The sequence below is a fragment of the Prosthecobacter fluviatilis genome (genome assembly GCF_042655725.1).
Classification (GTDB): Bacteria; Verrucomicrobiota; Verrucomicrobiia; order Verrucomicrobiales; family Verrucomicrobiaceae; genus Prosthecobacter; species Prosthecobacter fluviatilis.
The window spans coordinates 1091287-1147930 of sequence record NZ_JBHSMQ010000001.1; the positions used below are offsets into that span (position 1 = coordinate 1091287).

Annotated in this window: 49 protein-coding genes (2 of these 49 running past the window's edge); 22 read left to right on the forward strand and 27 right to left on the reverse strand. The window is 62.1% G+C overall.

Translation table 11 applies throughout. The annotated features are described in order from the left end of the window. The 3 genes from ACFQDI_RS04265 to ACFQDI_RS04275 form a co-directional block, all read right to left on the reverse strand. Window positions 1-2696, reverse strand: partial view of a DUF1553 domain-containing protein gene (locus ACFQDI_RS04265; protein ID WP_377163753.1) — the 5' portion only. 391 nt of this gene lie to the left of the window's left edge; 2696 of the gene's 3087 nt are visible here — the first part of the coding sequence; it begins with the start codon at window positions 2694-2696; the stop codon falls past the left edge of the window. Between the two features lie 79 nt (window positions 2697-2775). Next, window positions 2776-4188, reverse strand: coding sequence for a DUF1501 domain-containing protein (locus tag ACFQDI_RS04270; RefSeq protein WP_377163755.1), 1413 nt, complete (start codon window positions 4186-4188; stop codon window positions 2776-2778). Window positions 4189-4283: 95 nt separating this feature from the next. Further along, the gene (locus ACFQDI_RS04275; protein ID WP_377163757.1) at window positions 4284-5267 is read right to left on the reverse strand and encodes a malate dehydrogenase; all 984 of its coding nucleotides are present in this window, start codon (window positions 5265-5267) and stop codon (window positions 4284-4286) included. 211 nt (window positions 5268-5478) lie between these two features. Between ACFQDI_RS04275 and ACFQDI_RS04280 the strand changes: the two genes are divergently transcribed. Next, complete coding sequence (locus tag ACFQDI_RS04280) at window positions 5479-7989, forward strand: Amuc_1098 family type IV pilus outer membrane protein (RefSeq protein ID WP_377163759.1); 2511 nt, start codon at window positions 5479-5481, stop codon at window positions 7987-7989. A gap of 18 nt (window positions 7990-8007) precedes the next feature. Here the strand turns inward: ACFQDI_RS04280 and ACFQDI_RS04285 are convergent, their stop codons facing one another. After that, a complete protein-coding gene (locus ACFQDI_RS04285) occupies window positions 8008-8304 on the reverse strand; it encodes a 4a-hydroxytetrahydrobiopterin dehydratase (protein ID WP_377163761.1) in 297 nt (98 codons plus the stop codon). Between the two features lie 103 nt (window positions 8305-8407). Between ACFQDI_RS04285 and lepA the strand changes: the two genes are divergently transcribed. The 4 genes from lepA (at window position 8408) to lepB (ending at window position 13242) form a co-directional block, all read left to right on the forward strand. Beyond that, the gene (gene lepA, locus ACFQDI_RS04290; protein ID WP_377163763.1) at window positions 8408-10204 is read left to right on the forward strand and encodes a translation elongation factor 4; all 1797 of its coding nucleotides are present in this window, start codon (window positions 8408-8410) and stop codon (window positions 10202-10204) included. Window positions 10205-10387: 183 nt separating this feature from the next. Further along, the gene (locus ACFQDI_RS04295; protein ID WP_377163765.1) at window positions 10388-11536 is read left to right on the forward strand and encodes a histidine decarboxylase; all 1149 of its coding nucleotides are present in this window, start codon (window positions 10388-10390) and stop codon (window positions 11534-11536) included. Next, window positions 11533-11937, forward strand: coding sequence for an ACT domain-containing protein (locus ACFQDI_RS04300; protein WP_377163767.1), 405 nt, complete (start codon window positions 11533-11535; stop codon window positions 11935-11937). The genes ACFQDI_RS04295 and ACFQDI_RS04300 overlap by 4 nt, the downstream gene beginning before the upstream one ends. 84 nt (window positions 11938-12021) lie before the next feature. After that, window positions 12022-13242: a signal peptidase I gene (gene lepB / locus ACFQDI_RS04305; protein ID WP_377163769.1), complete on the forward strand. Its 1221-nt coding sequence runs from the start codon at window positions 12022-12024 to the stop codon at window positions 13240-13242. An 83-nt stretch (window positions 13243-13325) separates the two neighbouring features. Here lepB and accC read toward each other — a convergent pair whose 3' ends face one another. The 4 genes from accC to ACFQDI_RS04325 all read right to left on the reverse strand — a co-directional run bounded on the left by accC (window position 13326) and on the right by ACFQDI_RS04325 (window position 17326). Further along, window positions 13326-14681, reverse strand: coding sequence for an acetyl-CoA carboxylase biotin carboxylase subunit (accC, locus tag ACFQDI_RS04310; RefSeq protein WP_377163771.1), 1356 nt, complete (start codon window positions 14679-14681; stop codon window positions 13326-13328). A gap of 105 nt (window positions 14682-14786) precedes the next feature. Next, on the reverse strand, window positions 14787-15368 hold the full coding sequence (gene accB, locus ACFQDI_RS04315) for an acetyl-CoA carboxylase biotin carboxyl carrier protein (RefSeq protein ID WP_377163773.1): 582 nt from the start codon (window positions 15366-15368) through the stop codon (window positions 14787-14789). Window positions 15369-15473: 105 nt separating this feature from the next. Then, the gene (gene menB / locus ACFQDI_RS04320) at window positions 15474-16286 is read right to left on the reverse strand and encodes a 1,4-dihydroxy-2-naphthoyl-CoA synthase (protein ID WP_377163775.1); all 813 of its coding nucleotides are present in this window, start codon (window positions 16284-16286) and stop codon (window positions 15474-15476) included. A 128-nt stretch (window positions 16287-16414) separates the two neighbouring features. After that, a complete protein-coding gene (locus ACFQDI_RS04325; RefSeq protein WP_377163777.1) occupies window positions 16415-17326 on the reverse strand; it encodes a PfkB family carbohydrate kinase in 912 nt (303 codons plus the stop codon). A gap of 164 nt (window positions 17327-17490) precedes the next feature. Here ACFQDI_RS04325 and ACFQDI_RS04330 point away from each other — a divergent pair, with 164 nt between their 5' ends. From ACFQDI_RS04330 to ACFQDI_RS04350, 5 genes are all read left to right on the forward strand, one after another. Beyond that, window positions 17491-18741: an OmpA family protein gene (locus ACFQDI_RS04330; RefSeq protein WP_377163779.1), complete on the forward strand. Its 1251-nt coding sequence runs from the start codon at window positions 17491-17493 to the stop codon at window positions 18739-18741. Between the two features lie 6 nt (window positions 18742-18747). Further along, window positions 18748-19662: a hypothetical protein gene (locus tag ACFQDI_RS04335; RefSeq protein ID WP_377163781.1), complete on the forward strand. Its 915-nt coding sequence runs from the start codon at window positions 18748-18750 to the stop codon at window positions 19660-19662. 74 nt (window positions 19663-19736) lie between these two features. After that, entirely contained in the window at window positions 19737-21056 is a 1320-nt protein-coding gene (locus ACFQDI_RS04340; protein WP_377163783.1) for an outer membrane protein assembly factor BamB family protein, read from the forward strand. A 39-nt stretch (window positions 21057-21095) separates the two neighbouring features. Beyond that, complete coding sequence (locus ACFQDI_RS04345) at window positions 21096-22172, forward strand: L,D-transpeptidase family protein (protein ID WP_377163785.1); 1077 nt, start codon at window positions 21096-21098, stop codon at window positions 22170-22172. Between the two features lie 54 nt (window positions 22173-22226). Beyond that, entirely contained in the window at window positions 22227-23336 is a 1110-nt protein-coding gene (locus tag ACFQDI_RS04350) for a hypothetical protein (RefSeq protein WP_377163787.1), read from the forward strand. A gap of 7 nt (window positions 23337-23343) precedes the next feature. Here ACFQDI_RS04350 and hrpB read toward each other — a convergent pair whose 3' ends face one another. Both hrpB and ACFQDI_RS04360 read right to left on the reverse strand, forming a co-directional pair. Continuing rightward, on the reverse strand, window positions 23344-25887 hold the full coding sequence (gene hrpB / locus ACFQDI_RS04355) for an ATP-dependent helicase HrpB (RefSeq protein ID WP_377163789.1): 2544 nt from the start codon (window positions 25885-25887) through the stop codon (window positions 23344-23346). Window positions 25888-25949: 62 nt separating this feature from the next. Next, window positions 25950-27245, reverse strand: a complete 1296-nt coding sequence (locus ACFQDI_RS04360) for an alginate export family protein (protein WP_377163791.1) — start codon at window positions 27243-27245, stop codon at window positions 25950-25952. 181 nt (window positions 27246-27426) lie between these two features. Between ACFQDI_RS04360 and ACFQDI_RS04365 the strand changes: the two genes are divergently transcribed. The 3 genes from ACFQDI_RS04365 to ACFQDI_RS04375 are packed head-to-tail and all read left to right on the forward strand — an operon-like array spanning window position 27427 to window position 31755. Continuing rightward, window positions 27427-28677 carry an NAD(P)/FAD-dependent oxidoreductase gene (locus ACFQDI_RS04365; protein WP_377163793.1) on the forward strand — a complete coding sequence of 417 codons (1251 nt, stop codon included), beginning with the start codon at window positions 27427-27429 and terminating at the stop codon, window positions 28675-28677. 38 nt (window positions 28678-28715) lie between these two features. Next, on the forward strand, window positions 28716-30167 hold the full coding sequence (locus ACFQDI_RS04370; RefSeq protein WP_377163795.1) for a cation:proton antiporter domain-containing protein: 1452 nt from the start codon (window positions 28716-28718) through the stop codon (window positions 30165-30167). Window positions 30168-30195: 28 nt separating this feature from the next. Next, a complete protein-coding gene (locus ACFQDI_RS04375; protein ID WP_377163797.1) occupies window positions 30196-31755 on the forward strand; it encodes an NAD(P)/FAD-dependent oxidoreductase in 1560 nt (519 codons plus the stop codon). Between the two features lie 110 nt (window positions 31756-31865). On the opposite strand, the gene ACFQDI_RS04380 is transcribed toward ACFQDI_RS04375, so the two are convergent. Continuing rightward, window positions 31866-33161 (reverse strand): cation:proton antiporter, encoded by a 1296-nt coding sequence (locus ACFQDI_RS04380; protein ID WP_377163799.1) that lies wholly within the window; start codon window positions 33159-33161, stop codon window positions 31866-31868. A gap of 93 nt (window positions 33162-33254) precedes the next feature. On the opposite strand from ACFQDI_RS04380, the gene ACFQDI_RS04385 reads away from it, so the two are divergent. Further along, on the forward strand, window positions 33255-34148 hold the full coding sequence (locus tag ACFQDI_RS04385; RefSeq protein ID WP_377163801.1) for a LysR family transcriptional regulator: 894 nt from the start codon (window positions 33255-33257) through the stop codon (window positions 34146-34148). A 377-nt stretch (window positions 34149-34525) separates the two neighbouring features. Continuing rightward, the gene (locus ACFQDI_RS04390; protein WP_377163803.1) at window positions 34526-36307 is read left to right on the forward strand and encodes a glycine--tRNA ligase; all 1782 of its coding nucleotides are present in this window, start codon (window positions 34526-34528) and stop codon (window positions 36305-36307) included. Window positions 36308-36449: 142 nt separating this feature from the next. On the opposite strand, the gene ACFQDI_RS04395 is transcribed toward ACFQDI_RS04390, so the two are convergent. The 6 genes from ACFQDI_RS04395 to ACFQDI_RS04420 all read right to left on the reverse strand — a co-directional run bounded on the left by ACFQDI_RS04395 (window position 36450) and on the right by ACFQDI_RS04420 (window position 40086). Continuing rightward, the gene (locus ACFQDI_RS04395; protein WP_377163805.1) at window positions 36450-36848 is read right to left on the reverse strand and encodes a hypothetical protein; all 399 of its coding nucleotides are present in this window, start codon (window positions 36846-36848) and stop codon (window positions 36450-36452) included. Between the two features lie 62 nt (window positions 36849-36910). Then, a complete protein-coding gene (locus ACFQDI_RS04400; protein WP_377163807.1) occupies window positions 36911-37153 on the reverse strand; it encodes a DUF6868 family protein in 243 nt (80 codons plus the stop codon). Window positions 37154-37241: 88 nt separating this feature from the next. Next, window positions 37242-38099, reverse strand: coding sequence for a hypothetical protein (locus tag ACFQDI_RS04405; RefSeq protein WP_377163809.1), 858 nt, complete (start codon window positions 38097-38099; stop codon window positions 37242-37244). 20 nt (window positions 38100-38119) lie between these two features. Continuing rightward, a complete protein-coding gene (locus tag ACFQDI_RS04410) occupies window positions 38120-38689 on the reverse strand; it encodes an anthranilate synthase component II (RefSeq protein WP_377163811.1) in 570 nt (189 codons plus the stop codon). Window positions 38690-38707: 18 nt separating this feature from the next. Next, window positions 38708-39199 (reverse strand): hypothetical protein, encoded by a 492-nt coding sequence (locus ACFQDI_RS04415; protein WP_377163813.1) that lies wholly within the window; start codon window positions 39197-39199, stop codon window positions 38708-38710. 29 nt (window positions 39200-39228) lie between these two features. Continuing rightward, the gene (locus ACFQDI_RS04420; RefSeq protein ID WP_377163815.1) at window positions 39229-40086 is read right to left on the reverse strand and encodes a hypothetical protein; all 858 of its coding nucleotides are present in this window, start codon (window positions 40084-40086) and stop codon (window positions 39229-39231) included. A gap of 110 nt (window positions 40087-40196) precedes the next feature. On the opposite strand from ACFQDI_RS04420, the gene ACFQDI_RS04425 reads away from it, so the two are divergent. Further along, a complete protein-coding gene (locus tag ACFQDI_RS04425; protein ID WP_377163817.1) occupies window positions 40197-40907 on the forward strand; it encodes a class I SAM-dependent methyltransferase in 711 nt (236 codons plus the stop codon). Window positions 40908-41166: 259 nt separating this feature from the next. Here ACFQDI_RS04425 and ACFQDI_RS04430 read toward each other — a convergent pair whose 3' ends face one another. The 3 genes from ACFQDI_RS04430 to ACFQDI_RS04440 form a co-directional block, all read right to left on the reverse strand. Further along, on the reverse strand, window positions 41167-41937 hold the full coding sequence (locus tag ACFQDI_RS04430; protein ID WP_377163819.1) for an SDR family NAD(P)-dependent oxidoreductase: 771 nt from the start codon (window positions 41935-41937) through the stop codon (window positions 41167-41169). A 138-nt stretch (window positions 41938-42075) separates the two neighbouring features. Continuing rightward, window positions 42076-42417: a tetratricopeptide repeat protein gene (locus ACFQDI_RS04435; RefSeq protein ID WP_377163821.1), complete on the reverse strand. Its 342-nt coding sequence runs from the start codon at window positions 42415-42417 to the stop codon at window positions 42076-42078. A 30-nt stretch (window positions 42418-42447) separates the two neighbouring features. Next, on the reverse strand, window positions 42448-43959 hold the full coding sequence (locus ACFQDI_RS04440) for a peptidylprolyl isomerase (RefSeq protein ID WP_377163823.1): 1512 nt from the start codon (window positions 43957-43959) through the stop codon (window positions 42448-42450). A 182-nt stretch (window positions 43960-44141) separates the two neighbouring features. Between ACFQDI_RS04440 and ACFQDI_RS04445 the strand changes: the two genes are divergently transcribed. Then, the gene (locus tag ACFQDI_RS04445; RefSeq protein WP_377163825.1) at window positions 44142-44792 is read left to right on the forward strand and encodes an SET domain-containing protein; all 651 of its coding nucleotides are present in this window, start codon (window positions 44142-44144) and stop codon (window positions 44790-44792) included. Between the two features lie 48 nt (window positions 44793-44840). Here ACFQDI_RS04445 and ruvC read toward each other — a convergent pair whose 3' ends face one another. The 4 genes from ruvC to ACFQDI_RS04465 all read right to left on the reverse strand — a co-directional run bounded on the left by ruvC (window position 44841) and on the right by ACFQDI_RS04465 (window position 47536). Continuing rightward, window positions 44841-45395, reverse strand: a complete 555-nt coding sequence (gene ruvC / locus ACFQDI_RS04450) for a crossover junction endodeoxyribonuclease RuvC (protein ID WP_377163827.1) — start codon at window positions 45393-45395, stop codon at window positions 44841-44843. Continuing rightward, on the reverse strand, window positions 45395-45874 hold the full coding sequence (locus tag ACFQDI_RS04455; RefSeq protein ID WP_377163829.1) for a DoxX family protein: 480 nt from the start codon (window positions 45872-45874) through the stop codon (window positions 45395-45397). The genes ruvC and ACFQDI_RS04455 overlap by 1 nt, the downstream gene beginning before the upstream one ends. Window positions 45875-45887: 13 nt before the next feature. After that, window positions 45888-46586, reverse strand: a complete 699-nt coding sequence (locus ACFQDI_RS04460) for a polysaccharide biosynthesis/export family protein (RefSeq protein WP_377163831.1) — start codon at window positions 46584-46586, stop codon at window positions 45888-45890. Between the two features lie 116 nt (window positions 46587-46702). Further along, window positions 46703-47536: a serine/threonine-protein kinase gene (locus tag ACFQDI_RS04465; RefSeq protein ID WP_377163833.1), complete on the reverse strand. Its 834-nt coding sequence runs from the start codon at window positions 47534-47536 to the stop codon at window positions 46703-46705. Between the two features lie 88 nt (window positions 47537-47624). Here ACFQDI_RS04465 and ACFQDI_RS04470 point away from each other — a divergent pair, with 88 nt between their 5' ends. Together ACFQDI_RS04470 and ACFQDI_RS04475 are read left to right on the forward strand one after the other, a co-directional pair. Then, the gene (locus ACFQDI_RS04470) at window positions 47625-48413 is read left to right on the forward strand and encodes an ABC transporter ATP-binding protein (RefSeq protein ID WP_377163836.1); all 789 of its coding nucleotides are present in this window, start codon (window positions 47625-47627) and stop codon (window positions 48411-48413) included. Window positions 48414-48587: 174 nt separating this feature from the next. Continuing rightward, window positions 48588-49793, forward strand: a complete 1206-nt coding sequence (locus ACFQDI_RS04475; RefSeq protein ID WP_377163838.1) for an FtsW/RodA/SpoVE family cell cycle protein — start codon at window positions 48588-48590, stop codon at window positions 49791-49793. A gap of 116 nt (window positions 49794-49909) precedes the next feature. On the opposite strand, the gene ACFQDI_RS04480 is transcribed toward ACFQDI_RS04475, so the two are convergent. Both ACFQDI_RS04480 and ACFQDI_RS04485 read right to left on the reverse strand, forming a co-directional pair. Further along, entirely contained in the window at window positions 49910-50308 is a 399-nt protein-coding gene (locus tag ACFQDI_RS04480; protein ID WP_377163840.1) for an RNA-binding S4 domain-containing protein, read from the reverse strand. 1 nt (window position 50309) lies between these two features. Further along, a complete protein-coding gene (locus tag ACFQDI_RS04485) occupies window positions 50310-51005 on the reverse strand; it encodes a YggS family pyridoxal phosphate-dependent enzyme (RefSeq protein WP_377163842.1) in 696 nt (231 codons plus the stop codon). A 71-nt stretch (window positions 51006-51076) separates the two neighbouring features. On the opposite strand from ACFQDI_RS04485, the gene ACFQDI_RS04490 reads away from it, so the two are divergent. Further along, window positions 51077-52396: a Gfo/Idh/MocA family protein gene (locus tag ACFQDI_RS04490; protein ID WP_377163844.1), complete on the forward strand. Its 1320-nt coding sequence runs from the start codon at window positions 51077-51079 to the stop codon at window positions 52394-52396. A 1441-nt stretch (window positions 52397-53837) separates the two neighbouring features. Here ACFQDI_RS04490 and ACFQDI_RS04495 read toward each other — a convergent pair. Further along, a complete protein-coding gene (locus ACFQDI_RS04495) occupies window positions 53838-55478 on the reverse strand; it encodes a sulfatase family protein (protein WP_377163846.1) in 1641 nt (546 codons plus the stop codon). Window positions 55479-55575: 97 nt separating this feature from the next. Here ACFQDI_RS04495 and ACFQDI_RS04500 point away from each other — a divergent pair, with 97 nt between their 5' ends. Together ACFQDI_RS04500 and ACFQDI_RS04505 are read left to right on the forward strand one after the other, a co-directional pair. Further along, on the forward strand, window positions 55576-55878 hold the full coding sequence (locus ACFQDI_RS04500; protein ID WP_377163848.1) for a hypothetical protein: 303 nt from the start codon (window positions 55576-55578) through the stop codon (window positions 55876-55878). Window positions 55879-55967: 89 nt separating this feature from the next. After that, window positions 55968-56644, forward strand: the 5' end (the start) of a protein-coding gene (locus ACFQDI_RS04505; RefSeq protein ID WP_377163850.1) for an efflux transporter outer membrane subunit. It continues 730 nt past the right edge of the window; 677 of the gene's 1407 nt are visible here — the first part of the coding sequence; its start codon is at window positions 55968-55970; its stop codon lies off the right edge, out of view.

Genomic DNA, 56644 nt, shown 5'->3' on the forward strand with positions numbered 1-56644 from the left:
TCAAAGGTGAGCAGGGCAGGGGGAGGCGACTGGCGCTTCCAGAAGGTGTAGAGGCTGCGGCGCCAGAGGCCGTCGCTGCTGTCCGGCACATAGCTCTCTTCGCCATTGTAGGACACGGCTTCCCAGAGGCCAGGCGGCTGGTAAGGCTTCACACTCGGGCCGCCGATCTTCGACACCAGCAGGCCGGAAACGGCGAGCGCCTGATCTCGCACCATCTCGGCGCTGAGGCGGAAGGAGGGGCCGCGTGCCAGCAGGCGGTTAGTGGGATCTTTGGCCGAAAATTGAGAACTCTGGCGGTAGGTGGCGCTCATGACCATGAGCTTGAGCAGGGCTTTCACATCCCAGCCGCTCTGCATGAAGCGCACCGCCAGCCAGTCGAGCAGCTCCGGATGGCTGGGAGCCTCTCCCTGAGAGCCAAAGTCATTCACACTGCGCACCAGCCCTTCGCCAAAGCACTGCATCCACAGCCGGTTCACCGCCACACGCGCGGTGAGAGGATTGTCCTTTGAGACAAGCCAGCGTGCGAATCCGAGGCGGTTGCGCGGTGCGTCCTGCGGCCATTTGGAAAGCGATGCCGGCACTCCGGGCTGCACCTCCTCGGCGGGGTGGTCATACTGTCCGCGTGTGAGCAGATGCGCTGCACGCGGTTTTGGCATCTCCTGCATCACCAGCGTGGTCGGAATGCTTTCGCGCAGCGTGGCCTCGGCGGCCCTGGTGTCATTCAGGCGCTGGTGCGCGGTGCGTGTGCGGGCATCGGCGCGATGCTCCACATGCCAGTCCTGCAGCAGGGTTTTGTCAGCGGCAGGGCGTTTGGCCAAAGGCGTGGCCACGATGCCGCGCAGGCGCTCGCTCCAGAACCACGACTGCACCGCCTCCGGAGTGACTGGCTGCTGCAGCAGACGCAGCTCATCGAGCTGGCCGTAGAAGCCCAGCCCCGCATCGCGCCTGCCGATGCGCAGCGGCTCGGCGCACTGCGTGCTGCCCTTCAGACTGTCGTTCATGACTTTCACCGCCACAGGCTGACCGTCGATGAAGACCCGCATGCCGGCGGCGCGCTTTGAACCATCATGACTCACTACCAGATGATGCCATTTTTTGCCAGTGGCCGGTTCCTGCGTCACGAGCTCGATGGCGTCGGTGCCCCACTGGCTGACGAGATTGATCTGAAAGCGGCCCTTCTGCCAGATGACCTCCAGCCCGCGACGGCGGCCCTCGGGCTCGATCTTGGAGAGCACGCCCGCGAGCGATGTGTCGGCCGAGAGCCACAGGCCGAGCGTCCACGCGGCATCTGTGTCAAAAGCACCGGCCCACTCCACATGCTGCGTTGCGTCAAACTTGGACGACTGGCCGAGGATGCCGCTCTGAAACACGAGGCTGGTGCCGAGGTGACGACCCTCGATCTGCCCCTCAAACGGGAAATGCGCGATCAGCCTGCCTGCCGGTGAGGGCTTCAGCTCTGCCTGCGCCGTTTTTTCCCAGTCTGCAATCTGCTGCTGCAGCGCCTTTGCTAATGGGGTGAAGGCTTCTTCCGCCTGCTGGGTGGCCGTGGTCAGGCGCTGCAGTTCGCGTTCTTGATCCGGGGTGGGAACGCTGAGCAGCGGTGCTGGATTGTCGGTCTTGATGAGGCCGGACTCGGGCAGGTTGTTGAAGAAGGCAAAGAGCTGGTAGAACTCACGCTGCGTGATGGGATCATACTTATGGTCATGGCAGCGTGCGCAGCCGATGGTGAGGCCCATCCACGTAGCAGCGGTGGTTTCCAGGCGGTCGGCCACATACTCCACGCGGTACTCCTCATCGATGATGCCGCTCTCGTTGTTGGCCATGTGATTGCGGTTGAAACCGGTGGCGATGCGCTGCGCCGTGGTCGCATTCGGCAGCAGATCGCCTGCGAGCTGCTCGATGGTGAACTGGTCAAAGGGCAGGTTGCGGTTGTAGGCGTCGATCACCCAGTCCCGCCACGGCCACGTGCTGCGGGTCTTGTCGCCAAAGTAGCCGTTGGTGTCCGCGTAGCGCGCGGCATCCAGCCACTCCACGGCCATGCGCTCGCCGTAATGTTTGGAGGTCAGCAGGCTGTCCACGGCATGCTCGTAGGCTTTGCCGCTGGTGTCGGAGAGAAAGTGTGCCAGCTCCTGCAGCGTGGGCGGCTGGCCGGTGAGGTCCAGGCTCACGCGCCGCAGCAATGTCTCGCGCGTGGCCTCCGGGCTGGGATGCAGCGACTCCTTTTCAAGCCGTGCGAGGATGAAGCGGTCGATCTCATTGCGCGGCCATGCCTTGTCCTGCACCTCCGGCAGCGCGGCACTTCTGGGAGGAATCAGCGACCAGTGCGCTTCGTATTCCGCTCCCTCGGCGATCCAGCGCTGCAGTGTCTGCTTCTCCGCGTCGGTCAGCGAGAGCTTGGAATCCGGCGGCGGCATGAGGTCGTCTGCATCCGTGGTGAGGATGCGCTGCATCACGGCGCTCTGCTCCGGCTTGCCTGGAACGATGGCCTGCGTGCCATCACGGGTGGCGATGGCCACCTCCCGCTGGTCCAGGCGGAGATCGCCCTTGCGCCCCTTTTCATCAAAGCCGTGGCAGCGGAAGCATTTGTTCGAAAGGATGGGGCGGATGTCCTGATTGAAGCGGAGCCTGGGCTCTGTCGCTGCGGAGGCGCACGCTCCACCCACGAGCATCAAGATCGTGAAGTGGATGAAACGCATGCGGCCGATGCCCATGCGAGGAAGACGCTCTGCGGGCGGGGTTTTGTACCGCCGGGGCAAACGAATTTGGAAATTCGTTTTACGCCAGCACTTCCTTCACCACATGGCCGTGCACATCCGTCAGGCGGAAGTCGCGGCCGGCGTGGCGGAAGGTGAGCTTTTCGTGGTCGAGGCCGAGCTGGTGCAGGATGGTGGCGTGCAGGTCGTGCATGTGCACTTTGTCATCCACCGCCATGTGGCCGATGTCGTCAGTCATGCCGTGGGCATAGCCAGGCTTGAAGCCGCCGCCTGCCACCCAGACGGTGAAGCCGAGCGGGTTGTGGTCGCGGCCGGTGCCGTTTTTCTCGGCATACGGAGTGCGGCCAAATTCGCCGCCCCACCACACGATGGTATCCTCCAGAAGCCCGCGTTGTTTGAGATCGTAAAGCAGCCCTGCGATAGGTTTGTCCACGGCGGCGGCGTGGTCGCCATGCTTGGGCAGGTTGGAGTGCTGATCCCAGGCGGGGTTGTTGGAGTTGTCGCCGTAGTTCACCTGGATGTAGCGCACGCCCTGCTCGGCCATGCGGCGGGCCATGAGGCACTGGCGGCCGAAGTTGTCGGTGGGCTTTTCGTTGATGCCGTAGAGCTTGAGCGTGGCCTCCGACTCACCACCGATGTCCATGGCGCCGGGGGCGTTGTTCTGCATGCGCCACGCCAGTTCGTAGCTGCGGATCACGGCGTCGATGTCCGTGTCTCCGGGCATGGCGCGGGCGGCCTGCTCGCCATTCAGCGCGCTGAGGAGGCCGAACTGCTTGCGCTGCTGCTCAGGCGTCCAGATGGCGTTGGTGATGTTCTTGATGGTCGATTCCTTCGCGGGCTGGCCGGAGCGGCCCACGGGAGTGCCCTGGAAGACGGCGGGCAGGAAGGCATTGCCGTAATTGCGCGGACCACCGTTGCCGAGGCTCGGGCTGATCGTCATGAAGCCCGGGAGGTTTTCGTTTTCAGCGCCCAGGCCGTACATCACCCAGGAGCCCATGCTCGGGCGGATGTTGCTGGTGGTGCCGGTGTGCATGAAGAGGGTGGCGGGGCCGTGAGCCACGCCCTCCGTGTGCATGCCGTGGAGAAAGCAGAGGTCGTCCACATGCTGGTTGATGTGGGGAAAGAGATTGGAGGCCCAGCGGCCGGTTTCACCGTGCTGCTTGAAGTCCCAGAGCGGCTTCATCACCCGCTGCAGCGCGCCTTTGCCGGTCTTGGCGACGGAGCGGGAATCCGCCACCTCGATGATCTTGCCGTCGTCTTTGAAGAGGCGCGGCTTGTAGTCATAGGAGTCCACGTGGCTCACCCCGCCCTGCATGAAGAGAAAGATGACGCGCTTGGCCTTGGGCTGATGGTGCGGCTTTTTGATCGCGAGCGGGTTTGCCAGCGCCGCCTGACTCTGCGCCATGGCCTGCCAGGCCAGGTAGCCAAAGCCACAGCCAGTGGTCTGAAGAAAATCGCGCCGTGAAGAGAACATGCTGCCTTAACGTCGGCGGGGAGGGGGATTCTTCACGAGGGCACAAAAAAGCGGCACCCGCAAAGGTGCCGCCTCGTGATTGCTCTGGGGCTGTATTACAGCATGGAGGCCACGAAGGAGCGCTCATCGACGAGCTCCTTGTTGGTGGCGGCGATCTTGGACTTGGCGAAGTCGTCCATTTCGTAGCTGGTGATGACCTCGTAGGCACCCGGGGTGGTGGTGCGCACAGGCATGCCGGCCCAAACTTCAGGATCGAAGCCATAGAGGCCGTTGCTCTTCACCGCGATGGAATGGATCGCACCTGGGGTGACGAGGGAGCGGACGTGATCGACGAGGGCGTTCGCAGCGGAGGCGGCGGAGGAGGCGCCACGGGCGGCGATGATGGCCGCACCACGCTTGCCAACGGTTTCAAGGAAAGGACCTTCCAGCCAGGCCTTGTCATTGATGACGTCGGCGGCTGCCTTGCCACCGATCGTGGCGTGGGCAAAGGAGGGGAACATCGTCGGGCTGTGGTTGCCGTAGATGAAGATGTCCTTCACCTCCGTGAGGTCCACACCGGCCTTCTGGGCCAGCTGGGTCTGGGCGCGGTTCTGGTCCAGGCGCACCATGGCGGTGAAGCGGTCCGGCGTCAGGCGCTTGGCCTGGGAGGCGGCGATCATGCAGTTCGTGTTGGCGGGGTTGCCCACCACAGCCACACGGGCGTCGTCGGCAGCCACGGCGTCGATGATCTTGCCCTGCTCGATGAAGATTTTGCCGTTGTCCTTGAGGAGGTCGGCGCGCTCCATGCCGGGACCGCGGGGCTTGGCACCCACGAGGAGGCACCAGTTGGCGTCCTTGAAGCCCACGCTGGCGTCGGAGGTCTGCACGATGCCCTTCAGGAGGGGGAAGGCGCAGTCATCCAGCTCCATGGCCACGCCGGCGAGGGCGGCCAGCGGCTTCTCAAAGGGAGCCTCAATGAGCTGGAGGATCACCGGCTGGTCCGGGCCAAACATGGCTCCGGAGGCGATGCGGAAAAGGAGGGCGTAACCGATTTGACCGGCGGCGCCGGTGACTGCGACTTTGATGGGTGCTTTGGCCATGGATGATTGGGGATGGGAGAGTCACAAGAGCAAGATGCGGCGGGAGGGCAACTGCGGGCTGAGAATCATGGCAGAAAATGCTTGGGCGGAAGACGGAGTCCTGTTATAAATTCGATTTTTCCTAACTTTGATGCTCCTGCAGCCTTTCCCGAAACATCCTGAATCCGTGTTGCCATGCCGCCTGCTCACTCGCGGTGCTGCTGCGTGTTTGATGATTATTTTAGGTGGAAACGCGGTCATGCCTGCCAGCGCGCAATCAGTCTCGGCCATGGCCCAGGCAGAGGCGCGCCGCCGGGCGATTCAGGTGAACACCCTGAACACCGAAATCGAGCGCGGTTATCAGCTGATCGATCAGGAAAAGGCGGCCGAAGCTCTGACCGTTTTTGAAGAGTCCTACAAGGCGCTGCCCAATATCCCGCTCGCCCAGGAATCACGCATGGCCGCACGCAACGGCTGTGTGGTGGCTGGCTGCCTGGTGGCCCAGGAACTGGCCGCCAAGGGAGACCTGGCCGCCGCCGGCAAGGTGCTCGACAAGCTGCTGGCACCCGAGGTCGCGCCCAAAGATGAACGTGTGCTCTCTCTCAAGACACGCCTCGCAGACCCGGATCGCTTCCCGCCTGCCCTGACGGCAAAGCATGTGGACAACGTGGGTGCGGTGCAGGCGATGCTGCTCAAGGCCGGCTCGTTCCTTCAGCTGGGAGACCTGGACAAGGCCATTGCCACTTACCAGGATGTTCTGCGAATCGACTCCACCAACAGCGCCGCCCGGCGCGGCATGGAAACTGCCGAGCAGGAAAAGCAAAAATACTACAGGAGCGCCTACAATCATCAGCGTTCCAAGATGCTCAACCAGGTGACCCAGACATGGGAAGACCCTGTGCCTCTCACACACCTGGACCGCAGCTCTCTGTTTGGGGCCGGCTCGGCCTCCCTCGCCAATCAGCAGACTGGCAGCGACAGGATCAGGCAGAAGCTGCGCTCCATCACCTTTCCCAAGGTCGAATTTGACGGTGCCACCCTTGAAGAAGTTGTCGAGCTGCTGCGTGTCCGCAGCCGTGACCTGGACCCCGAGGGCAGGGGGATCAGCTTTGTCGTCAGTGTGCCGTCTGAGGCCCGCAGCAAAACCGTCAGCCTGAATCTCCTCAAGGTCCCCATGGAGGAGCTGCTGCGCTACGTCAGCGAGATGTGCGATGTCTCCTACAAGGTGGACGAACACGCCGTTACGTTTGTCTCCCTCAGCGAGCGCAACAGCGCGATCGTCACCCGCTCCTTCCGGGTGCCGCCTGACTTTATTCAGAACGCTCCCGGCGGCGACCCCGGAGCTGCACCGCCGACAGATCCTTTTGCCAGCCAAGCTCCGGCCGGTGGCGGTGGTGGCGGTCTCATCATCCGCCGCCTTGGGGCGAAAGAGTTCCTCGAAACACGCGGGGTGACCTTCCCTGAGGGCACCAGCGCCAGCTACAATGCGTCCAACAACACGCTGACGGTTCGCAACACCATCGCCAACATGGAGACGGTGGAAATGATCGTCGAAGAAGCGACCAAGGCTTCGCCAAAAATGGCCGTCATCCATGTGCGCATGCTGGAGGTCAATCAGAAGAACCTTGAGGAGCTGGGGTTTGACTGGCTCATGGGTGCAGCAGGGACCAATGGCAACGTCTTCATCGGCGGGGGCAGTGCCGGAAATGGCACCCCCACCGTGCCGGGCAACTATCCTTTCAACACCCCCTATGTCGTTCCCGCACTCACGGTGGGTGGTGAGCAGGTGTTTCCCTCCCTTCCAGCCTCCGGAGCATTTGCCGGACCCGTACCGGAAGGCACCACGGCGCCATTCCCCTACGGTGGCGGGCCCATCACCGCAGGCCTTCGCTCCGGTGACTTCGCGACTACGGCAAACTCTCTTGACAATCTGCTCCAGACGGGGTCGGTCACTGCAACCAAAAATGTGGCTCCGGGGGCTCTCTCGATTGCCGGGGTGTTCACCAATCCCCAATTTCAGACCGTCCTGCGTGCGCTTGCTCAGAAAAAGGGGGTGGACATCAACGCCTCCCCAAGTGTGACTACCAAAAGCGGCCTGAAGGCTGTCGCTGAGGTGACCCAGGAGTTCATTTATCCCACTGAGTTTGACCCGCCCAGACTGCCGCAGGGTGGTGGCCGTATCCGAATCGGCGGTGCTCAGCCGCAGATGATTGCCACGCCGACCACGCCCACGGCTTTTGAAATGAGAAAAACCGGGGTCCAGGTGGAAGTGGAGCCTGTGATTTCAGAAGATGGCCGCACGGTGGAGCTTACCATTGCACCGGAGCTCACTGAGTTTCAGGGGTTTGTGAATTATGGCTCGCCCATCTATGTGCCTGCCAGCCTGAGTGTGCTGCCTTTCCAGCTCGCCAGCGGCACCACCGGGTATCTTCCTCTGAGCTCGCCAGACGAACTGATCACCCCCAACAAAATTTTGCAGCCGATCTTCAAGGTCCAGAAGGTGAGCACCGCAGTCAAAGTCTATGACGGCGCCACAGTGGTGCTGGGCGGGGTCAAGATTCAGAATCGTACCATGGTCGAGGACAAAGTTCCCATTCTGGGAGATCTGCCCGTCGTGGGTCGGCTGTTCAAGAGCAACACCAAGCAGACGGACACGAAGAATGTCATCATCTTCGTCACCGTGGACGTGGTGGACCCCTCCGGCCGCAAGGTAAGCCGTGACACGGCGGCTGTGGCCCCCTAAAACCTTTCTTCAGGCGCTTCAGGCAGGCGCAGCCTCGGCGGCTGTGATCTGGCCTGCCAGCTCAAAGTCCAGCCGCGTCAGGCCGCCAGCGCTGTGTGTGGTCAGCCGCACCGCGACCTTTTGCCAGCCGACGAGCATGTCCGGGTGGTGGTTCAGGGCCTCGGCCAGCGCTGCGACACGCCTGACGAATTCAATGCCTGCCAGATAGCTTGGAAAGCGAAACTCCCTGACCAGCTCCCTGCCTTCCACCTGCCAGTGGGGCAGAGCGCTCATCTGCTGCAGGACGGCGGATTCGCTTAAAAGCTCTGGCTTCATGGCTGGGACCATCGGACGGCTCAAAACAAGCAGCAAGCATCGGAATTGCTTTCTTTCCTCCTCTGGACTACATACACGGCCCTCTCCCGCCAAAGCCACCTGAATGTCCATCTCCCGCACCCGCAATTTCTCCATCATCGCCCACATTGACCACGGGAAGACCACGCTCTCCGACCGTCTTTTGGAATTCACCCAGACCATCACGGTGCGCCAGCAGCAAGATCAGCTTCTTGACGCGATGGACCTGGAGCGCGAGCGCGGCATCACCATCAAGGCCCACCCGGTGTGCATGAACTACAAGGCGAAGGACGGGCAGATGTACAAGCTCAACCTGCTGGACACCCCCGGGCACGTGGACTTCAGCTATGAGGTCAGCCGCTCGCTCGCCGCCTGTGAGGGGGCTCTCCTCCTCATCGACGCCAGCCAGGGCGTGGAGGCCCAGACCGTGGCGAATCTCAATCTCGCCCTGCAGCAAAACCTGCACGTCATCCCCGTCATTAACAAAGTCGATTTGCCCAGCGCTGACATCGACAAATGCAAACGCCAGCTTGAGGACATTCTCCAGCTCCCCTCGGACGAGGCCGTGCCTGCCAGCGCCAAGATGGGCATCGGCATTCAGGACATTTTGGAAGCCATCGTGGCCTATGTGCCGGCACCTACGGACCCGGGCGACGGCTACCTCCGCGCCTCGGTGTTTGACTCCGTGTTTGACGCTTACCGTGGTGTCGTCAGCTACGTGCGTGTGATGAGCGGCACCATCGTGCGTGGGCAGAAGATCCGCATGATGTCCACCGGTCTGGACTACGAAATCAAGGACGTCGGCATCTTCCGTCCGAAGATGACCACCTGCGAAAAATTGGAGGCCGGTGATGTCGGCTATCTCATTGCGAACGTGAAATCCACGGCGGATGTGAAGATCGGCGACACCATCACCGAGTCCAAAAAGCCCTCTCCGGAGCCGCTGCCCGGCTTCAAGGAAATCCATCCACTGGTCTTCAGTGGCATCTATCCCGTGAGCACGGACGACTTCGAGGCTCTCAAGCTCGCCGTGGGCAAGCTCCAGATCAATGACGCCGCCTTCACCTTCATGGCGGAAAGCTCTGCCGCGCTCGGTTTCGGTTTCCGCTGCGGCTTTCTGGGCCTGCTGCACATGGAGATCGTGCAGGAGCGTTTGCGCCGTGAGTTCGACATGGACGTCATCTCCACCTACCCGTCTGTCATTTATGAGGTCCGCAAGACCGACGGCACCGAGATGGAGGTGGACAATCCCTGCTTCCTCCCCTCCGCGCAGGAGATCGACGAAATCCGCGAGCCGATGGTGAAGGTGAACATCATGATCCCGAATGAGCACATCGGCGACATGATGCAGCTCGTCATGGACAAGCGCGGCGTGGTGAACAACACCGAAACGCTGGACGACCGCCGTGTGCTGCTGCACACCGTGCTGCCGCTGAATGAGATCCTGGTGGACTTCAATGACAAGCTCAAGTCCATCACCCGCGGCTACGGCAGCATGGACTACGAGCACGCCGGCTACGAGCCCGCTGAGCTGGTGAAGATGGACATTCTCATCGCTGGCGACCCCGTGGACGCCTTCTCCTGCATCGTGCACCGCAGCAAGGCCGAAAGCCGCGGCCGCCAGCTCTGCGCCAAGCTCAAGGAGGTCATTCCCCAGCAGCTCTTCGTTGTCGCCATTCAGGCCGCCATCGGTGGCAAGATCATCGCTCGCGAAAGCATCAGCGCCCTGCGCAAGGACGTGACCGCCAAGTGCTACGGCGGTGACATCTCCCGCAAGCGCAAGCTTCTGGACAAGCAGAAGGAAGGTAAGAAAAAGATGAAGGCCATCGGCAAGGTGAACATCCCGCAGGAAGCCTTCATCGAGGTGCTGAAGACGAACTGAGGCGCTTGCGGAGAGGCTGCGAAATCAGCTTCTGCGCCCAGTCCCTCCCCCCTTGAAAAGCCGCTGGCAAGCGCCTGACCCAGCCAATGGGGGCGGGCAAGCCACCCTGTGTTTGGGCGGAATTTTGAGCACTGCTCTGAAAACCATGGAAACGCCGGCTCCGCCTGCGGCGTTTTCTCTCATGTGGCGCAACCAAACAGCCTTTCACCGGCAGACCAGCAGCGGCTCGATGCCTTGCACGAGCGGCTGTGCGAGGCCAGCCTGCGCAATGTGGGGTATCCGACGAATCAGGCGTTTGACTACTCGGAGCTCTTCCGGTTTCTGGAGTTCAGCATCAACAATGTGGGCGACCCTTTTCATCGCACGAACTACCGCCTGAACACCATGGAGTTTGAGCGCGAGGTGCTGGCGGACTTTGCGCGCTTCACCCATGCGCCTGAGGGGGAATGGTGGGGCTATGTGACCAGCGGCGGCACCGAGGGCAACATGTACGGCCTCTATGTGGCAAGGGAGCTGTACCCGGACGGCATCTGCTACTTCAGCGAGGACACACACTACAGCGTGGCCAAGGTGCTGAGGCTGCAGCACACGCGCAACATCATGATCAAAAGCCAGCCGGACGGTCAGATGGACTACACCGACCTGCGTGAGACGCTGCGCATCCACCGCGATGTGCCGCCGATCCTCTTTGCCAACATCGGCACCACCATGAAGGGCGCGGTGGATGATCTGGCAAAGATCCGGGAGATCCTGGAGGATCTCGCCATCGGGAACGCCTACATCCATGCCGATGCCGCGCTCAGCGGTATGATCCTGCCTTTTGTGGATGCGCCGCAGCCGTGGAATTTTGCGCATGGTGCAGACAGCATTTCCATCAGCGGGCACAAGATGCTCGGTGCGCCCGTGCCGTGCGGCGTGGTTCTGGCGCGCAAGGCGTACGTGGACCGCATTGCTCGCTCCATCGAGTACATCGGTGCTTTGGACACCACCATCGCAGGTTCACGCAGCGCCTTTTCACCGCTGCTGCTGTGGCACCGGCTGCGAACGCTCGGAGAGGAGGGGCTGCGGGACATGGTGCAGACCTGCCTCGGCCATGCTGAATACGCCGTGCAGCGTTTTTTCGCGCATGGCATCGAGGCCTGGCGGCATCCGAACTCCGTCACCGTGGTGTTTCCCAAGCCTCCGCCCTCCATGATGGAGAAGTGGATCATCGCCCCGCGCAAAAACATCGGCCACCTGATCGTGATGCCACACGTCACACGGGCCACCATCGACGCCTTTGTGGCAGATTTTGCCGCTGCATTGAAACTCTGCCCCCTGCGCCACCCATGAAACAGCTCACCGTCCTTGTGCCGAACGAGCTCGGCATCGCCGCCAAGCTCACCACCGCTCTGGCCCGCAGCGGCATCAACATCGAGGAGATCGATGTCGAAAGTGTGGAGGACCACGGCATCGTGGTGATGAGCGTGGACCGGTACGACGAGGCGCTGCGTGTGCTAAGCGACGCCGGCTTCCGCGTCATCACCCAGGACACGCTGCTGGTGCGGCTGGAGGACAGGCCGGGGGCGCTTGCCACCGTGGCCCTGAGACTCCGGGATGCCGGGCTGGACCTGCGCTCCATGCACATCCTGCGGCGGGACGCTGCCAGTACCACCGCGAGCCTCGTATGCTCTGACAATGCGCGAGCCGCCGAAGTGCTGCGAGATGTGCTCGTGGTGGAGCCACGAGGCTGAGGCCGTGGCAAATCAGCGCAGAAACGACGACGGCACTTGAGCATTGCGCGCCGCCTTCTAGTATCAGGCACCGGTTCCCACCCCATGTTTTTCCTCACCCCACGCTACCTCAAGCACGCCAAGCTCCTGCACAAGGGCGTGACACGCTTCATCAACTACAAGCGTGATATTCTGCCCCAGGCAAAGCTGGACGAGATCACCGCCCTGCGCAGCCGCCTGGAGGATGCCATGCGCGCCCGGGACAAGGCGCTCATCAGCACCTTGAATGATGAGATCAACAAGGCCTGTGAGAAAGCGCTGCCGCATGAGGAGCACTCGGACATCGGCGAAAATGTGGAGGTGTTCTTTGTCGCCATCGTCATCGCGCTTGGCATTCGCAGCTACATTGCGCAGCCGTTCAAGATTCCCACCGGCTCCATGCAGCCGACTCTGTATGGGCTGGTCGCGAATCACACCGACCAGGATGTGACACCCAATCTGTTTGTCCGCTGCAAGGACTGGGTGGCCGGTCGCAGCTACTACAATGTGGTGGCCAGTCGTTCGGGTTTCCTGCGGAAAGACGGGCCTCCTCTGACGGAGCACAGCTACCTCGGCTTTTTCGCGCACTGCCGCCTGCATTTTGAAGACGGCGGCACGCAGTGGATCTGGGCACCCATGCGCCAGCTGGCCACCGACCCGGACGGTTTTAATCTGGGCATGCAGCGCTACCTGAATCTCCCCGTCAGCGCGGACGGTCAGAACATCACCCCAGATGCACAAGTGGAGCAAAAGATCGGGCAGTCAGGCGGCACCTACGTCACCGAAGGGCAGCTGCTGGCACGCGGCACCCTGGACACCGGGGACCATGTGCTGGTGAACAAATTTGCCTACAACTTCCGCCGCCCCACACGGGGCGAGGTGTTCGTTTTCACCACCAAGAACATCCGCAGCCCCTACATGCGGGTGAGCGTTGAGGAAGGCTCTCAGCATTACATCAAGCGGCTCGTGGGCGTGCCCGGAGACCGGCTCGAAGTCAAATCTCCCGAGCTGTGGGTGAACGGCAAGCCCGCCGAGGAGTCTGGCATGAAGCGTGTGGCTGCCAAGGAGGGCAGCTACAGGGGTTACGGCAACTTTGGGTTCCTTTCTGAAGGCACGGTGCGTGAGCTGAGCAACCGCGATGCCCTGCGCGAATACTGGGCCATGGGGGACAACAGCTACAACAGCTCGGACAGCCGCTACTGGGGAGCCGTGCCGGAGCGCAATCTCGTGGGGCCCGGACTGTTCTGCTACTTCCCGTTGGGAAGAAACTGGGGCCTGATCCGCTAGAGGCCCCGCCCCAGGCTGGGACGTTTGCACAAAAAAACGGGGAAGGCTGATGGGCCTTCCCCGCTTCGCGAAATTCAGCCGTTTTACAGGCCCTGCTGGCGCAGGAAGTTTTCCACCCAGGTGATGTCGTACTGTCCGTTCTGGAAGTCCGAGGTGGTCAGGATCTGGCTCTGCAGCGGGATCGTGGTCTTGATGCCTTCGACCGTGAACTCACCCAGTGCGCGGCGCATGCGGCGGATGGCGATGTCACGCGTGGCTCCGGTGACGATGAGCTTGGCGATCATCGAGTCATAATAGGGTGGCACAGCATAGCCGGAATAGACGTGGGTGTCCACGCGCACGCCACGGCCGCCGGAGGTGTACCAGAGGTTGATCTTGCCGGGGCTGGGGGTGAAGTTGCGGGCAGGATCTTCCGCATTGATGCGGCACTCGATGGCATGGCCGCGAGGCTGGGCGTCCACCACGTGCTCGCTCAGCGGCAGGCCTGCGGCGATGCGGATCTGCTCCTTGATCAGGTCGCAGCCATACACTTCTTCGGTGATGGGGTGCTCCACCTGGATGCGGGTGTTCATCTCCATGAAGTAAAAGTTCTCGCACTTGTTATCCACGAGGAACTCGATGGTGCCGCAGTTCTCGTAGCCGATCTCCTTGCAGAGTTTCACCGTGGCGTCGCCCATGCGCTTGCGCATTTTGGCGGAGATCTTGGGGGAGGGGCACTCCTCGATGATCTTCTGGTTGCGGCGCTGCATGGAGCAGTCGCGCTCACCGAGGTGAACGACGTTGCCGTGGGAGTCTGCCACCACCTGGAACTCGATGTGGTGGGGCTTTTCGACGAGCTTCTCCATGTACATGGAGCCGTCGCCAAAGCATTTGAGGGCTTCCAACGAGGCCGCCTGGAAGCTGGACCGCAGCGTGGCTTCATTGAGCACCGGGCGCATGCCGCGCCCGCCACCGCCTGCACTGGCCTTGACCATGACGGGGTAGCCGATCTTGCGTGCCCATTCGAGGGCCTCCTCCTCCGTTTGAATGATGCCGTCCGAGCCGGGGGTGATGGGCATGCCTGCCTTCAGGGCCGTCTCGCGAGCCACGTTCTTGTCACCCATCATGCTGATGACGCGGGCGGACGGGCCGATGAACTTGATTTTGCACTGGGCGCACACTTCGGCAAACTCGGCCTTCTCGGAGAGGAAGCCGTAGCCGGGGTGGATGGCGTCCACATTGGCAATCTCCGCCGCGCTGATGATGCGGCTCATTTTCAGGTAGCTCTCGGTGCTGGGGCCTGGGCCGATGCAGATGGCTTCATCGGCGAGGTGAACGTGCATCGAATCGACATCGGCTTCGGAATAAACGGCGACGGTTTTGACGTCGAGTTCTTTGCAGGCACGGATGACGCGGAGGGCGATTTCACCACGGTTGGCAACGAGGACTTTTTTGAACATGAGAGCGCTAGAGAGGGAGTGGAGGTCTGGCAGGCCCGGCTGCTGGCTTGAGCCGGGCCCGGTAGTGCCAGGGCATCAGGAGATCAGTGGCAGGGAGGGCGGAAATCAGGCTTTCAACTCAAAGAGGGGCTGGCCGTACTGGACGGGCTTGCCGTCTTCCACCAGCACGCGGGCGATGGTGCCACGCACGCCTTCAGGCTTGATTTCATTCATGACCTTCATGGCCTCGATGATGCAGACGGTGGTGTTTTCATCCACATGGTCGCCTACATTGGCGAAGGCTTTTTCTCCGGGGGCGGAGCTGCGGTAGAAGGTGCCCACCATCGGGGAATTGATGGTGGGACCCACGGCCTCAGGTGCGGAAGCGCCTGCTGCCGGTGCGGCAGGAGATGCTGCGGCAGGCGCAGGCTGCGCTGGCGCCGGGGCCAGGCTCGGGGCCGGAGCCTGAGCGTAGCTGATCGGGGCGCCGGAGGAGATGGGCAGGCTCTGAAGCAGGTCTTTCACTGCTTCAAGGTCGGAACCACGGCGAAGCTCAAGCTTGGCTCCGTTGCGCTCGCTGTAGAAATAGGAAACATCGTTCCCAGCCATCAGCTGGACGATCTCACGAATCTGATTGAGATCGTTCGAGGTGGACGATGAAGAAGAGGGGGCGGAGGCGGCGGGTTTGGATTTGGTGCGTTTGGCCATGTCGGGGAGAGTGTGTCAACGAACGGGCACGATCATACAAACTCAGCCAGATGTGGCAACCATAAAGGCGGCCTTGACTTTTAAGTTCGAATCTTTCCGTACCTTTCAGGGAACTCGCGGAAATTTGGAAAAATCAGGCTTCCTTTTTTCCACGTAGGCGTTTTTGCCCTCCTTGGCCTCTTCGCTCATGTAGTAGAGCAGCGTGGCGTTTCCGGCCAGGTCCAGCAGGCCCATCTGGCCGTCGCAGTCGGCGTTGAGCGCGGCCTTGAGGCAGCGCATGGCCAGCGGGGAGTGCTGCAGCATTTCGCGGCACCACTTCAGCGTCTCCTCTTCGAGCTGGTCCAGCGGCACCACCGTGTTTACCAGCCCCATTTCCAGCGCCTGCTTGGCGTCATACTGGCGGCAGAGGTACCAGATTTCGCGGGCCTTCTTCTGGCCCACAATGCGGGCCAGGTAGCTGGAGCCCAGGCCGCCGTCAAAGCTGCCCACCTTCGGTCCGGTCTGGCCAAAGCGTGCATTGTCTGCGGCGATGGTCAGGTCACACACCACGTGCAGCACGTGGCCGCCGCCGATGGCGTAACCGGCCACCATGGCCACCACGGGCTTGGGCAGGGTGCGGATCTTCCGCTGCACGTCCAGGATGTTCAGGCGCGGTACGCCATCATCGCCGATGTAGCCTGCGTCTCCGCGCACCTTCTGGTCGCCGCCTGAGCAGAAGGCCAGGGGGCCTTCGCCGCAGAGGATGATCACGCCCACGTCCCGGTCCTCATGCACGATGTCAAAGGCCTCCAGCATCTCCTTGACCGTCAGCGGGCGGAAGGCATTGCGCACCTTGGGCCGGTTGATGGTGATCTTGGCGATGCCGTCGCTGGTCTTTTCCAGCTTGATGTCCTTGAAGGTCTTGATGGGGGTCCACATGGGGAGTTTGCGGTGGTTGGCAGTTGTTGGCGATGGTTTGCAGTTGTTGGCCGGGCCTCCAGAGGCTTGCTTGCGGTGGCTTGGGAACAATCGCAAACCACTGCAAACTACGGCCAACCATGGCAAACTCAGAAGTTTGTATAAGTACGCAGCTCTGAGATACGTGCGGCGATGTCTGCGAGAGTCACGGTTTGCAGCTTGTGGGTGCTGAAGGCTTCGCAGGTGTAGCTGGCGGTGACGCTGCCGTGCACGACGGCGGTCTTGAGGTCTTCAAAGGTGGGCTTGGTCTTGCCATTCGCTGCCAGCCAGCCGGAGAGGCCGCCGAGGAAGGAGTCGCCTGCGCCGGTGGGGTCAAACACGTTGTGCAGCGGGTAGGCGGAGCAGGCAAAGAACTCCTCCGGCTTTTCGCCAAAGAGGAAGCTGCCGTGCTCGCCTCGCTTGACGATGACAAAGCGCGGGCCCTTGGCCTGCAGTCGGCGTCCGGCTTCCACGAGGTTGGTCGTGCCCGCAAATTCCTTGGCCTCGCCGTCGTTGATGACCAGGAGGTCGATGCGCTTGAGCACATCGTGCAGGCGCTCATTGGCGATGCTGATCCACAGATCCATGGTGTCTGCGGTGACGAAGTCCGCCTGGATCTGGTCCAGCATCTGCATCTGGTTGTCCGGGCTCATGTTGGCGGCCACGGCGACTTTGGCGGCTTTGGCTGCGGCAGGGAGCTTGGGCTGCCACTGCTCCAGCACGTTGATGCCCACCTTGTGCGTGGTGCGGTTGTTCATGTCCTCATGGTACTCGCCGGTCCAGGTGAAGGACTCGCCATCGCTGCGCTCCAACCCGTCCAGGGTGATGCCACGGGAGGCCAGCATGTCGAGGTGCGGCTTGGGGAAATCATGCCCGATGACTCCCACGAGATGGATGGGCTGGCAGAAGATGCTGGCTGCCAGCGCTGCATAGCTGGCGGAACCTCCCAGCAGGTTTTCCTGCGAGTCCTGCGGGGTTTTGACATTGTCGAGGGCGACGGTTCCGGCGATGACGACTGACATGGGCGTGTATTTTGGTTAGATAAGGTGAAACAGTTAGTCCTTGCCTCACTGGCGGCGAACTTTAACGGTGCTGCCGCCAGCGGGGACGCGGAGTATCGGTTCCACCTCCCCGGTGTCAATTGCCACTCCGCCACACTTTCATGCGCCTCGGTCTTTGTTTTTTCATGCTGATCCTCCTGCCTGTGGCCACGGGGGTGCATGCCTGGCTTTTTTGCCGTGACAACCTCCCTGGGCTCACCCAGCAGGCCGTGGACCGCCTGAAGGCCGCCGGAGTGCGCGACCCCGTGGTGGAATTGCGCTTTTTCGACATCGCCGTCAGGGGGGAGGCCCCCGACCCACCTGCGCGTGACAAGGCGCTGGCCGCCATCCGCACGCTCGTGCCCCTGCGGCTGCAGACTGCCGCAGAGGGCATCGTCGTGCCAGCCAGCCTCCATGCCAGACTGGACGCAGGCACACTCCGCCTCAGCGGCTGGTTTCCTGACAGCGAAGAGATCGGCCAGGTGAGCCGCCTTCTTGAGGATCTGCGTCCTGATCTCGTCATCGACACCCACGACCTGCACGCCGTACCTGAGGTGAAATGGCCGGAGGGAGTCAGGCCGCCGCTGGGCGCAGGCAGCCCGCTGCTCAAGCCCATCATCGAAACCCTGCGAGTGCCGGCGGAGCTCCACATCCACGCCAGGGAAGGGGCCATCGTGCTCAGCGGCCTGCTGCCAGACACGGCCCTGAAGCAGGAGCTCGTGGCGACACTCGCAGAAGTGGCCGGAGCCAGGGAGGTGGACCCCGCCGCGCTGAAAGCCAGCCCGCATGTGCTCCCCGCACCCTTTGCCAGGCCAGAGCAGCTCACGGCCTTTGTGAATAGCTTTTTCAGCCTGCCGCCGCCTCGGTCTTTTGACATTCGGAGCGACGGCATCCCGCACCTCACAGGCATGGCCACGCGTCAGTTGGAAAGCGTGTGGCTGGCATTGCTGCGGCCGGTCACCGGCTCCGCCAAGGTGGAGGCGAAGTTCACGCTGATGCCCTCGCTCTACCATTTTCCAGGGTTTCAGCCTCAGTCAAAGCTGCCTGCCGCCACCCTCGAGTCCATGCGCGAGACCTTGCGCGGGTGTGTGATCGTTTTTGAGCCGGGCTCTGCACAGCTCCAGCCCGAAGAGCAGATCAAGCTCGTCACGCTGGCACCTGCACTGCTGGCTGCCGGGCCGGGGCTCGGGCTGGTCATCGGCGCCCATCCAGATCCCGCCGGGCCTGAGAAAGCCGAGAAAGACCTCTGCAAGGCGCGTGCCAATGCCGTGATGTCCTTCCTCGTGGAGCAGGGTGCGCCCACCGCAGACATGCAGGCTGTGGTGTTTGACCCCGTGCCCGCCGGCTCGCCTGCGGCTCCTGCCAGCCCGCGCTGTGTCGAGCTCCTCATCAAATAACTGTCCATGAAATTCGACTTTGAATCCCTCTCCACCGAGCCGCTGTTCTACATGCTCATGCACAGCGGTGCCTTTGTCTGCGTGCTGGGGAGCGTCTTTTTTGTTGTGGGGCTGCTCTTTGGCTACGCCACCTGGGGGCGTTACAAGCGCCAGACGCGCCTGCTCCTCGGAGAGGCCTCCTCACTGAAGGATGAAATTGCCAGCCTGAAGCGCAAGGTGGGGGACCACTCCATCCACTCGGGGCCTGCAGTGCCGATGGCCACCGAGGTCATCTACATGCCCAAAAAAGAGAACGCGCCTGCCCGCGCGGCAGAAGCCCCCTCTGGGCAAGACATCCCACCGCCAGCCGCCCCTGCCGCGCCCGCGAGTGAGGCCAGCCCAGCGGAGCAAGCCCCGGCGCCAGAACCGCCGCCTGCAGGCATGGCAGAGTCTCCTCCCGCAGAGGCCTTGCCTCAGGTCCCGCATGAGTCGGCCCTCGCCGCCATCATCTCTGCTCCGCATGCCAAGGGCACGCCTGAGACAGGGGCAGATGAGCCTGCCCTTTCTGAAGGACTGCCGCCTGCGGCCCTTCTTCCTCCCCTGACCGAGCTCTTGCTGCCCGCCTTGCCCGAGGTGGAATTTCAGCCTCAGCCCGAGATCAAGCTCACGCCACAGTCTGACTCAGCGCTCGATCCCAAGCTCGGCTTCATCTACAAGTCCCGGCCCGAAAAAACGGACGACCTCACCGTGATTGAAGGCATCTCTTCCGTGCTGGAGCAGCGGCTGCATGAGCTGGGCGTCTACACGCATGCGCAGATTGCCGCCTGGGATGACGACCACGTCAAAGAGGTCTCCGCACGCCTCGCCTTCAAAGACCGCATTCGCCGTGAGCGCTGGGTGGAGCAGGCGCGCGAGCTTGCCATCAGGCAGACGGTCGTCTGAGCCCGCTCTCAAATCCGCCGACGATTCGCGCTCTGCCGCGCAACCACCACCCCGAAGCCGGGTTGCATGCGCTCATGATCACGCGCTTTTCTCTGCTGGTTCTGCTGTCCTCCACATTCGCCGCCACTGCTGCGGACTGGGCGCGCTTTCGCGGGCCGAACGGCAGCGGCATCGCCCCGGATGACAAGCCGGTGCCGGTGGAGTGGAGCGCCACCAAAAACCTCAAGTGGAAGACCGCGCTGCCCGGCCCGGGTTCATCCAGCCCCATCGTGGTGGGAGACCGCATCTTCGTCACCTGCTGGAGCGGCTACGCCACCGATGGTCCACAGTCGGCGGGAGATATCACGGCTTTGAAGCGCCATCTCGTCTGCGTGGACCGCACCACCGGCAAGATCCTCTGGGACAAATCGGTTCCCGCCAAGCAGCCTGAAGAGCCCTACGGCGGCATGTTTGCCCAGAACGGCTACGCCAGCCACACGCCGGTCTCGGATGGCAAAAGCGTCTTCGCCTTCTTCGGCAAATCCGGCGTGCATGCCTTTGACCTGGAGGGCAAGCCGCTCTGGCAGGCGGATGTGGGTGACTGGGACGACCGCCGCAACTGGGGCAGCGCCTCCAGCCCCATCCTGCATGGAGACATCCTCATCGTGCCCGCGCTGGTGGAGAGCCAGACGCTGTATGGCTTTGACAAAAACACCGGCAAGCAGCTCTGGAAGGCTCCCTCTGAAGGATTTGCCGGCACCTGGGGCACTCCCGTTCTCGCCGGAGCTGATCTTGCCATTGCCGTGCCTGGAGAGGTGTGGGGCTTCAATCCCGACACCGGCAAGCTGCGCTGGTACGCCACCGGCCTGCAGAGCGACTCTGTGTGCAACAGCGTCGTGACGGATGGCAGCGCTGTCTATGCCATGAGCGAACGCGGCGGCGGCTCCGTGGCCATCAAGGCTGGCGGCAAAGGCGACGTCAGCGCCACGAACACCCTCTGGACCGGCCCCAACGGCTCGCGCATCGCCACACCCATTCTTTGGGAAGACCGCCTCTACTGGATCAGCGGCTCCATCGCCACCTGTCGCGATGCGAAAACGGGTGCGGAGATTTACAGCGAACGCATCGAAGGCGGCACGGCTGCCCCCAGCAGTGGCGGTGGTCAAGGATTCGGCGGCGGACGTCGCGGCGGTGGCGGAGGAGGTGACTACGCCTCTCCCGTCGTCGCCAACGGCCACCTCTACCACATGGGCCGCCGTGGCGAGGTGCTCGTGGTCAAGCTCGGCCCCAAGTTTGAACTCATCTCCCGCAACACGATCGAAGGCGACACCTCCGACCGCAGCGCCACTCCTGCCATCAGCAACGGGCAGCTCTTTCTGCGCTCCGCGAAGACGCTGTATTGCATCGGGGAGTGAGACACCTCATAATTCACGAGTGTCGTCATGAACTCGTGAATGAAACTGCAGATACTGTTTTGCCTTCTCTGCACCTGTGCGCTTTCAGCTCAGGATCTCACGCCGTTCCTGGCGCCTGATCTTGCAGATGGATTCGACTTTCCCGTGGGCGGGGCCGATGGCAGCGCAGGCTACAAGGACCTCGCCACTCGGAGATGGTACAAGAGCTGGAAGGTGGATGAGGTGGTCATCGACGCTCTCGCGCTGGAGTCGCATGAGACATGGAATGGCAGCGGCGGCGGCGAGACGGATGCCGGGCTGCCGGTGCATGCCATGGCGGCCGGGACTGTGACCGAGGTCAAGGACGGCGAGGCCTGGATCGAGCACCGCTTTCTCGAAAACGGCCAGCCGCAGTGTGTCCTGACCGGCTATGCGGGCATTCACCAATGCGACCTCAAACCTGGCGACACCGTGAAGCGCCGACAGCGCATCGCTCAGATCGCCCCCGGCAAAGATGGCGGTCACGCACAGCTCACGGTCACGCTGCGGCATTGTCTCTTTGCCGAAGCGGCCACCTGGCCGATGAGTGTTTCAAAGTTCATCCGGAGTCATTCGCGCCTGCTGGTGCCCGCGAAAGAGGAGCGCGTGGTCATCGCGATAAAGCATTCCTACCAGCTTTACGTCTGCGAAAAAGGACAGGTGAAACACACGCTGCCCATGGCTCTGGGGCAGGACGGCAGGCAGCGAAAAACCACCGATGGCGACAACCGCACGCCCGTGGGCGAATACCGCATCACTCAAAAATCCCAAGGCCCTTTCGATGGCACCTACGGCGCTTACCTCGGTGCTGCATGGCTGCGTCTGAACTACCCCAACACCCACGACGCACGCATCGCCTTAATGGAGAGTCGCATCACCCAGAGACAGCACGATCAGATCGCCGCCGCGGCGCAGCGTGGTGCCATGTCTCCCCGGGGCACACCGCTGGGAGACGGCGTCGGCATTCACGGTTGGATCAGCGACTGGCCCGACGGCCATCATCACCTCACCTGGGGCTGTCTCAGCCTCCGCAAGGCAGACCTGATCCTGCTGCATGATCTGGTGAGCAAAGGCACGCGGGTTCTGATTGTGCCGTGATTGTTTTGTGAAAGCCGTGACTTTCACGCATGATTGATGTCGAATGGGAAAATCATGACTGCCTGCCGACCATTTTCATTTCTTGCTGCCTTGATGTGTCTATGGATGCAGGCCGCCGAATGCCATGCGGAAATACAGGCTGATCACAGCTTTCTGATGATCCCGCCGAAAAAGTCAGCGGAGTTTTCCACGGCACTGCTCCAGCAGGTTGAAAAAGAGATGGCACCGCTCACATCATCGAAGGAGAAACGGGCTGCGGTCTCCAGTTTCACGACCAGCAAAGGCTGTTACGTGCTGCATGGGGATCTCTTTGGCAGCGGGCAGCGCTTTGCTCTGATGGAGCTTCAGGTTGATCCGTCGTTTGAGATGCTGGCGACTGAAGAAAAAGTGGTGGGACTGGCGTGGCTGAATGCAGGACGGTGGGAACTTTGTGCGCTGATAGACGTTGCACCTGTCTGGCGCCCGAAAGGATGGAAGAAAAGCGACGATGATTACCTTCCCGTAACTCCCGCAGAGCACCCCTTTGAACTCGAAGACCTGTCTGGCGATGGCGTGCCAGAGGTCATCCTGGCTGCTTATGTGGACAAGTACTTCCAGGAGTATTTCATGTTCCGCTGGAATGCCAAAACCAAGAGCCTTGCGTGTGTCGCCGACTCCATGGCCAAGCCTGTGGGACAAGGAAGCTACGTGATTTTGCACTCCAATTCGGGGCGTCGAGCCATCTGGGGAGAGTGGAGTTTTTGCCGCTGGAATGGAGACAGACTCATTGAAAAGGCCTCATGGCATGAAGAGGTGCCTTACAATCCTCCAGAGGAGCCTTTCATGATTGCCAAGCGCGTGAATTCCGATGGTACGACAGTTGAGTTTGAATTGAAAGATCTGGAGAGTGATTCGTATACGGATTCAGTCTATCGGATCACGCGACAAGAGAAGCCTTTTGCAAAAGTGACCTTCAAGTGGAGCAGGACATTGCAGGCTGTCGCAGCGGATGGATATTATCCACCTGGTGAAGAGGCCGCCTACCTGTTTGAAAAACTCACGGGGCTGCCCCGGAAACTCTATCCTGGGCTGGAATATCAAAAGCGGATTAAATCGCTGGAAAAATCTGTGAAGATTCATGTCGAGGGTGAGCAGGAGGCTCGGGAGATGCTATCTCCTCGATGACTGAGTCTCACCGCCACTCATGCTTCGGATACCGCCCCCGCAGCTGCGCCTTCACCGCCGGATATCCCTCTCTCCAAAACCGTCCAATATCTCCCGTCGTCTGAATCGGTCTCTGTGCGGGTGAGAGCAGATGCACCGTCACGCTGATGCGTCCGGCGGCGACCTTCGGATTTTCGTTCACGTCGTACATCTGCTGCAGCACCACGCTCACGCTCGGTGGCTGCTTTTCGTCATAGACGATGCGGGCGGTCTTGCCGTTCTTGAGCGGGTAGCGTTCGGGGGCGTATTTGTCGAGGAGCTCGCGCTGGCTGTGGCTGAGCCACTGGTGCAGGGCGGGGAAGATATCGCGGTCCTTGAGCTGGCGGTAGGCGATGCAGCCGGTGCACACCTGCTCGATGATGAGGTGGCGGTCCTCTTCGCCGATGGCGGGAATTTCGAGGTCGGGCATCCATTTGGACAGGCAGTTCACGCGGGTGATCCACTGCTCCACTTTCTCGTTCCAGTTCGTGAGCTGCAGGCGGCCTGCGATGACTTCGGCGGCGAGCAGGCTGGCGGCGGTGGATTCATCGGGCTCGCCGCGCTCGCGGCTGCTGAGCACGAGGCTGCGGAAGCGGACTTCTTCGAGATTCATCACACGGCGGTTCACGGCATCATACGCCGCGCGGTTGCCGGTGGTGAAATCTTCGGGGAAGAGCTCACGCAGCCACTCCTCTTCAATGCGGGTGCAGTTGTTGAGCTGCACGGTGAGCGCCTTGCCCTGCACCTCGACGATTTCGGAGGCGACGATGAGGCGCGGCGGGCGGATGTGTGCGTCCTTGCCAAGGTGGCCGCTGTAACCACCCGCGAGGCGGTAGATGCGGATGCCGGTGCTGGTCTCCACGCCGAGGTGGTCGCTGAATGCGGCGAGCAGGGTTTTGGCGAGCGCGACGGGATCGGCGACCTCGTCATTGATAAGCAGGCCGGATCGTTTCGCGAGTTGCAGAAATTGATCGGCGCTGCGTGCGGCCTCGCGCGAGGCGGTGGCATGGATGCCGTAGCGTGCACACTCATCGGGGTTGAAGTTCATGGCCTCGGCGCGGATGAAGGCGCGCAGGATGGCCTGAAACTCCGTCACATCGTCGTGTTCCCACAGGTCCTCGTTTTTGTGCGAGGCGTTGTTTTTGCCAACGAGCAAAATGTCCCGCCCCTGTGCAGCAGCAGCGCAGAGCGTGGCCTCACGCAGGCAGCCAAACTGCGCGGCGGCGAGCAGCATGCGGGAAAAGCGCGGATGCAGTGGGAATCGGCTCATCTGTTTTCCCAGAGCGGTGATGTGCCCTTCGTGATCAAGTGCTCCGAGATCGTGCAGCAGACCCTCGGCACGCGACTGCGAGGCAGGCGTGGGCGGCTCAAACCAGTCGAAGGGCTCGCGTGAAAGCACGCGCAATGCGAGCAACGCCTCGCTCAAATCGAGGCGCTGCACTTCGGGCAGTTCGCTCTCGGGCCGCAGCAGATGCTCGCGCTGAGTCCACAGTCGCACAGCGATGCCGGGGCCAAGACGGCCTGCACGTCCGGCACGTTGCTCGGCGGAGGCTCGGCTGATCTTTTGCACAGTCAGCGTATTGATGCCACGGCGCGGATCATACGAGGCCGTGCGGGCCAGGCCGCCATCCACCACGGCGCGCACGCCTTCGATGGTGAGGGAGGTTTCCGCGACGTTGGTGCTGACGATGATCTTGGGCTGCTCGCCGGGTGTGACGGCGGCATCCTGATCCTGCGGTGTCAGCTCGCCATGCAGCGGCACCACGCGGCGGCCATGCGCAAAGCTGCGGCCCTGAATGGCGGCGATGGTCTTCCTGATTTCATGACCGCCGGGCATGAAGACGAGCATGTCTCCGCTGAAGCCGGGGGAGTTTGCGAGGTCTTCGCAGGCACGCGCGGCCTGGTCCCAGATCGGCTCCGGGTAGCCGGTCTTGAGCTGGAGCGGGGCCTGGTAGTGCACCTCCACCGGGAAGGTACGGCCTTCGGATTCCAGCAGCTTGGAGGGCTGCATGAAATCCACTAGCGGTCCCGGCACCAGCGTGGCGGACATGACGATGATTTTCAAATCGGGCCGCCGTGTGCGCTGAAGCTGGCGCGCAAAGGCGAGCACGAGATCGCCATCGAGATGCCGCTCGTGGAATTCGTCGATGACGATGCAGCCCACGCGTTCGAGCTGCGGATCTTCCAGCATCTGGCGCAGCATTACGCCCTCGGTCACATAGCTCAGGCGCGTCTCCTTGCTGGTGATGTTTTCAAAGCGCACCTGATAGCCCACCTCGCCGCCCAGGCGTGCATTGCGCTCGCGCGCCACGCGCTGGGCCAGCATGCGTGCGGCGATTCGGCGTGGCTGCAGCACGATGCAGCGCTTTCCCTCCGCCAGCAGGCCGGAGTCCAGCACGAACTGCGGGATCTGCGTGGACTTGCCGGAGCCCGTGGGCGCTTTGATGAGCAGATTCGGCAGCGCCGGATCAAGAAGCGCGGCGGTGAAGGTCTGGCGGAGTTCGAAGATGGGAAGCGTGGCTGGGCTGGACATGGACGCCCATGTGGTGGCCCATGAATGCCATCAAATACACGAAAAAATGAGCCTGCTGGCGCTCAATAGTTCAGCGTCAGCATGCAGTAGCCAAAGTCGGCATCATCGCTCGGGCCTGTGGCGGCGAGGTAGGCACCGGCAAAAAAGTGGGAGTAGCCGAGCAGGAGATCGAGGTGCGGGGTGAGCTTGGTGCTCACGGTCAGGTCCAGTTCGCATCCGGCGTGGCTGTTGGCATTGGGGCTGACGGGGCGCACGGTGGTGGTGCCGTTGGCGCGGTACCAGGCGTCTCCGGTGGTGGTGAGCCAGAAGGAGTGAAAGTCCAGCGTGGTCTTGGTTTTGGCGGTGGGATTGGCGGCCAGGCGCAGCGCCACGTTCTGCATGTTCTGCCAGGAAAAGAGATCCATGAAGCCGTAGGGAGGGTGGTTGGTGGGAAAGAGGTTCTGGAAGGTGTGCGCGTGGCCGTCGTTGGGATTGCTGTCACCGCTGCCTGCGCTGTATTCGAGCGCGAGGCGGGGCTTCCACGGGGTTTTGAGCCAGTTGTAGCCGCCCTCCAGATGGTAGGCGTAGGCGGTGAGGGATTTGCCGCTGAGCTGGCCCACCTGGCCCACGAGCTCCACGGTGTAGTCCCAGCCGCGCAGCTTGGTGGGGTCTCCTTTGTGACGGGTGCCGAAGGTCACGAAATTGGACACGCCCGCAGCGTTTTCCTCGTGCAGGTGAAAGGCGTAAAGGTCCGTGGTCTGAAAGGGGATGGCCTGGCTGCTGAAGTAGAGGCCGCTGAAAAATTGGTTTCGTGAGGCGGCGTCGTTGATCCAGTCCGAGACATTGAACTGCGAACGGCGGATGCGCACCACGCTGGAGGTGAAGGCATCCAGCCACCAGGTCGGCGCCTGGTAGTGCAGCTTCACGGCGTCAAAGGTGCGACTGAAGTTCTGCCACTCCAGCGGGCCGACGAGCCGCTCGTCTCCATAGCTCAGCACTTGGCGTCCGGCTTTCACGGTGAAGTGCTTTGGGTTTCCCAGCTCGATGCTGGCCAGTCGGAGGTCAAAGCTGTCGTCTCCTTCCGCACCGTTTTGCAGCGGCACGTTGGCGCGCTTGGAAAAAGCCTCACGCGTGTCCTGCCCCTGCAGGGCGATGCGTACCCACGCATCCGGCTGCCATTCCACCCCGAGCCGCACACGAGCCAGCACAAAGGTGTCGTCCGTGACGGAGTTTTTCGCGGAGTTGAAATCGAAGGTGTTGTTGCGTGACTCGGCACGGGTGCGGGCCTGGAAGTTCCATTTGAGCTGGTCGGCGATGCCCTCGGCCCGTGCGTGGGCGGTCAGGAGCAGGAGTGCAGGCAGGAGCAGGGAAGTGCGCATGAGCTTCATTTTTTCAACAGATGGCGCAATAACGGAAATAGACTTTCGGCATGGTTTTGATGCTGGGTTGTTATGGTGGTTGGTGCATGCCGAAGTGGCATCAAAGCCATAGCGAGATGAGATTTCCGTTATCATGGGCGGGCGGTTATTCATGCGGGCCCCAAAGGCGATCTCTCATTCCATGAACTACGACGCGCTTATCATTGGCGCCGGGCCTGCGGGTTCCAGCGCTGCCGCCATTCTGGCTGAATACGGCCACAAGGTACTCATCCTCGAACGCGAAAAATTCCCGCGTTACCACATTGGCGAGTCGCTCATTCCCTTCACCTACGGACCGCTGGAGCGGCTGGGCATGATCCCGAAGATGAAGAAGTCCCACTTTGTGAAGAAGTACAGCGTGGCCTTTGTGCAGCCCAGCGGCAAGGCCTCGCAGCCCTTCTATTTCTTCAACCGCTATGACCGCGAAAGCGTGGCGCAGACGTGGCAGGTTCTGCGTTCGGAGTTTGACCAGATGCTGCTGGACAATGCACGCGAAAAAGGCGCTGAGGTGAAGGAGGAGACGACCGTGCTGGAACTGATCAAGGAAGACGGTCGCGTGGCTGGCGCACGTGCCAAAGACAAGGACGGCAACGTCACCGAATACCGCGCCAAGATCACGCTGGACTGCACCGGCAAGGAAGCCTTTTCCGCCACGCGCAACGGCTGGCGCATGCGCGACCCCTACCTCAACAAAGTGGCGGTGTGGACGTACTACCAGGGCTCCACCCGCGAGCCCGGCATCGACGAAGGCCAGACGATGGTCGCTTACATTCCTGACAAAGGCTGGTTCTGGCACATCCCGCAGCACGATGACATGGTGAGCGTGGGAGTGGTGGCGGAGGGCAAGTACCTTACGCGTGGCGGTGTGAAGGATCCGAAGGAAATCTTCAAGCGCGAGGTGGAGGAAAACCAGTGGATTAAAGACCACCTGGGCACGGGCGTTTCCAATGGTGAATACCGCATCACCAGCGAGTACTCGCATCACGCGCGGCATTGCGCCGGCCCCGGGCTGCTGCTGGTGGGGGACTCCTTTGCGTTTCTCGATCCCGTCTTCAGCAGCGGCGTCATGCTGGCGCTGAAATGCGGCGTGCTTTCCGGTGAGACCATCCACCAGGGCATTCTCGAAGGGGATCTCTCTCCGGCGCGCTTCACCGAGTATGGCGAGACGATCCGGCAGGGCGTGGAAAACATGCGCAAGCTTGTCTATGCCTTCTACAATCCGGACTTCTCCTTCCGTGAGGTGATCAAGCGCTTCCCGGACGCCGCAGGCTCCATCACCGACTGCCTCTCAGGCGACGTGAACAAGGACTTCAGCGTGCTCTGGAGCCAGATCCGCGAGTTTGTGCCGCTGCCAGACGACCTGCCCTACGGCGAGCCGCTGCTGGCGGCGTGAGCGGCTTCCTGTGATTTCCACCTTTAACCACCTCCCCCGTGAAACGCAGCGCTCTGTTTTATCTCGTCACGCTTTCTGTACTTGGTGCAGGCATTTTGCTGGTGCTGCACCTGGGGGCAGCGCTGCCTGCGCCTCAGGGGGCAGTGGCCGCCAAGGTGGCTGCGCCACATGCCAGCGGGGCAGCGGCGGGTTCCGCCGTGGCCGCGGTACTCTCCGGGCTGAGTGCCAATGTGAATGATCCCCTGAGCCATCTGTTTGTGCAGCTCCTCGTCATCATCGTGGCCTCGCGGCTCGCGGGCATGCTGTTTGTGCGCTGCGGGCAGCCTGCGGTGGTGGGGGAGATGGCGGCGGGCATTCTGCTGGGGCCGTCTCTGTTTGGCTGGGTGGCACCGGACGCATTTCAGTTTGTGTTTCCCGCCACGTCCCTCGGAGTGCTGAAGCTGCTGAGCCAGATCGGCGTGTGCCTGTTCATGTTTGTGGTGGGCATGGAGGTGGACATGGGGCAAGTGCGGAAAAAGGCGGAGGCCGCCGTGATCGTGAGTCACGCGAGCATTGTGCTGCCCTACTTCCTCGGTGTGGTGCTGGCGTATTTTCTGTACACGGACCTCGCGCAGCCGGGTACGGGCTTCATGGCCTTCGCGCTTTTCATGGGCATCTCCATGAGCATCACGGCCTTTCCGGTGCTGGCGCGCATCTTGCAGGAGCGCGGGATGAGCCGCACCTTTCTCGGCAGCACGGCCATCACCTGCGCTGCGGTTGACGACGTTACGGCGTGGAGCATCCTGGCCTTTGTGGTGGCCATCGCACGCGCCACGAGCGTTGGCGCCTCCGCGCTGAATCTGCTGCTGGTGCTGGCTTTCATCGCCATCATGATCAAAGGCGTGCGGCTGCTGCTGCCGCGCTGGATTGGCAATGAGGGGATGGAAAGCGAGGCGCCCTCGCGTGGCGTGCTTGCCACGGTCATCTGCGTGGTGGTGGGGTCGGCGCTGGCCACGGAGGTCATCGGCATCCACGCGCTGTTTGGCGCATTCCTGGCAGGGGCCATCATGCCAGAGGCGGGCGGCTTCCGGCACAAGCTGAGCGTGCGGGTGGAGAATTTCAGCTCCGTGCTGCTGCTGCCGCTGTTCTTTGCCTTCACCGGGCTGCGCACCCAGATCGGTCTGCTCAATGATGTGCAGGGCTGGGCGCTGTGCCTGGGCATCATCGCCGTGGCCACCGTGGGCAAGCTGGGCGGCAGCGCCATCGCCGCGCGCTGGACGGGCATGAACTGGAGCGAGTCCCTGCAGCTCGGGGCGCTGATGAACACACGCGGGCTCATGGAGCTGATCGCGTTGAACATCGGCTATGACCTCGGCATTCTCTCGCCGCGCATCTTTGCCATGCTGGTGATCATGGCGCTGGCCACCACCATGCTCACGGGGCCGCTGCTGACGCTGTTTGGCAGCAGGCAGACGGTGATGGACGACTCACGCACAACTCTGGCTGCGTGAGCGTGATCTCGCACCATCCATGAACGCCATGAATTCTGAAACCAACGCCACTTACGACGTCATTGTCATGGGCGGTGCTCTTTCCGGGGCCGCCACCGCCACGCTGCTGCTGCGGCACAATCCAGGCATACGGGTGCTCATTCTGGAAAAGAACGAAAGGCTGGGCCGCCGCGTGGGAGAGGCCACGGTGGAGGTCAGCGCCTACTTCATGGGCAGGGTGCTGGGCCTCACGCAGTACCTCAATGAGTCCCACATCTGCAAGCAGGGCCTGCGCTTCTGGTTTGCCAACAAGGACACGGCCTCCATCGCCGAGGCCAGCGAGCTCGGCTCCAAATACCAGGTCAAGCTCCCTTCCTACCAGCTCGATCGCTCCACCTTTGATGAGGAGGTGCTGCGCCGCGCCTGCGCAGCCGGAGCCACGCTGCTGCGACCGGTCACCATCAACGGCGTGCAGCTGGAAAGCGGCGGTCTGCAGACCGTCACTTACAAACAGGGAGACACGACCCATACGGTGCAGGCGCGATGGATCGTGGATGCCTCCGGCGTGGCCGCGCTCATCGCCCGCAAGAACGACTGGTGGAAGTCCAACTTCGAGCATCCCACCACCGCCGCGTGGTCGCGCTGGAAAGGCGTGCGGGACTGGGACGGCCGCGAGCTGGCGGAAAAATACCCGGAGTGGTCTGCCGCGCTCTACTGCGTGCGCGGCACAGCCACCAACCACGTCATCGGCGATGGCTGGTGGAGCTGGTGGATTCCGCTGAAAGGCGGAGACATGAGCGTGGGCGTGGTCTTTGACCAGCGTGTCGTCGATTTCCCGCAGGACGGCGGCAAGGTGGGTGAGCGGCTGAAGACCTTCCTGATGAAGCACCCCGTCGCACGCGATCTGCTGGAGAACGCCCAGTTTGATGAGAGCGATGTGCACTGGCGCAAGAACCTCGCCTACTACAGCACCACCTTTGCCGGAGACGGCTTTGTGCTGGTGGGAGATGCCGCTGCTTTCATGGACCCCTTTTACAGCCCCGGCATGGACTGGATCTCCTACACCACCAGCAGCGCCGCGAATTTGATCACGCAGCAGCGCAGAGGGGCCTCCATGGCCTGGCTGGTGCCGGAGTACAACCATACCTTCTCCACCAGCCACCGCTGCTGGTTCCGTGCCCTCTACAGGGACAAGTATGAGTACATGGGCGAGTTTGATCTCATGGACCTGGCTTACCGGCTCGATCTCGGTCTGTACTACTGGGGCGTGGCACGTCATCCGTTTGAGCAGGGGGACAAAGCCCTCCACACCCCACCCTTTGCCACCGGGGAAGGCCTGATCTACAAAATCATGAGCACCTATAACCGGCGCTTCGCCCAGATCGCGCGCCGCCGCCGCCGTGACCAGGAGCTCGGCAAAACCAACCGCAACCGCCGCAGCCTCATCCGGGGCTTCAGGATTCACCGCCATGACGCCATCAAGCTCTTTGGCATGCTGGCCGAGTGGGCGGTGCTGGAGCTCAGGGAAGGCTGGAAGAGCTGGGGAGAGACAGCCGAGGACGTGGCCGCCTCTCACCTGCCACCACAGACGGTGCCCGCAGTTCTCTGAGGGCACCGGGGCGTGGGCCCCGCGCGGTTGCAGTCACGGCAGATCAGCCCGGCGGTGCCTGTGGCCGCTCACCATGTTCAAGGCTCAGGCTGCACTCACACAGCAGCTTTTCAGAAGCTCAGCTGAGGCTCGGCGTCGGGCTCAGGTTCGGGCTTGTAGGTGCCGGAGCCGACGAGGCGCTCAAAGATGGGAGAGGCCATGAGGGTGGTGACCACCGCCATGATCACGAGCGTGGCAAAGAGACCCTCGGAGATGATGCCGCGCTGCAGGCCGATGTTGATGATGATCAGCTCCATGAGGCCGCGGGCGTTCATGAGGATGCCGATGCCCATGGCCTCGCGGCCGGAGATGCCGGTGGCGCGTGCAGCCAGCGTGCAGGCGATCCACTTGCCCAGCACGGCGGCGGCCAGCACGGCGGCGCACATGCCCCAGAGGTACCAGGTATTGAGCAGGCCGATCTTGGTGTTCAGCCCGGAGTAGGTGAAGAAGAGCGGCAGCAGCAGCGCCACGGCCAGCGGCTGGATGCGGGCGCAAAGATCGCGCACCATGATGCCACGTGGCATCACCGCGCCCATGATGAAAGCGCCAAACACGGCGTGCAGGCCGATCATGTCGGTAAACCACGCTCCCAGAGACATCATGGCCAGACCGATGACGAGGCCGGCGTCGCTGAGCTTGTCTTTTTCAATGAGCAGGGAAGAGAAGCGTGACAGCAGCGGACGGATGATCAGGAGCGCTACGGTGACAAAGCCTGCTGCACCGCCGATGTTGTAAAGCGCGTGGCCGATGTTGTTGTCAAAGCTGGCTAGGACGACGGCCAGGAGGATCCAGGCGGTGGCATCATCGATGGCACCCGCGCCGATGGCCACGGTGCCCATGGTCGTGCCGGCCAGCCCTTTGAAGTGGATGATGCGCGCCAGCATGGGGAAGGCGGTGATGCACATGGACGCCCCCAGAAAGAGCATGGCCTCGGTGAGGGAGGTCTTCTTGGGGAAGAGCTCCGTGTGGTGAAACAGCACCCAGGCCAGCCCTGCACCCAGGAGGAAAGGAGTGACCATGCCCGCGATGGAGACGGCCACGCTGCTCTTCATGCGCTTGCTGACGATGTCCATGCGGAACTCCATGCCGACGATGAACATATAAAGCGCCAGACCAAGCTGCGAGGCGGGGAAGAGGTAGCAGGAGGTGTCCCGCAGCTTCTGCGCCTTGTCCCAGGGAAAGAGCCACTGCTGCCACTCCGGCGCCAGCAGGCCGAAGAGCGATGGCCCCAGCAGCACACCGGTGATCATCTCCGCCACCACCTGCGGCTGGCCGAAGCGCGCCGCGATGGCGCCCACCACACGGCAGGCCAGCAGGATGACGGCGATCTGGAGGAAAAACTGTACGGCGAGGGAGACGTTGTTCATTGCGCGAGGCCCATTTGTGGATCAGGTGCTTCAGTAACGAAAATAGACTTTTGATATACCTTTGATGCCCGTTCGGTATAGAATGCACACATCATGGAACTGCGACATTTGAAATATTTCCAGGCCGTGGCGGAGGAGCTGAGCTTCTCCCGTGCGGCGCGGCGGCTCCGCATCGCCCAGCCGGCGCTGAGCCGTGCGGTGCAGGAGATCGAGCGTGAGCTGGGCGCGCAGCTCATCGAGCGCGAGCGCCGCTCCCCGCGCCTGACGCCTGCGGGAAATGTGCTGCTGCACGAGACTGGGCTCATCCTGGAGCGTCTGGACGAGGCCTTGCGCCGCGTGCACCGCACCGCCAAGGGCGAGGAGGGCGAGCTGCGCCTCGGCTACATCGGGCCGCCCACACGTCCGTTTCTCGCGCGCCTGCTCAAGGAATACGGCAGGCGCTATCCGCGTGTGACGGTGATCCTGGAGGAGCGCACCCCGGAGCGCGTGTGGGAGATGGTTTCCAAAGGGCGTCTCTCCGTGGGCCTCACGCGCCCCGTGCTGGCGCATGAGGCGCTGGGCCTGCAGACCCTGCTGCTGCGGGAGGAGAAATTCTGCGCCGCCGTGCCGCTGGATCACCCCTGGGCCAGGCTGGCCTCGCTGCCGTGGAAAAAGCTGGTCGGAGAGCCGCTCATCATCCTGGCGCGGCGCGAGGGCGCAGGCTCTCACGATGCCATTCAGGCGGCGTGCCAGGCTGCGGGCTTTGTGCCACGCGTGAAGCACATGCCCAGCCTCATCGGCACGGTGCTGCAATACGTGGAATCCGGTGCCGGTGTGGGCGTGGTGCCGGAAAGCACAGCCAACAAAAACCTCGCCCTCATTCCGCTGAAGCCTCAGCAGACCATCCCGCTGGTGATGGTCTGGGCCAAGGAGGGCGAAGACCCCGCCGTGGCGGCCTTTCGCGGACTCGTCAAAGAGTGGCTGAAGAATGGGCGGTTGTGGGAGTGAGGCGGGAATGAACCGTCCTCGTCTTCGATCTTGCAGAGTCGCTCGTGAGTGCTTTGCCGCCAGGGGGGGGGCATCATGCGCTGATCGACAGGCATGAGTGCCTGTCGTACTGCCTGCCAGCGCAAGCCGGGGAAGCACGACGGACGCTCCTGTCTGCCGATCAGCGCTCCCGCAATCAGCCAGCAGTCTTGCATTCCCCATTGCTCTCCTCCGCGGCGATGCGATACGCAATGAAAGAGTGCGAGCAGGATAGAGCCCTCCGTCTTCTCCTGAAAAGCGTTGCACCGCAGGCGTGGCGGTGCTCCTTTCGCGCCCCCATCTCGCCGGTGGCAGTCCAGCCATTCGGCACATCCCATACCCTCAATCGACTACCTATCATGTCCACCGACGCCAAGAACTCTATCGCGCAAATGGAGAAGATCGTTTCCCTCTGCAAGCGCCGCGGCTTCATCTATCAAAGCAGCGAGATCTACGGCGGCTGTGGCGGCGTGTGGGACTACGGCCCCCTCGGTGCCGAGCTGAAGCGCAACCTGCGCAACGTCTGGTGGAACACCATGACCCGCGAGCGCGAGGACGTGCTGGGCCTGGATGCCAGCATCCTCATGAATCCCGCCATCTGGAAGGCCAGCGGCCATGTGGACACCTTTGCCGACCTCATGCGTGAGTGCTCGCTGACCAACAAGCGCGTGCGCGCCGACCATGTGGAGCCGCAGGACGGCGTCGTCATGAAATACAGCGGTGCAACTTCTCCCACCGGCTGGCGCTGGGACCGCCCCGTGTCCGCCCTGCTGAAAAACGGCGAGCACATCGAAAGCTTCCGCAAGCGCATCCGCGCCCTCATCGCCCAGAACGCCGGTGAAGCCGCAGGCAAGCCCGAGGAGATCGAGCTGCTCAATGAGGAGAAGATCGACGCCATGACTGGCAGCGTGGACTTTCACCCCGAAACCGGCGGCGCACTCGGCGAGGCTCGTCCCTTCAACCTCATGCTCAAGACCTACCTCGGCCCCACCGCGACCGAGGCGGACGTCACCTACCTGCGCCCTGAAACCGCACAGGCCATCTTTGCGCAGTTCAAGAACGTGTATGACTCCAGCCGCGTGAAGGTGCCCTTCGGCATCGGTCAGATCGGCAAGGCCTTCCGCAATGAGGTGACGCCGAAGAACTTCACCTTCCGCAGCCGCGAGTTTGAGCAGATGGAGCTCGAATTCTTCATCAAGCCCGACGAAGCCGTGGAGATCATCTCCGGCGAAGTCATGGCCTGGAGCGAAGGTGCGGACCTCAGCGAGCCCAAGCCCAACTGGGGCTGGCAGATGTGGCACCGCTACTGGGTGGATCAGCGCACCAAGTTCTACGAAGGCATCGGCCTCGGCGATGTGCTGGAGTACTACTGGCAGACGCCTGCAGACCTGGCCCACTACGCCCGCGCCTGCGTGGACATCCTCTGCGAATTCCCCTTCGGCACCGAAGAGCTGGAGGGCATCGCCGCCCGTGGCGACTTCGACCTCTCCCAGCACCAGAAGCACAGCACCAAGTCGCTCGAAGTCTTCGACGAAGAACTCAAGACCGCCGCTGCCAAGCTCACGCCAGAGCAGAAGGAAGCCCTCATCCAGAAGCGCCTCGCCGCTGAAGCCGCCAAGACCAAGGGCGAGCCGATGCCCGAAGCCGATGTGCGTGCCTGGTTCGAGCGCCTCTTCAAAGGCAACTACGTCCCCCACGTCATCGAGCCCTCCGCCGGTCTCGACCGCATGGCGCTGGCCGTTCTCGCGAAAGCCTTTGTCGAAGAAGAAAAAGCTGATGTGAATGGCAAGGTTGAGACTCGCACCATCCTGCGCTTGCATCCACGTGTGGCTCCGGTCAAAGTGGGCGTCTTCCCGCTGCTGAAGAACAAGCCCGAACTCGTCGCCAAGGCTCGCGAAGTCTATGCGCTCCTCAAGAAGCACATGAACTGCTTCTACGACGAGACCGCCGCCATCGGGCGCCGCTACGCCCGTCAGGACGAAGCCGGCACTCCCTTCGGCGTCACCATCGACTTCGAAACCTGCGGCGAAAAAGGCCCCGAACTCGCCGACACCGTCACCCTCCGCCACCGCGACAGCGGCGAGCAGGAGCGCGTGAAGATCAGCGATCTGCTGGGCAAACTGCTGCCGCTGGTGTCGTAAACCATGTCTAGGAGGGGGATCATCTTGATCCCCCACTTTGGAAACAGCGGGTGAACTCGGAGTGTGGAGGGATCAGGATGATCCCTCTCCAGTGGCCATCATTCGCAGCGCTGTGGGGAGGTTCGGCTGGCGAACTCCTGGCTCATGACTGAGCGAGTCGGTCAATGATCTTCATAATCCGTTCCGGCGACGATGTCCCCACGTGAGTCGCGGCGATGATCTTCCCCTTACGAAACCAGAAAGCCTCGGCGTTTCCCCCGATGATCAAATCATGTTGAGAAAGTCGGTCGAGGAAGTGAGTCGCGCCATCCCAATCCAAAACTCGAAAGAGGAAACCACTCGGAAGCTCGATGGCGTGCAGCGATTCGCAGAGGTTTTTGAATCCCATGACCGCCGGTCCCGACCAAAACGCCATGAGGAACAGCACGCCGCAGTCGATCATGAGATCCGTCTCCGTCGAGTTTGGCACATACTCGAAATCGGAGTACGCACCGTTGCTGTCTTTCAGCATGCGCTTCAAGACTTCAGTAGAACCGGGCATTTTTGGACGAGTGGATGGCTGACATACCTGTCGGGCTCGAACGAGCGTTCTGGGGTTGCTCCTCAACCCATGATCCTCAGCGCCACATACGGCACCAAATTCAGCAGAAGGACGCCGATCTTGTAGACCGCCATGCCAGCGTAATGCACCGCATCAAACTGCTCCACCGTTAGGCGAAACCATCGCACATGCAGGCGGTAGATGGTGTCGTGTGCCAGGCTGAATGCCAGAAACCACAGCATGAGCACGCCGTAGTTGATGCCGAGGCACCACAGGAGAAAGCTGCGCGTGGTCTCAATGCTCATGGGGGAGCATCCGTCCGTTTGCGGGTTTGTCAGGTGCTTTGTCGTGGGCGTGCGGGCGGAGGAGGTCTGCCTGCTACGCTGAGTGCATTCACGCTGCCTGCGCTTTGTCGGGGGGCGTCGATGGAAGGAACCATGGGCGGGAGCTGGCGGTAAAGAGCAGGGCCGCTCCTGCCACCTGTAGCACGCTCTGTACGAGGTTGAACATTCCTGACAAGAATGAATAGTTAAAGTATTTAAATAAATGCATTAACCAGAAAGGGAGGCCGAGGGCCAGGAGAATCAGGAAGGTGACGCGCGCCCAGTGAAAACCTTCATCAATCATTGTGGTCAACCACGCCAAAAAACCAAACGTCAGCAGGAAAGTGAGCCCGACTAATTCGGGATATTCCATGTGCTGTATGATCGGTAAGTCGATCCACAGTCGCGGAACCCCGATTGCGAGCGAAAGCCACAGCAGGCGAACGGCGATCGTGACCGTGCTCGGCTTTGAAGAGCGGGCTGGCGCAGTAGGGGCGGCGCGGAGATTTTCCGTGGCGGGCGGCTGCGGCAGCGCAGCCAGATCCGGCGCTACAAATGCCCGCTTCGCCTCGGCGGACATGATGAGATCACGCGAATAAAAAAGCAGCGGCGCGCGCTTGCTGCTGAGCTGGCTCTGGGCGTCAAAGAACGCATCCGCCGTATCAGCCGGGCCAAACTGGCGCAGGGTCGTGGACACCAGTTGCAGCCACACCTGCGTCAGGGTCTCGTGATAACCGCCGGTGGGCGTGTCCTGGATGCCGTGGGCGGCGTTGTAGGCCTTGATGCCGGTGCGCATGCGCTCCAGGGCCTCGGGGAAGGGGAACTGCTGCAGGTAGAGATACGCCACCTTCAGGTGCGCACGGTGGTTCCACTGCTCGTGCGGAAACGAGTGATCCTCAAAACGGCGGAGATGTTCTGCGTCGTCCATGGGCTCACCTTATCTCTGCCTCACATCTCCAGGAAATTCTTCAGCAGCCGCTTGCCTTCCTGCGTCAGGATGGACTCGGGATGAAACTGCACGCCGTGGATGGGCAGCTCCTTGTGGCGCAGGCCCATGATCTCGGACTCGTCGTCGCTGCAGGTCGCGGTGATGGCGAGGCAGTCGGGCAGGGTGTCGCGTTTGACGAGCAGGGAGTGGTAGCGCGTGGCCTCAAAGGGCTGCGGCAGTCCTTTGAAGACGGACTCGCCCTGATGGTTGATCATCGAGGTCTTGCCGTGCATGAGGCGGCCTGCGCGGACGACATCGCCGCCGAAGACGTGGCCGATGGCCTGATGGCCCAGGCAGACGCCGAGGAGGGGCGTGCTTTTGCCAAAGCGCTCGATCACCGCGCAGCTGATGCCTGCCTCTTTGGGCGTGCACGGGCCGGGGGAGATGCAGATGTGGTCGGGCTTCAGCTTCTCGATCTCATCCAGCGTCACCTGGTCGTTGCGGCGGATTTCCATGACGGCCCCCATCTCGCCGAAGTACTGGACGAGGTTGTAGGTGAAGGAGTCGTAGTTGTCGATGATCAGAAGCATGCGGAAAATGCGGCGAAATCAGAAGCCGCGCAGTTGGAGGATGGTGTCGAGCTCGCTTTGAAAGGCAGGAATGTCGGCGGCAGGCGGCTGGTAGCCGGGGGCGGGGCCACGCATGCCAAAGCGGCCTTGCTGGTCCATGAACCACTGCACGGTGACGCCATCGCTGAAGGTGGCCTTGCCGCTGATGATGGCGCCGGGAGGCGGGAGGTCATCCACGGAGACTTTGAGGGCGCCGCCTGCGGAGCCATCGGGAGGCAGCACTTCATCCGCCACGGCGTCCTCCTGAGACTCGGCGGGTGCAGGTGCCGGGCCGGGCTTTTCCTCCGGGGGGGCTTCACGGGGCTTGTCCTGGAGTTTCACGCCCAGCTCCAAGATGAGCAGGCGTGTCTCCATGTACGTCAGTGTCGTGGCGCATTCGTTGCGCAGGCGGTCCTGGATCTGATTGAGGGAGGCACCTTCAGCCGCCCATTGTTCGACGAGCTGGCGCTGCTGTGGAGTGAGATTGGCCATGAGAGATGGTTTACGTATCGCGAACGGCTTCAGCCGTTCATCTTGTCGGTGATGATGTGGCAGATAGCGGAGGCCTTCTGGTACAGTGCCTTGACTTCCTCCAGCTTCAGGGACTTGCCCTCTGGCACATCGAGCAGCGGCAGCATGCCTTCCAGCCCTTTGCGGATTTCCACCAGAGAAGGGTTTTTCATGATGCGCGGGTGCAGGCTGTCGAGGCTCATCATGTAATACTCGGCGATGTCGCGGCGCGTCAGCTGGCGGGTCTTTTCCTCAGCGTAGTTTTCGCTGATGCTCTTGGTGGCGATCTCGAGGGCACGCAGCCAGCCGCCGAGGCTGATGAGGTGCGCGATGTCCACATCCCGCAGCATGACCATTTCGGCCTCCACGTCAGACTGGGTCTTGGCCAGCTCCACACGCAGGTCCTGCCAGTTGCCCTTCAGGCTGTACTCAAAGAGGCTGCCGGTGTGCTTGTTCATGCGGTTGCCGGCGCCCAGCGCCTTGCCGTACTTGATCATGGCGCGGCCTACGGACTCCATCTCCTCCACGCGCTCGCACTGCACGATGAGAAAGCCGTCTGCAATGAGCGTGCCCAGGCCCATGGCGACGACGACGCGGTCTGCGGGCGTCTTGTCCGTGAAGGGGCGCTTGAGGCTGTCAAAGCGCAGCTTGCCCACGTTGTTGAGCATGTCGAAGAGCTTGCGAATGGAGGGCGTGGTGAACTGGTTCACTCCGTATTCCTCGCGCACATGCTCATCTCCCACCACATCCTCGGGGATGGCGGGCCTCTCAGGGGGCTTGGGCACCGGGGCATCCTGGGCGCTGAGCGCGGCGATGCTGGCGGCTCCCAGCAGGGGCAGCAGCAGGCGGGCGATGAAACGACGAGTCATGATGGGAGATGATACGGAGCCGCCCCGGGATTTCCAGTGCGAGTCTGGAAAAGTCTTGAAGCTTTCCATTCGCTACATTTGCATGGTTTCCGCCGTTTACTGCTCTCGCCATGCGTCTGCTCCTTCCGCTCCTCCTGCTGCTTTCCTGCCCTTGTCTGCCCGCGCAGGAGGCCCCGCCTCCGCTCACGGAATATGAGGGGCGCGTGATCGCCAGGACCATGCACTGGAAAGGCGCGGAGTGGCTCATACGCCGTGTGCGCGAGCAGGAGGAGGGCCCCTCCCAGATGCGTGCGCAGCTCCAGGTAAAGCCCGGCATGGTGGTGTGTGACATGGGCTGCGGCAACGGCTACCACACCCTCCCCCTGGCCGCGATGGTGGGGGAGAAGGGCAAGGTCTATGCCGTGGATGTGCAGCCGGAGATGATCGAGATGCTCAAGCAGAACATCGCGAGCAAGGGGCTGAAAAACATCGTGCCCATCGACGGTCTCTACCATGACCCGAAGCTGCCGCCGAACACCTGCGACATGATTCTCATGGTGGACGTCTACCATGAGTTCAGTCACCCGGTGCAGATGCTGGCCGCCATGCGCGCCGCCCTGAAGCCCGGCGGGCAGCTCGTGCTCTGTGAATTCCGTGCAGAGGATGAAAACGTGCCGATCAAGCCCGAGCACAAGATGAGCAAGGCTCAAATTAACAAGGAGATGAACGCCAACGGCTTCAAGCTCGTGCGCGAGTACGACGGCCTGCCCTGGCAGCATCTGATGTTCTTTGGGAAGGACGAGAAGGGTGCGGTGTCAACGCCTGCACCACAGGTGAAGTAGACAGTGAAATCTTCCCCTTCGCGCTCTCTGAAAGCGCAGTGAGGCATCTCATGGTGCCGATCCGTTTCAAGCACGCTCTGGGCTCCGGCGACGGCAGGCAGGGGACAGCCCGCCCTGCCTGCGCCGGGCATGCGAGGACTGGTGGCGGTAGGGCTGCTTGTCCTCAAGCAGCAGCCGCGTATCTCGTGGCTTTCTTTATCCCCTCTCTTCTGCTTTCCTGATGGGGAAGTGGATAAGTGGGAGAAAGCAGTGGATTCGATTACAGCACGTTCACCGCAGCGCCACCGTCCACCACGATGCCTTGTCCGGTGATGTACGCGCCGGCTTCGCTGGCCAGCATGAGGGCTGGGCCGGCGAGCTCGCGGGGGGCGGCCCAGCGCTTGAGGGCGGTGCGGTCGGCGAAGTATTTTTTTTCCTCGTCGTTCAGCAGCTTGCCGGGCATGTCTGTGAGGAAGGGGCCGGGGCAGAGGCAGTTCACGGTGATGCCGTAGGGCCCGAGATCGAGCGCGCTGGCACGTGCCAGGCCGATGAGGGCCGCCTTGCAGGCGCAATACACATTCCGCTTCAAACGGCCGCCGACGCCGAGCACGCTGGAGATGTGGATGATGCGGCCCCACTGGCGCGCCTTCATGCCGGGCACCACGGCGCGGGTGAGGGACATCACGGCGGTGAGGTCCACCTCCACATTGCGGTCCCACACTTCGTCCGTGATTTCGTCGATGGCCTGCGGGTTGTTGATGCCGGCGTTGTTCACGAGGATGTCGATCTTGCCGAGACGCTTCTCCGCCTCCATGGCCAGCGCCTTGACGGCCGCGCGGTCCGCCATGTCGGCCACCATCCACTCGACTTTCACGTTCAGTCCTGCGCCGATCTCCGCTGCAGCTGCGGCCAGCTCCTCCGCACTGCGGCTGGAGATGAAGACATCCGCGCCGGCTTCGGCAAAGCCGCGAGCCATCGCTTTGCCAAGACCTTTGCTGCCGCCGGTGACGAGTGCTGTTTTTCCAGAGAGGTTGAAGAGTGGGGAGGACATGCGCGCGGTTTAGCATGCGCGCCTGTCCTGCGCGAGTGGAAAGCGCGGCTCTTGTGACCGTAGGCTGGTGGTGTCTGGCGCAGTCTGGACACTTCAAAAATCAACAATCGATTTTTGATTTAAGAAGTTCCAATCCGGTTACTTCACCACCTTGCCGCCCAGGGAAAGGATGCGGGCTTTGCCTTTGGCATCCTCAGCCTCGGCGATCTGCTTGTTCGTCACATACATCTGCGAGAGCGCAGTCCAGGCCAGCAGGTCGTTGGGCTGCAGCGTCGTGGCCATCAGCCCGGCGCCGATGGCTTCCTTCACCTCGCCATGGCGCAGCAGCGCCATGCCCAGGGCATGCCAGCTCTCAAAGTGGTTCGGGTCCAGCGCGACGCAGCGCCGGTACAGCGCGATGGCCTCCGGCAGCTCCCCGAGGGCGACGTGCCCGCTGGCTTCATCGTACAGTTCTTCGACGGTGGCTGGCGTGTCGCTCATGCGCGTCGATTGGCTTGGAAAGGCGCGGCCTCAGCCCAGCTTGGCGTAGGAGATGCGGGCTGTTTCGTGCTGCTTCTTGAACCAGGCCTTGAAAAGCTGGGCGCGCTCCATGCCGGAGATGGTTTCCACCTGGAACTTGCGCACATCTGCCGAGTCTGGGCGTTTGCGGAGCTCCTTGGCGCTGACATAGACCAGCAGCGTTGCCTTGCCGTTGTCCACATCCACGGCGCGCGAGACGCCGCCGACGGCGGTGAGGGCCGCCTCCTGGGCGATGTCAAAGCTGTTGGGCACTTCCTGCGGCGGGTTGGCTGCGTCGATCTCTGGCAGGGGCTGCAGGGTGAGCTTCTGCGCCTTCACGAGGTCTTCGATCTTCTTGCCGGCTTTCAGGCCTTCGGCCAGCGCCAGGCGTGCTTCGTTCACTGCCTTGGTGCGTGCCTCGTCGGCCTTCTGGCCCAGCAGCACGTCCTTGATCTTGTCCTTCACGTCGGCCAGCGCCTGCTGCTTGGGTTCCTCGATTTTGCTCACTTCAAAGACATACCAGCCTTTGATGCCTTCCACGACTTCCGTCGAAGCTTTGGAATCTTTGGCCCGTGCGAAGATCTGCGAGACCACATCGCTTTCGTTTTTGAAGGCCTCAGGGGGGCTCACCTGGTCAAAGGCGGGCGTGGTTTCGACCTTTTCCTTCGTCTCCTTGGCTGCGTCAGCCAGGCTCTTTTGCTTCTTGGTGGTGAGGTCGATGAAAGCATTCACGCGCTTGGTCACATCGGTTTTTGCCTTTTCGCGCTCTTCCAGCGGCTTCTTTTCGAGGTCCTTGGGGTTTTCAAAGAAGACGTAGCTGACGGCGCGCTTCTCCTGGGTCTTGTAGCCGTCCTTGTTCTCGTCGTAGTACTTCTTGATCTCGTCGTCGGTCACGGTTGCGGCCTTCTTGTAGGTCTCGGTCTCAAAGACGATCTTGGAGCCCTTGAAGGTCTGGTAGCTGCTGGCATACTGCTTTTCGGCGGAAAGAGGGGAGGCCGTGTAGCTCTTGGTCACCACGTCCCGCAGCTTGCGCAGGCCGACGATGTCCTTCATGATGTCCAGCAGGGCTTCGCTGTCGAAGCCCATGGAGGCCGCCAGCTGCTCCAGCATCTGCGCGCGGGAGACGTCCAGCTTGCCGTTGTCCTGCAGGGCGGGGAGCTTTTCCAGAGCGGCGCGTGCTTCCGCAGCGCTGGGGCGGATGCCCAGCTTTTCCATGAGGTGGCGTGCCACGAAGAGGTTGGCAAAGGAGTCCAGCCCGCCGGAGGAGGGGGTGATCCTCATGATCGAGAGCATCTCGCTGCTCTGCAGGTAGTACTGGGAAAACTCCACGGCGCGCTGCGTGCGCTGCACATCGGCCACGGTGTAGTCTTTGCCATAGACCGTCAGGGCCACGTCGGTGGGGAGGATCTTCCGTTCGCTGTTCTGGAAGGTCTGCGAAACCCCATACCAGAACATGGAGATGATGATGGCAGTCGTCAGGGTGATGAGAAAGGCACCACGGTGGCGGCGGAAAAATTCAAGCATGGTAGTTCGGGGCGGTTGAAGGGCGCGCAATAAGCCCCACCGCACCCCGGCGGCAACCGGAAAGTGGTGTCCCTCCGTCTAATAGAGAAGGCGAAGGCGGGAAACATTCGGCCTCATCCCTTGACATTGCAGGAGCCCGGCACACTTCATGCGCTCCGTTTTTCTGCCGACTGCCCGCTCTCATGCCCCAAGCCCCCACGAAACGCTACTGGACCGTTCGTTCCTCCTCCATCCATAACCGCGGCATTTTTGCCCGTTGTGACATACCCAACGACTCGCCGATCATCGAATACGTTGGCGAAAAAATCACCAAGGCAGAGTCTGCGCGGCGCGGAGAGGCTCTCGTCGAAAGATCCAAGAAGACCGGCGGCGCCGCTGTTTACGTCTTCACTCTGAACCAGAAGTATGACATCGACGGCGCCAAGGGGAACAACCCCGCGCGCTACATCAACCACTCCTGCGACCCCAACTGCGAGGCCTTCATCATTCGCGGCCGCATCTGGATCTACTCCCTGCGCGACATCAAGGCCGGCGAGGAGCTGACCTACAACTACGGCTTTGACGTGGACACCTGGGACGAGCACCCCTGCCGCTGCGGCACGGACCGCTGCGTGGGCTTCATCGTGGAGGAAAAGCAGTGGCCCAAGCTCCTGCGCAAGCTGGAGAAGCTGGAGCGCGACAGCAAGAGCGGGAAGCTCAAGCTCAACGGCACCGACGAAGGGAACGGGAAAAGCAGCGCCAAAGCTGGCAAGACCAAGAAGCCTGCTGCAAGCAAGAAGCCTGCTGTGGCCAAGAAAGGCGCGGCGAAGAAGGCCGGGAAGAAGAAGGGCTGAGTGGCGCGGGGCGGCCCGCCCGACTGGCTGCTGCCATGATGCAGCCAGCTACACCCTCCGCGTCTCCCGCTCCGTGACACGGGCGGCGGAGGTGTTTTGAAAATGGGTGATGGCCGTGGCCAGGGCATCGGCGGCGTCTGGCTCCGGGGTTTCGCGCAGGCGTAGCTGGGCGCGGATCATGAAGGCCACCTGCTCCTTTTGTGCGGCACCACGCCCCACGGCGGCCTGTTTGATTTCACGCGGGGCGTACTCGTAGATGGGAAGGCCGTGCTCTGCCGCGGCGATCAGGCAGGCCCCGCGCGCCGTGCCCAGCACGATGGCGGTCTTGTAGCTCTGCACAAAGATGGTGGACTCGATGGCGCACACCGTGGGTGAATGTCGAACGATGACCTCATTCAGGCCGGCGCGGATGGACACCAGGCAGCCGGAGGGCAGCAGCGCGGGCTTGTTGTGGATCACGCCCCACTCCACCGCCTTCACCACACCGCCTGCGCACTCGACGACGGCCCAGCCCGTTTTCCGCAGCGCGGGGTCGATGGCCAGCACGCGCTCGACGGCAGGCGTCACAGCGGCTGGCGCGGGGCTGCTGGTGGTGCGGGCCATCAGCGGCGTTTTTTCGGCCCGCCACCCTGGCCGAGGTGGAAGAGCTGGTCCACTGACAGCGTGCCGGAGCCAAACATGAGCAGCGTCACGGTGATGATCAGGTACAGCCAGGCAGCCTCCACGCGCGGAGAGCCCGCATGCTGCAGCACCACCAGGGTGGTGATGACCACGGGCAGAAAGATGACGGCAAAGAGCCGGGTCAGAAAGCCGAGGGTCCAGCTGATGGCCACGGCCACGATGAGCAGCGCCACCACCGGCGCCAGCAGGTGAGCGTAGGGCATGCCCGCCTCATGAAAGGCAGGCACCCAGGCCCAGGGCTTTTCCTGCCAGAAGAAATGGTAGGCATTCTGCACGGCACCCAGCCCGTAGCGGGTCATCAGCAGGAGACCCGTCCCGATGCGGAGGATGGCTGTGGTCTGAAAAAGGGAGCTCAGGGGGGCTTGTGCGCTGGCGGGGCTGCTGCCGGTGTATTCGAGCATGATGCGAAAAAAATCAGATGTCGGGGGAGAGGGTGATGATGTCGCCTGCCTGCGGTTTCCAGTTTCTGTCCGCAGCCTCCAGCGAGGTGAAAAAGTGCCGCTGGCCCTGGCGAGAGATGTAAAAGCCGCGGGCGGTGGAGCCCGGCTTGCGCCCGCCCGTCACGGTCACGGCCTGCTTCACGCTCATGTCATTGAAGACCGGGATGAACTCCGCCTCATGTACATCTCCGTTCAGGGAGATGACGGGGGTGTTTTCCACCGAGATGATCTGCACGGTGATCTCCCGCGTGTTGCGTCCGGCCAGACGGAAAACGGTGGCGATGGCCTCCGCCGCCTGCGGCAGGCGCAGCCCGCCGACACGCGCAGTGCCCACCTTGCCCAGCGGCAGCAGCCCTTCGGTATTGATCATCTCGATGCCGCGGTAGATGCGGTCCGGGCTGCGGGTGCCCTCATACACCTCAAGCCGCACGGTGTGGCCAAAGCCGAGCGTGCCGCGTGAGTTGAACGGCACATCCGGGTCTTCGGCGTTCACCTTGTCCCTCTCCGCCATGCCAGGCACCAGCTTGGCCACGGTGTTTCGGCTGGGCAGGCTGGGCATGCCGATCTTTGGCAGCTTGGGCAGCGAATCGGGGAGGATGCTCTTGATCATGCCACAGGAGCAGAGCACGAGGCTGACGATGGCAGAAAGAAGGGCGGATGGGACGCGCAGCATGGGAGGGCGGGAATCAGGTTTCGCCATGATGGCGGCACGTGCTGCGAAGGCAAGAGGCTTTCGTCTCCGGTCAGGGATACTTCATGTCCATCCCGGTTTTTTTAAAACATCGCACGTCAGCCACCGCGCGCGGCCATGGGCGTCTCATAGTCCCGCAGAGCTTCGGAGATGGAGGCCGGCCGGTCGGCAGGCTGGCGGCTCATGAGCCGTTCCACCCACTGCACCGTGCTGGCCGGCAGGTCGGGCCGCAGAGTGCCCAGCGGCTGCGTGCGGTGGTGCAGGTGCGCCACCATCACCTGCGGCTTGGTCTCGCCTTCAAAGGGGTGCCGCTGGGTCAGCGCGTAGTAAAACAGGCAGCCCAGGGCATAGATGTCCATGCGTGCATCTGCCGGAGCGCGCTCAAACTGCTCCGGAGCCATGAAATGCACGGAGCCGGGCAGCCCGCTGGCGGGCAGGGGAGTCTGCGTTTTCCCGCGGGGAAGCGTTTGTGCCAGGCCGAAATCCAGAATCTTCACCTGCAGGCCGCCGTCTGGCAGCCGCCGCACCATCAGATTTCCCGGCTTCAGGTCCAGGTGCAGGATGCCCCGCGCATGTACGGCGCGCATCCCCTCCAGCGTCTGGCGCACCAGGGCGTCAAAGTCGGCGGTCTTCAATGCCTCCCGCATGACCATGGCTTCCAGCGTCTCTCCCCGCACCAGTTCCATCACGATGTAGCCTCCCTCGGCATCCAGGCCGAAGTCATGCACGGCCACGATGTTCGGGTGCTGCAGCGCGGACTGCTGCTGGGCCTCGCGGATCAGGGCATCCACGGCAGTGCCGCAGCCTCCCGTCTTGCAGGTCAGCACGCGCTTGAGGGCCACCTCGCTGCCTGTCTGGAGGTCGCGCGCCTTGTACACCGAGCCCGTCCCACCCTCGGCAATGGGGGCCAGCAGTTCATAGCGTGCGTTCATCAGGAAAGGCGATGCTGACACTTTCAAGCTTTCACGCAATGAAACTTTAGCACGTTTTGGCAGCTGTGCTAAAATCAGCGCCCACACCATGCAGCTCCTCTGTGTTCAAGACCTCAAAATTCACTTCCCCGTGCGCGGGGGCTGGCTGGGCCGCACCACCGACGTCATCAAGGCCGTGGACAAGGTCAGCTTTGAAGTCGAGGAGGGCAGCACCGTCGGCCTGGTGGGTGAGAGCGGCAGCGGCAAGTCCACCGTGGCCCGCGCCCTGCTCAAGCTCATCCCCGTCACCTCCGGCAGTGTGAACTACCGCGGCATGGAGATCCTGCAGATGCCCGAGAGCGAATTCCGCCCCCTGCGCAGGGAGATGCAGATGGTGTTTCAGGACCCCATCGGCTCGCTCAATCCGCGCATGACCGTCGAGTCCATCCTCGGCGAGCCGCAGATGATTCATTTCAAGGAGCTCTCCAAGGCGGACCGCCGGGAAGCCTCCGCCGGACTGCTGAAAAAAGTGGGCCTGCCCGAGGACGCCCTGCACCGCTACCCGCATGAGTTCAGCGGCGGCCAGAGGCAGCGCATCGGCATCGCACGTGCACTGGCCGTGAAGCCCCGCTTTCTCATTTGCGACGAGCCCGTCAGCGCCCTCGACGTGAGCGTGCAGGCGCAGATCTTGAACCTGCTCAAGGACATCCAGGCAGAGCTCGATCTCACGCTCCTCTTCATCGCACATGACCTCGCCGTCGTGCGGCACATGAGCGACCACATCGTGGTCATGCACCACGGCAAGGTGGTGGAGCAGGGAAATGCGGACGAGATCTGCGAAAACCCCCGTCACGACTACACCCAGAAGCTCCTCGCAGCCGTGCCAGAGCTCATCTGACGGCACGCTGCCGCAAAGCGGCGCTGGCAAAAGACGAAACCCGAACGACGAATGAAATCCCAATGACCGAAGTCCGAATGGTGAGCCGTAGATGGCAAGGTCATTAGGCATTCTGAATTCGTCATTCGTCATTTGCCCGCGCGCTTCCTCACCAAGACTCTCTTTCCTGATCCCATGACTCCCCTTTTCAAGAAATTCATCGGCATGAACTGGCTGCTGGTGCTCAATGTCACCGCCCTGTGTGTGTTTGGGGTGTATGCCATTTTCAACGCCTCGGCCTACAAGGACTCCGCCGAGTTTGCCCTCAAATGGAAGGACCAGCTCCGGGCCATCCTCATCGGCGTGCCGGTGTTTTTTGGCGCCTCGCTCATCGACTACAAATGGGTGCGCTGGGCCTGCTGGCCGCTTTACCTGGCGGGCATCGGCGGTCTGGTGGCCGTGCTTCTCTTTGGCGTGGAGCGCGGCGGCAACAAGGCCTGGCTCATCATTGGCGGGCAGTCCGTCCAGCCCTCGCAGTTTGCCATCATGTCCGGCATCCTGGTGCTGGGTGTGGTGTTTGGGGAGCTGCCCCGCCTGCTGCCTGTCTTTCGCCGTCCATGGCTGCGCATCATGGTCGCTGGCATGGTCGCCGGCGTGCCTGCCATCATGGTTATCAAGGAAGACCTTGGCTCCGGCCTTGTGTGGGGCCCGGTATTTCTTTCCATGATGCTCGTGGGCAGCATCCCCTTCCGTTACATGATCACCATGCTGCTTGGCGTCGTCAGCATTGTGCCGCTGGTGTATGTCTTTGCGCTCAAGCCCTACCAGCAGGCGCGTATCAGCTCCACCTGGTACATGATGACCAACCAGCTCGACAAGGTGGACCTGCAAAACGAGGCCTGGGTGGCGAAGTACCTCCTCATCGGCGTATCCACCGCCGGGCTGGACGGCAAGGGGCCGGAGTCTAAAAAAGTCGAGGATCAGGCCTCCATCCACCGCACCTTTCTGCCGCATGAAACCATCAGCGACTTCATCTTCTGCGTGGTCTCCGAGGAGTTCGGCTTTCGCGGCGCGGTGCTCCTGCTCTCAGGCATGGCGCTGCTGCTCCTGCAGAGCGTTTTTGTGGCCTTCTGTGCGCGCGACCAGCTAGGGCGGCTCATTGTCGTGGGCGTGGTGGCCATGTTCTTTGTTCACACCTTTCAAAACGCCGGCATGAATCTCGTCATGCTGCCCGTCATCGGTCTCCCCATGCCCTTCATCAGCCACGGCGGTACGTTTGTCATCGTCTGCCTCTTCCTCATGGGCATGGTGCAGAGCGTTTGGGTGCACCGCAACATCTCCGCCGTGAAGAAGAAGCGCTCGGTCAACGGCCCGCGCCGTGACGACGACGACGAGGACTAGCCGGGGCAGGGGATGAGGCACTGGCGGCATGCCGGGAGCATGCACCCTCTTCGTTTTCCGTTTCCATCCCGAGGGCTTAAAAATGGAAACGAAGCTTTTCACCCGTCGGCGCGCACTCACCCCTCGCCTGCGTGCTGCTCTTCCCAGAATTTCCGCAGCTCGCGGAGCTGCTTCTTATCCGGCTTGGCCACCATCTCGTGCTCGCGGGGCTGGATGAGCTCGCGCTCGCGGCGCAGCTCGCTGGCTTTTTGGATCCACTCCAGCGGGGTCTGATTGTCACAAAACTCCGCCACACGCGGCGGGCCGAGGCGCTGGGGAGGGAAAGCGAGCACGCGCAGCCGCAGGCGCAGGTCTCCGCGCACCACCTCCAGCACATCGTCGGGCTTGAGATCGCGCGAGGCCTTCACCACCTGGCCGTCGATCGTGACGTTCCCCTTGGCGCAGGCCTGGGTGGCCAGCGTACGGGTCTTGAAGACGCGCACATGGTGCAGCCATTTGTCCGCACGGGTGTTCATGTCATGCGGCCTTGTAGGTGCGCTCGCCAAAGATGGCGCTGCCCACGCGCACCATGGTGGCCCCTTCCTCGATGGCGATCTCAAAGTCGTGGCTCATGCCCATGCTCAGCAGCGGCAGCGGGCGGCCGCCGGTCTTTTCCAGCTCGTCGCGCAGGGTGCGCAGTTGTATAAAATGCGGGCGGCTTTTTTCCGGATCGTCATCAAAGGGCGGGATGCACATCAGGCCCTGGATCTCCAGCCGCGTTAGAGCATACAACGACTCCAGCTGCGCGCGCAGGCCTTCGGCGCTGAAGCCGTGCTTGCTGCTCTCATCTCCCAGATTCACCTCAAGATACACCTTGGCCGTGAGCCCCAGCTCTCCGGCGACGCGGTCGATGTCGCGCGCCAGATCCAGTGAATCCACGCTGTGGATGGCCTGCACATGCGGCAGGACTTTGCGCACCTTGTTGGACTGCAGGTGGCCGATGAGGTGCCACTGCAGGGTTGAGGGAAGCTGCGGCGCCTTGGCCAGGATCTCTTGCACTTTGTTTTCACCAAACAGGAGCTGCCCGGCCTCCACCGCCTCGCGGATGGCCTCCAGGGGAAAGGTCTTGGACACCGCCAGCAGCTGCACCGTGGCGGGATCGCGCCCGCAGCGCTGGGCAGCGGTGGAGATGCGGTCGCGGATGGCTTGCAGGCGGGAGGCGAGGTCGTTCATGTCTTCACAAAGAGAAACGGAAGATGAGCCGCGCGCGCAACGTATTTTCGCGCTCCACCATTTCAAACCACATGCAATCACGCCGCCACTTCATCCGCCAGTCCGCCGCCACGCTCTTTGCCGCCCCCTGGGTCACCACCGGCATGCGCGCCGCCTCACCGAATGGCAAGCTGCGCCACGCCGCCTTTGGTGCCGCAGGCATGAGCATGGCCGACATGAGCGCCATGTCCAACCACCCCATGTGGGAGCTGACCGCCGTGTGCGACGTGGACACGCGCAACTTTGCCAACGCGCAGAAAAAGTGGCCCAACATCCGGGTGTACCAGGACTGGCGCGAGCTGCTGGAAAAAGAGGCTGACAACATCGACAGCGTCAACGTCTCCACCCCTGACCACATGCACGGCAGCATCGGCCTGGCCGCCATCGCCAAGGGCAAGCATATCTACGGCCAGAAGCCCCTGGCGCACAACCTCTGGGAATGCCGCCAGATGGTGGAGCGCGCCCGTGCCAAGGGCGTGATGTCCCAGATGGGCATCCAGATTTCCTCCGCCTTCACCGAGCGCCACGCCGTGGCCCTCATCCAGATGGGTGCCATCGGCAAGGTCAAGGAAGCCCACACCTTCTCCAACAAGAAGTGGGGAGACCTCGAAGTGCGCCCAACCAAGAGCGACCCCATCCCGGCCGGATTTGACTGGGACAAATGGCTGGGCGTGGCCTCCGAGCGCAGCTACATCGAGAAATACGACCACCCCGGCAACTGGCGCAAGCGCCGCGACTTTGGCACCGGCACCCTGGGAGACATGGGCTGCCACATGTTCAGCGGCTGGTTCCGCTCCCTCGACCTCGCCGCCCCCATCTCCGTGAAGTCCACCGGCCCCGTGCCTAACAAGGACAACTGGGCCATCAACGCTGTGGTGGAATACACCTTCAAAGGTACGAAATACACCGCTGGCGACACCGTCAAGGTCACCTGGACCGACGGCGACGCCCGTCCGCCAGCCGAGGTCATGGCGCTGGTGGGAGACGTCTCCAAATTCCCCGGCCAGGGCACCATCTACCTGGGCACCGAGGGCGTGCTGCTCTCCCCGCACGGCTCCACGCCGCTGCTCTACCCGCGCGAGAAGTTCGCCAAATTCGGCGCCTATCCCAAGCTGGAACCCCGCGACCACTGGGCCGACTTCATCGACTGCTGCCTCAAGGGAGACAAGCAACCCTCCGCCAACTTTGACTACGCCGGCCCGCTGACCGAGGCCGTGCTGCTCGGCTGCCTGGCCAGCGCCTTCCCCGGCGAGAACCTCGTCTGGGACGCCCCCGGCCTGAAGATCCCCAACAACGCCGAAGCTGACAAGATGGTGCGCCGCGACTACCGCAAAGGCTGGGAGATTGTGTAACGCCCTCGCGCTGCACACACCGTTCCGCGCCCCCTTCACCGGCACACCCGCCGCTGAAGGGGGCTTTTTTTATGTAACGCTCCCCGTGCCAAACACTCGTTGATTGTGTGCTGCCAATAGCGGTACCGCAGTTGCTGAATATAGTAACGTTTTTTGCGATACATATGCGCCCATTGCGTGCTGCCTAGCCCGACACACCGGCTGCCGTGAGGGACTGCTCACACTGCCTTATCACCTGCACGCCGGTTGCTCGAAAGGCTGCGGGATCAAACGTCACTGGCGGGAAGCTGTCACTCGGATTTGTTACTGTGCACGTCGGTTAAGCATCACTTCAGTGAAATATTGAAAATAGCGTAAATTATGTGGACAACTCTTTCATCAGTAAAGTTTTGAAAGGTTGTTAACATGTCTCATAAATGATAATAAGTAACGAAGTTATAGATACATGTCAAGTGAGTGTTCGCACCCTTCTGGCCGCTGTATCGCTGGGTGCAATAAATAACGTTGATTAAGTTACATTATTCAATTGAGTACCACTGGGCACAATACTGCTCGCACTGCCATGCATCATGTGAGCGCCATCTGCAAAGGCGTGCCTACTGCACTGAGAATAACATAACGTTATTTTCGATACATTCGCATCACTCGCATACTACCGTCAGCGGCACACCGGGGTGCCTTGGCAGATTGTGTCTGGCTCCAGTTCCACACGGGCGGTCACTGTGCATTACCTTCATCGGCCACCTTATGGCAAGTGGCGTATGTAACGATATAAACGATACAAAAAAATCAATTGTACCACCTTCACCGTTCGCCCTGACTTGCCCTGGTAGATCATGTAGCGTTGTTAGCGCTACGCATGCATCGATTGCAACCTACCTGCGCACCGGTGCCTTGGGAGGATTGTGCAATGCTCAAGTGCTGCACTTGTAGCTATTGCTCACAGCCTTCACTGATACAGTGGTCGCTATCAACAAATGTAACGTTGTAAACGATGCACTCGTATCGACTGAGTGCCAATCTCGGTGATGCACTGACAGCACGAGGATTTTATAACTCTGCGATCAATGAACGTTGGTTGTTGTTGGAATTAAGAAACGTTATAATCGATACTCTAACGTTGATTGAGTAGCACCTTCGCAGGCAGCCCGACTGCCATGGGAAAGCGTCTAACGCCTCTTATGCTGCATATGAACTGATTGTGCATAACCTTCCAGGCACTCTGCTTGTTATGGGTAATGGAGTAACGATTTAACCGCTACATGATCCGGGTGGCATAGCGCAAACCAACACACCCCACCGTTTGCAGTGCGCTGACAAACACCCACATTCCAAGGATGGGGTGCAAGGTTGCTCAGGTGGCTCCCACCCTCGTTTCCATTTTTGTGCCTCTAGAAGCGGAAACGGGAAACGAAGAAAACGGGGGGGGCGCTCCCCCCCTTCACTCCGCCTTGGCTTTCGCCTTCCCTTTGCCCTTCTTGCCCTTGCCGGGCTGGCCGGTCTTGGTGTCCAGCGTGTAGGGCGGATTTTCAAACGGCACAGGATCAGCCATGACGCGCGGGTCGCCCACCGCCTGGAGCTTTTCCAGCAGCTCGGCCGCCATCTTCGCCTTCACCTCCGCATAGGCGGCTTCGGAGGCGACGTTGATGGTGGAGTCGGGGTCTTTGCTGAGATCGTAGAGCTCCTCGGCGGGGCGCTTGGCAAAGGCGTAGTCAAAGTACCACTTATACTGCGAGTCGTTGCGGTGCTCCACCAGCCAGGCCTTGGCGGGGGAGGCGTCCATGTCGGGAAACGCCACATACGTTTCATTCTCCAAATCATCCTGCGTGGGCGTGAAGCTCTCGGTCAGCGTCTTGTAGTCTCCCATGGGCATGCGCTCGGGCTTGAAGTTGCGGATGTAGAGGTAGCCGTCCTTGCGCAGCGCGCGCTGGGGGTAGGGGAGGTTTCCCTCGCGGGCGATGCTCACATGCCGCTCGCGGCCCGTGATCACATAGTCGCGCTCTGTCTCGATCCTCCCCGACTTGCCCGACTTCATCAGGTTCACCAGGCTTTTGCCATTCACTCCTTCCGGAATCTTCGCACCGCCGATCTCCATAAACGTGGGTGCCAGGTCCATAAGGTTCACGAAATCGTCGATCACCCGCCCTCCAGGCTGGCCAGGCCAGCGGATCGCCAGCGCCACATTCACGCCGAAGTCATACAGGTTGCACTTGCCGCCGGGAAAGCCGGGCGCACCGTGATCGCCACTGATGACGATGACCGTGTTGTCATACTCACCGGCCTGCTTGAGCCGCTCGATGATCACGCCCACCTGCGCATCAAAGGCCTGGATCTCTCCCAGATAGCTGCCGAAGTCCTCGCGGAATTCCGGCACATCGGGCAAGTGCTTGGGCAGCCGGCCCTTGAGGGCGTCCGGGTCGATGCCCCACTGCGCCTGCCCGCTGCCTTTGACCCACTTGCGGTGCACGTTGGTGGGCCCATGCCAGAAGGCAAACGGCGCGCCTTGGGGCCGTGCGGCCAGGAAGCTGTCAAAATTCCCCCGCACCTCGTCATAGATCTGCTGCTTCGCCGCCTCCACGGCCACGCCCTCTTTCATGAGCTTGTCCACGTTTTGCGAGAACTGGTTGCAGCGCCCGCCGCTCTTTTGGTACGCAAACTGCTGGCCCCCATACGGCGCGTCCGCAGGCTCTCCGGGGCTCCAGACCTTGAAGGACTTGCCGAGGTGGTAGCCCTGGTCCCTGAGCAGCAGCGGGTAGCTGGGGATGGCCGGGTCCCACACCGCGCCGTTGAGGATGGCGGCACGGCCACAGTTGAAAAAGTAACGCCCGGAAAGCACCGCGCTGCGGCAGGGCGTGCAGCTCGGCGCGCTCACATACGCCCGGCGGAAGAGCGCCCCCTCGCGCGCGATGCGGTCGATGTTCGGCGTCTTCACCACCTGGTTCGGCGAGGGGAATTTCTCGTGCTCCGCGTAGATGCACGCGTAGCGGCCCCAGTCATCTGCAAAGAGGAAGAGGATGTTCAGCGGCTTGTCCGCAGCGGTGGCAAAGGCAGTCAGGGCCAGGAGGCAAAGAAGGAGGCGCATGGTTGCGTCATAACGGGAAGCTGGTGCGTAAACCTTCGCCAAAATTAAGCGCAAACTGCGCATCGACATCCCGGCTTTGCTCCTGAACCTGCCCCGCATGATCCACTCCCTGCTCGACACCACCCAGGTCATCAGCGTCATCCAGCTGGACGGGGTGCCGTATGAAGTCTGCGCCGAGGCGGCAGCCAGCCATGACCGCAGCCAAAATCTCCTCATCGTGGAGCTGCGCGCCTTCCTCCGCGCAGAGACGCACGACCACATCGGGGAAGTCACCACACCCGCCTGGCTGCCCGCCCCGCAGACCGTCACCGAACGCGTCGGCGCCGAGGAGGCGCATGAGCTGGCAGCCGATGTTCTGGCCTCCTGGCGTCACAAGGTGGCAGGAAGCCTGCCTAAATAACCATCCCATGGCCATTAACCATCCCATGGCAATCCTTTGTCTTCTTTGAGGGTTGCGCTGAGAACGATTCACCCCATGAATGCGCGCGCATGAACAATTTCAAAATCCTTTGCCTTACGACCACATTGACGTGTGCCTCCTGCACCGTCGGGCCCGATTTCAAGCTGCCGGAGGTGCTCATGCCCTCCAAGTGGAAAAACGGCGGCAAGGTGAGCACGGCGGACATCCCCGTGCCCGGAGAGTGGTGGAAGCTCTTTGGCTCCAATGAGCTGAACCAGCTCGTGGAGCGCGCCATGGCAAACAACCAGGAGCTGCGCGGCGCGCTGGCACGGGTCGAGACCGCTCGCGCCCTCGTCGGGGTGCAGCAGGCAGACTGGTTCCCCCAGCTCAACATGAAGGACGGGATGAATTACGAGCGCCTCTCCCAAAGCTCCTTTGGCGCCAACCTTCCCCCCGGTGTCGCCCTGCCCAAGACGCAGCGCCGCCGCTTTCAGAACCTGCTGGAGCTCGGCTGGGAGTTTGACCTCTGGGGTCGCGTGCGCCGTGGCGTGGAAAGCTCCAAGGCCTCCCAGTTTGCCGCCATGGAGACCCTCTCCGCGCGGCGTCTCACCCTCGCCGCAGAAGTGGCGCGGTTGTATTTCCTGACCCACTCGCTGGACCGCCAGATGCAGGTCGTCATCGGCACCCAGACCTGGCGTGAAGAAGCCCTCAAGCTGCAGGAGTCGCGCTTCAAAGGCGGCCTCGCGAACGAAATGGACGTGGCCAG

Excerpts from the sequence above, each read along its gene's own strand:
- ACFQDI_RS04470 (WP_377163836.1), top strand. The coding sequence starts at position 47,625 with ATGCAGCTCCTCTGTGTTCAAGACCTCAAAATTCACTTCCCCGTGCGC.
- ACFQDI_RS04395 (WP_377163805.1), bottom strand. The coding sequence starts at position 36,848 with ATGCCCGGTTCTACTGAAGTCTTGAAGCGCATGCTGAAAGACAGCAAC.
- ruvC (WP_377163827.1), bottom strand. The coding sequence starts at position 45,395 with ATGGCCCGCACCACCAGCAGCCCCGCGCCAGCCGCTGTGACGCCTGCC.
- ACFQDI_RS04340 (WP_377163783.1), top strand. The coding sequence starts at position 19,737 with ATGATCACGCGCTTTTCTCTGCTGGTTCTGCTGTCCTCCACATTCGCC.
- ACFQDI_RS04325 (WP_377163777.1), bottom strand. The coding sequence starts at position 17,326 with ATGTCAGTCGTCATCGCCGGAACCGTCGCCCTCGACAATGTCAAAACC.
- ACFQDI_RS04420 (WP_377163815.1), bottom strand. The coding sequence starts at position 40,086 with ATGACTCGTCGTTTCATCGCCCGCCTGCTGCTGCCCCTGCTGGGAGCC.
- ACFQDI_RS04390 (WP_377163803.1), top strand. The coding sequence starts at position 34,526 with ATGTCCACCGACGCCAAGAACTCTATCGCGCAAATGGAGAAGATCGTT.
- ACFQDI_RS04410 (WP_377163811.1), bottom strand. The coding sequence starts at position 38,689 with ATGCTTCTGATCATCGACAACTACGACTCCTTCACCTACAACCTCGTC.
- lepA (WP_377163763.1), top strand. The coding sequence starts at position 8,408 with ATGTCCATCTCCCGCACCCGCAATTTCTCCATCATCGCCCACATTGAC.
- ACFQDI_RS04415 (WP_377163813.1), bottom strand. The coding sequence starts at position 39,199 with ATGGCCAATCTCACTCCACAGCAGCGCCAGCTCGTCGAACAATGGGCG.
- ACFQDI_RS04280 (WP_377163759.1), top strand. The coding sequence starts at position 5,479 with ATGATTATTTTAGGTGGAAACGCGGTCATGCCTGCCAGCGCGCAATCA.
- ACFQDI_RS04425 (WP_377163817.1), top strand. The coding sequence starts at position 40,197 with ATGCGTCTGCTCCTTCCGCTCCTCCTGCTGCTTTCCTGCCCTTGTCTG.
- ACFQDI_RS04480 (WP_377163840.1), bottom strand. The coding sequence starts at position 50,308 with ATGAACACCCGTGCGGACAAATGGCTGCACCATGTGCGCGTCTTCAAG.
- ACFQDI_RS04500 (WP_377163848.1), top strand. The coding sequence starts at position 55,576 with ATGATCCACTCCCTGCTCGACACCACCCAGGTCATCAGCGTCATCCAG.
- ACFQDI_RS04405 (WP_377163809.1), bottom strand. The coding sequence starts at position 38,099 with ATGGACGACGCAGAACATCTCCGCCGTTTTGAGGATCACTCGTTTCCG.
- ACFQDI_RS04335 (WP_377163781.1), top strand. The coding sequence starts at position 18,748 with ATGAAATTCGACTTTGAATCCCTCTCCACCGAGCCGCTGTTCTACATG.
- ACFQDI_RS04440 (WP_377163823.1), bottom strand. The coding sequence starts at position 43,959 with ATGCTTGAATTTTTCCGCCGCCACCGTGGTGCCTTTCTCATCACCCTG.
- ACFQDI_RS04485 (WP_377163842.1), bottom strand. The coding sequence starts at position 51,005 with ATGAACGACCTCGCCTCCCGCCTGCAAGCCATCCGCGACCGCATCTCC.
- ACFQDI_RS04460 (WP_377163831.1), bottom strand. The coding sequence starts at position 46,586 with ATGCTGCGCGTCCCATCCGCCCTTCTTTCTGCCATCGTCAGCCTCGTG.
- ACFQDI_RS04385 (WP_377163801.1), top strand. The coding sequence starts at position 33,255 with ATGGAACTGCGACATTTGAAATATTTCCAGGCCGTGGCGGAGGAGCTG.
- lepB (WP_377163769.1), top strand. The coding sequence starts at position 12,022 with ATGTTTTTCCTCACCCCACGCTACCTCAAGCACGCCAAGCTCCTGCAC.
- ACFQDI_RS04465 (WP_377163833.1), bottom strand. The coding sequence starts at position 47,536 with ATGAACGCACGCTATGAACTGCTGGCCCCCATTGCCGAGGGTGGGACG.
- ACFQDI_RS04490 (WP_377163844.1), top strand. The coding sequence starts at position 51,077 with ATGCAATCACGCCGCCACTTCATCCGCCAGTCCGCCGCCACGCTCTTT.
- hrpB (WP_377163789.1), bottom strand. The coding sequence starts at position 25,887 with ATGTCCAGCCCAGCCACGCTTCCCATCTTCGAACTCCGCCAGACCTTC.
- accC (WP_377163771.1), bottom strand. The coding sequence starts at position 14,681 with ATGTTCAAAAAAGTCCTCGTTGCCAACCGTGGTGAAATCGCCCTCCGC.
- ACFQDI_RS04330 (WP_377163779.1), top strand. The coding sequence starts at position 17,491 with ATGCTGATCCTCCTGCCTGTGGCCACGGGGGTGCATGCCTGGCTTTTT.
- ACFQDI_RS04285 (WP_377163761.1), bottom strand. The coding sequence starts at position 8,304 with ATGAAGCCAGAGCTTTTAAGCGAATCCGCCGTCCTGCAGCAGATGAGC.
- ACFQDI_RS04275 (WP_377163757.1), bottom strand. The coding sequence starts at position 5,267 with ATGGCCAAAGCACCCATCAAAGTCGCAGTCACCGGCGCCGCCGGTCAA.
- accB (WP_377163773.1), bottom strand. The coding sequence starts at position 15,368 with ATGGCCAAACGCACCAAATCCAAACCCGCCGCCTCCGCCCCCTCTTCT.
- ACFQDI_RS04445 (WP_377163825.1), top strand. The coding sequence starts at position 44,142 with ATGCCCCAAGCCCCCACGAAACGCTACTGGACCGTTCGTTCCTCCTCC.
- ACFQDI_RS04365 (WP_377163793.1), top strand. The coding sequence starts at position 27,427 with ATGAACTACGACGCGCTTATCATTGGCGCCGGGCCTGCGGGTTCCAGC.
- ACFQDI_RS04380 (WP_377163799.1), bottom strand. The coding sequence starts at position 33,161 with ATGAACAACGTCTCCCTCGCCGTACAGTTTTTCCTCCAGATCGCCGTC.
- ACFQDI_RS04270 (WP_377163755.1), bottom strand. The coding sequence starts at position 4,188 with ATGTTCTCTTCACGGCGCGATTTTCTTCAGACCACTGGCTGTGGCTTT.
- ACFQDI_RS04375 (WP_377163797.1), top strand. The coding sequence starts at position 30,196 with ATGAATTCTGAAACCAACGCCACTTACGACGTCATTGTCATGGGCGGT.
- ACFQDI_RS04300 (WP_377163767.1), top strand. The coding sequence starts at position 11,533 with ATGAAACAGCTCACCGTCCTTGTGCCGAACGAGCTCGGCATCGCCGCC.
- ACFQDI_RS04435 (WP_377163821.1), bottom strand. The coding sequence starts at position 42,417 with ATGAGCGACACGCCAGCCACCGTCGAAGAACTGTACGATGAAGCCAGC.
- ACFQDI_RS04360 (WP_377163791.1), bottom strand. The coding sequence starts at position 27,245 with ATGCGCACTTCCCTGCTCCTGCCTGCACTCCTGCTCCTGACCGCCCAC.
- ACFQDI_RS04455 (WP_377163829.1), bottom strand. The coding sequence starts at position 45,874 with ATGCTCGAATACACCGGCAGCAGCCCCGCCAGCGCACAAGCCCCCCTG.
- ACFQDI_RS04350 (WP_377163787.1), top strand. The coding sequence starts at position 22,227 with ATGACTGCCTGCCGACCATTTTCATTTCTTGCTGCCTTGATGTGTCTA.
- ACFQDI_RS04345 (WP_377163785.1), top strand. The coding sequence starts at position 21,096 with ATGAAACTGCAGATACTGTTTTGCCTTCTCTGCACCTGTGCGCTTTCA.
- ACFQDI_RS04475 (WP_377163838.1), top strand. The coding sequence starts at position 48,588 with ATGACTCCCCTTTTCAAGAAATTCATCGGCATGAACTGGCTGCTGGTG.
- ACFQDI_RS04400 (WP_377163807.1), bottom strand. The coding sequence starts at position 37,153 with ATGAGCATTGAGACCACGCGCAGCTTTCTCCTGTGGTGCCTCGGCATC.
- ACFQDI_RS04430 (WP_377163819.1), bottom strand. The coding sequence starts at position 41,937 with ATGTCCTCCCCACTCTTCAACCTCTCTGGAAAAACAGCACTCGTCACC.
- menB (WP_377163775.1), bottom strand. The coding sequence starts at position 16,286 with ATGTGGACCCCCATCAAGACCTTCAAGGACATCAAGCTGGAAAAGACC.
- ACFQDI_RS04495 (WP_377163846.1), bottom strand. The coding sequence starts at position 55,478 with ATGCGCCTCCTTCTTTGCCTCCTGGCCCTGACTGCCTTTGCCACCGCT.